The 57671-nt window shown below is 45.6% G+C and carries 53 protein-coding genes, 12 tRNA genes and 3 rRNA genes (1 of these 68 only partly in view); 62 read left to right on the top strand and 6 right to left on the bottom strand.

Translation table 11 applies throughout. The features are described from left to right. Nucleotides 1-12 precede the first annotated feature (12 nt). Nucleotides 13-480, top strand: a complete 468-nt coding sequence (locus ABFV83_RS19670) for a signal peptidase II (protein WP_349946304.1) — start codon at nt 13-15, stop codon at nt 478-480. Between the two features lie 160 nt (nt 481-640). Then, nucleotides 641-1891, top strand: a complete 1251-nt coding sequence (locus ABFV83_RS19675) for a hemolysin family protein (RefSeq protein ID WP_349946305.1) — start codon at nt 641-643, stop codon at nt 1889-1891. Nucleotides 1892-2009: 118 nt separating this feature from the next. Here ABFV83_RS19675 and ABFV83_RS19680 read toward each other — a convergent pair whose 3' ends face one another. Next, nucleotides 2010-2369, bottom strand: a complete 360-nt coding sequence (locus tag ABFV83_RS19680; RefSeq protein ID WP_054738442.1) for a TIGR04086 family membrane protein — start codon at nt 2367-2369, stop codon at nt 2010-2012. A 229-nt stretch (nt 2370-2598) separates the two neighbouring features. On the opposite strand from ABFV83_RS19680, the gene scfA reads away from it, so the two are divergent. The 4 genes from scfA (at nt 2599) to yajC (ending at nt 5847) form a co-directional block, all read left to right on the top strand. Next, nucleotides 2599-2745 (top strand): six-cysteine ranthipeptide SCIFF, encoded by a 147-nt coding sequence (gene scfA / locus ABFV83_RS19685; RefSeq protein ID WP_002601553.1) that lies wholly within the window; start codon nt 2599-2601, stop codon nt 2743-2745. A gap of 134 nt (nt 2746-2879) precedes the next feature. Further along, the gene (gene scfB, locus ABFV83_RS19690; protein ID WP_349946308.1) at nt 2880-4274 is read left to right on the top strand and encodes a thioether cross-link-forming SCIFF peptide maturase; all 1395 of its coding nucleotides are present in this window, start codon (nt 2880-2882) and stop codon (nt 4272-4274) included. A gap of 88 nt (nt 4275-4362) precedes the next feature. Further along, nucleotides 4363-5502 carry a tRNA guanosine(34) transglycosylase Tgt gene (tgt, locus tag ABFV83_RS19695; RefSeq protein WP_349946310.1) on the top strand — a complete coding sequence of 380 codons (1140 nt, stop codon included), beginning with the start codon at nt 4363-4365 and terminating at the stop codon, nt 5500-5502. Between the two features lie 72 nt (nt 5503-5574). Next, complete coding sequence (gene yajC, locus ABFV83_RS19700) at nt 5575-5847, top strand: preprotein translocase subunit YajC (RefSeq protein ID WP_349948955.1); 273 nt, start codon at nt 5575-5577, stop codon at nt 5845-5847. 146 nt (nt 5848-5993) lie between these two features. Here yajC and ABFV83_RS19705 read toward each other — a convergent pair whose 3' ends face one another. Beyond that, nucleotides 5994-6725, bottom strand: coding sequence for a 3-oxoacyl-ACP reductase FabG (locus tag ABFV83_RS19705; protein ID WP_054738443.1), 732 nt, complete (start codon nt 6723-6725; stop codon nt 5994-5996). 199 nt (nt 6726-6924) lie between these two features. Here ABFV83_RS19705 and trxB point away from each other — a divergent pair, with 199 nt between their 5' ends. Further along, nucleotides 6925-7842 carry a thioredoxin-disulfide reductase gene (trxB, locus tag ABFV83_RS19710; protein WP_349946312.1) on the top strand — a complete coding sequence of 306 codons (918 nt, stop codon included), beginning with the start codon at nt 6925-6927 and terminating at the stop codon, nt 7840-7842. Between the two features lie 144 nt (nt 7843-7986). On the opposite strand, the gene ABFV83_RS19715 is transcribed toward trxB, so the two are convergent. After that, on the bottom strand, nt 7987-8709 hold the full coding sequence (locus ABFV83_RS19715; RefSeq protein ID WP_349946314.1) for a GntR family transcriptional regulator: 723 nt from the start codon (nt 8707-8709) through the stop codon (nt 7987-7989). Nucleotides 8710-9011: 302 nt separating this feature from the next. Here ABFV83_RS19715 and ABFV83_RS19720 point away from each other — a divergent pair, with 302 nt between their 5' ends. The 6 genes from ABFV83_RS19720 to ABFV83_RS19745 all read left to right on the top strand — a co-directional run bounded on the left by ABFV83_RS19720 (nt 9012) and on the right by ABFV83_RS19745 (nt 13335). Continuing rightward, nucleotides 9012-9434, top strand: coding sequence for a hypothetical protein (locus ABFV83_RS19720; RefSeq protein ID WP_349946316.1), 423 nt, complete (start codon nt 9012-9014; stop codon nt 9432-9434). Next, nucleotides 9431-9895, top strand: a complete 465-nt coding sequence (locus ABFV83_RS19725; RefSeq protein ID WP_349946317.1) for a PTS sugar transporter subunit IIB — start codon at nt 9431-9433, stop codon at nt 9893-9895. The genes ABFV83_RS19720 and ABFV83_RS19725 overlap by 4 nt, the downstream gene beginning before the upstream one ends. 34 nt (nt 9896-9929) lie before the next feature. After that, entirely contained in the window at nt 9930-10727 is a 798-nt protein-coding gene (locus ABFV83_RS19730; RefSeq protein WP_349946319.1) for a PTS sugar transporter subunit IIC, read from the top strand. A gap of 12 nt (nt 10728-10739) precedes the next feature. Then, nucleotides 10740-11582, top strand: coding sequence for a PTS system mannose/fructose/sorbose family transporter subunit IID (locus tag ABFV83_RS19735; RefSeq protein ID WP_349946320.1), 843 nt, complete (start codon nt 10740-10742; stop codon nt 11580-11582). Between the two features lie 70 nt (nt 11583-11652). Further along, on the top strand, nt 11653-12636 hold the full coding sequence (locus tag ABFV83_RS19740) for an SIS domain-containing protein (protein ID WP_349946322.1): 984 nt from the start codon (nt 11653-11655) through the stop codon (nt 12634-12636). 66 nt (nt 12637-12702) lie between these two features. Beyond that, nucleotides 12703-13335, top strand: a complete 633-nt coding sequence (locus tag ABFV83_RS19745; protein ID WP_349946323.1) for an HAD family phosphatase — start codon at nt 12703-12705, stop codon at nt 13333-13335. Between the two features lie 124 nt (nt 13336-13459). Here the strand turns inward: ABFV83_RS19745 and raiA are convergent, their stop codons facing one another. Then, nucleotides 13460-13987: a ribosome-associated translation inhibitor RaiA gene (gene raiA, locus ABFV83_RS19750; protein WP_349946325.1), complete on the bottom strand. Its 528-nt coding sequence runs from the start codon at nt 13985-13987 to the stop codon at nt 13460-13462. Between the two features lie 615 nt (nt 13988-14602). On the opposite strand from raiA, the gene secA reads away from it, so the two are divergent. The 6 genes from secA to ABFV83_RS19780 all read left to right on the top strand — a co-directional run bounded on the left by secA (nt 14603) and on the right by ABFV83_RS19780 (nt 21850). After that, complete coding sequence (gene secA / locus ABFV83_RS19755; RefSeq protein ID WP_349946327.1) at nt 14603-17173, top strand: preprotein translocase subunit SecA; 2571 nt, start codon at nt 14603-14605, stop codon at nt 17171-17173. 92 nt (nt 17174-17265) lie between these two features. Continuing rightward, nucleotides 17266-18400 (top strand): peptide chain release factor 2 gene (gene prfB, locus ABFV83_RS19760; protein ID WP_349946329.1). Its coding sequence is split into 2 segments (ribosomal slippage): nt 17266-17340 and nt 17342-18400, totalling 1134 coding nucleotides; the frame shifts between segments, so codons are not numbered across the junction. A gap of 140 nt (nt 18401-18540) precedes the next feature. After that, nucleotides 18541-18984 carry an ACT domain-containing protein gene (locus ABFV83_RS19765; protein ID WP_312447239.1) on the top strand — a complete coding sequence of 148 codons (444 nt, stop codon included), beginning with the start codon at nt 18541-18543 and terminating at the stop codon, nt 18982-18984. Nucleotides 18985-18990: 6 nt separating this feature from the next. Further along, nucleotides 18991-20214: a homoserine dehydrogenase gene (locus ABFV83_RS19770; RefSeq protein WP_349946331.1), complete on the top strand. Its 1224-nt coding sequence runs from the start codon at nt 18991-18993 to the stop codon at nt 20212-20214. Between the two features lie 65 nt (nt 20215-20279). Next, nucleotides 20280-21488: an aspartate kinase gene (locus ABFV83_RS19775; RefSeq protein WP_349946333.1), complete on the top strand. Its 1209-nt coding sequence runs from the start codon at nt 20280-20282 to the stop codon at nt 21486-21488. A 14-nt stretch (nt 21489-21502) separates the two neighbouring features. Further along, nucleotides 21503-21850, top strand: coding sequence for a DUF2752 domain-containing protein (locus ABFV83_RS19780; RefSeq protein ID WP_349946335.1), 348 nt, complete (start codon nt 21503-21505; stop codon nt 21848-21850). Between the two features lie 3 nt (nt 21851-21853). Here ABFV83_RS19780 and ABFV83_RS19785 read toward each other — a convergent pair whose 3' ends face one another. After that, nucleotides 21854-22249 (bottom strand): sodium:solute symporter, encoded by a 396-nt coding sequence (locus ABFV83_RS19785; RefSeq protein WP_349946337.1) that lies wholly within the window; start codon nt 22247-22249, stop codon nt 21854-21856. Between the two features lie 254 nt (nt 22250-22503). Here ABFV83_RS19785 and ABFV83_RS19790 point away from each other — a divergent pair, with 254 nt between their 5' ends. The 9 genes from ABFV83_RS19790 (at nt 22504) to ispD (ending at nt 30064) form a co-directional block, all read left to right on the top strand. Next, on the top strand, nt 22504-24645 hold the full coding sequence (locus tag ABFV83_RS19790; protein WP_349946339.1) for a Tex family protein: 2142 nt from the start codon (nt 22504-22506) through the stop codon (nt 24643-24645). 85 nt (nt 24646-24730) lie between these two features. Beyond that, nucleotides 24731-25237: a YcxB family protein gene (locus tag ABFV83_RS19795; protein WP_349946341.1), complete on the top strand. Its 507-nt coding sequence runs from the start codon at nt 24731-24733 to the stop codon at nt 25235-25237. Nucleotides 25238-25240: 3 nt separating this feature from the next. Next, entirely contained in the window at nt 25241-25666 is a 426-nt protein-coding gene (gene tsaE / locus ABFV83_RS19800) for a tRNA (adenosine(37)-N6)-threonylcarbamoyltransferase complex ATPase subunit type 1 TsaE (RefSeq protein ID WP_349946343.1), read from the top strand. Next, nucleotides 25667-26380: a tRNA (adenosine(37)-N6)-threonylcarbamoyltransferase complex dimerization subunit type 1 TsaB gene (gene tsaB / locus ABFV83_RS19805; RefSeq protein WP_349946345.1), complete on the top strand. Its 714-nt coding sequence runs from the start codon at nt 25667-25669 to the stop codon at nt 26378-26380. Then, the gene (rimI, locus tag ABFV83_RS19810) at nt 26370-26804 is read left to right on the top strand and encodes a ribosomal protein S18-alanine N-acetyltransferase (protein ID WP_349946347.1); all 435 of its coding nucleotides are present in this window, start codon (nt 26370-26372) and stop codon (nt 26802-26804) included. The genes tsaB and rimI overlap by 11 nt, the downstream gene beginning before the upstream one ends. A 246-nt stretch (nt 26805-27050) precedes the next feature. Next, nucleotides 27051-27293, top strand: a complete 243-nt coding sequence (locus tag ABFV83_RS19815) for a hypothetical protein (protein WP_349946349.1) — start codon at nt 27051-27053, stop codon at nt 27291-27293. 87 nt (nt 27294-27380) lie between these two features. Then, nucleotides 27381-28292: a ribonuclease Z gene (locus tag ABFV83_RS19820; RefSeq protein ID WP_349946351.1), complete on the top strand. Its 912-nt coding sequence runs from the start codon at nt 27381-27383 to the stop codon at nt 28290-28292. 10 nt (nt 28293-28302) lie between these two features. After that, nucleotides 28303-29340, top strand: coding sequence for a tRNA (adenosine(37)-N6)-threonylcarbamoyltransferase complex transferase subunit TsaD (tsaD, locus tag ABFV83_RS19825; RefSeq protein ID WP_349946353.1), 1038 nt, complete (start codon nt 28303-28305; stop codon nt 29338-29340). 7 nt (nt 29341-29347) lie between these two features. After that, entirely contained in the window at nt 29348-30064 is a 717-nt protein-coding gene (gene ispD, locus ABFV83_RS19830; protein ID WP_349946354.1) for a 2-C-methyl-D-erythritol 4-phosphate cytidylyltransferase, read from the top strand. A gap of 28 nt (nt 30065-30092) precedes the next feature. On the opposite strand, the gene ABFV83_RS19835 is transcribed toward ispD, so the two are convergent. Next, entirely contained in the window at nt 30093-30419 is a 327-nt protein-coding gene (locus ABFV83_RS19835; protein WP_349946355.1) for a helix-turn-helix transcriptional regulator, read from the bottom strand. 122 nt (nt 30420-30541) lie between these two features. Here ABFV83_RS19835 and ABFV83_RS19840 point away from each other — a divergent pair, with 122 nt between their 5' ends. The 34 genes from ABFV83_RS19840 to ABFV83_RS20005 form a co-directional block, all read left to right on the top strand. After that, nucleotides 30542-30688: a hypothetical protein gene (locus ABFV83_RS19840; protein ID WP_349946357.1), complete on the top strand. Its 147-nt coding sequence runs from the start codon at nt 30542-30544 to the stop codon at nt 30686-30688. Continuing rightward, nucleotides 30678-30944 carry a hypothetical protein gene (locus tag ABFV83_RS19845; protein WP_349946359.1) on the top strand — a complete coding sequence of 89 codons (267 nt, stop codon included), beginning with the start codon at nt 30678-30680 and terminating at the stop codon, nt 30942-30944. Before ABFV83_RS19840 ends, ABFV83_RS19845 begins: the two co-directional genes overlap by 11 nt. Before the next feature lie 188 nt (nt 30945-31132). Then, a tRNA-Ser gene (locus ABFV83_RS19850) sits at nt 31133-31218 on the top strand. Nucleotides 31219-31263: 45 nt separating this feature from the next. Then, a tRNA-Ser gene (locus tag ABFV83_RS19855) sits at nt 31264-31352 on the top strand. Nucleotides 31353-31729: 377 nt separating this feature from the next. Then, a 16S ribosomal RNA gene (locus ABFV83_RS19860) occupies nt 31730-33261 on the top strand. A 97-nt stretch (nt 33262-33358) separates the two neighbouring features. Further along, nucleotides 33359-33476: ribosomal RNA gene (gene rrf, locus ABFV83_RS19865) — 5S ribosomal RNA — on the top strand. An 8-nt stretch (nt 33477-33484) separates the two neighbouring features. Then, nucleotides 33485-33557: transfer RNA gene (locus tag ABFV83_RS19870), tRNA-Ala, on the top strand. A gap of 375 nt (nt 33558-33932) precedes the next feature. Further along, nucleotides 33933-36825: ribosomal RNA gene (locus ABFV83_RS19875) — 23S ribosomal RNA — on the top strand. The 16S, 23S and 5S rRNA genes sit together here with 11 tRNA genes alongside, the layout of an rRNA operon. 78 nt (nt 36826-36903) lie before the next feature. Continuing rightward, nucleotides 36904-36976: transfer RNA gene (locus tag ABFV83_RS19880), tRNA-Asn, on the top strand. A gap of 47 nt (nt 36977-37023) precedes the next feature. Beyond that, nucleotides 37024-37095: transfer RNA gene (locus tag ABFV83_RS19885), tRNA-Glu, on the top strand. A 6-nt stretch (nt 37096-37101) separates the two neighbouring features. After that, nucleotides 37102-37174, top strand: a tRNA-Thr gene (locus ABFV83_RS19890). Between the two features lie 38 nt (nt 37175-37212). Further along, a tRNA-Ile gene (locus ABFV83_RS19895) sits at nt 37213-37286 on the top strand. Nucleotides 37287-37315: 29 nt separating this feature from the next. Next, nucleotides 37316-37389, top strand: a tRNA-Asp gene (locus ABFV83_RS19900). Between the two features lie 70 nt (nt 37390-37459). Further along, nucleotides 37460-37532, top strand: a tRNA-Val gene (locus tag ABFV83_RS19905). Nucleotides 37533-37648: 116 nt separating this feature from the next. Next, nucleotides 37649-37734: transfer RNA gene (locus ABFV83_RS19910), tRNA-Leu, on the top strand. A gap of 29 nt (nt 37735-37763) precedes the next feature. Continuing rightward, a tRNA-Arg gene (locus tag ABFV83_RS19915) sits at nt 37764-37837 on the top strand. A gap of 287 nt (nt 37838-38124) precedes the next feature. Continuing rightward, complete coding sequence (locus ABFV83_RS19920; RefSeq protein WP_349946361.1) at nt 38125-38838, top strand: hypothetical protein; 714 nt, start codon at nt 38125-38127, stop codon at nt 38836-38838. A gap of 273 nt (nt 38839-39111) precedes the next feature. Then, a complete protein-coding gene (locus ABFV83_RS19925; protein ID WP_349946362.1) occupies nt 39112-39978 on the top strand; it encodes a zinc ribbon domain-containing protein in 867 nt (288 codons plus the stop codon). Nucleotides 39979-40798: 820 nt separating this feature from the next. Further along, nucleotides 40799-41098: a hypothetical protein gene (locus tag ABFV83_RS19930; RefSeq protein WP_349946364.1), complete on the top strand. Its 300-nt coding sequence runs from the start codon at nt 40799-40801 to the stop codon at nt 41096-41098. A 76-nt stretch (nt 41099-41174) separates the two neighbouring features. Further along, entirely contained in the window at nt 41175-41855 is a 681-nt protein-coding gene (locus ABFV83_RS19935; protein ID WP_349946366.1) for a response regulator transcription factor, read from the top strand. Continuing rightward, nucleotides 41848-42996: a HAMP domain-containing sensor histidine kinase gene (locus ABFV83_RS19940; protein WP_349946368.1), complete on the top strand. Its 1149-nt coding sequence runs from the start codon at nt 41848-41850 to the stop codon at nt 42994-42996. The genes ABFV83_RS19935 and ABFV83_RS19940 overlap by 8 nt, the downstream gene beginning before the upstream one ends. A 109-nt stretch (nt 42997-43105) precedes the next feature. Next, nucleotides 43106-43179: transfer RNA gene (locus ABFV83_RS19945), tRNA-Arg, on the top strand. Nucleotides 43180-43424: 245 nt separating this feature from the next. Beyond that, nucleotides 43425-44204: a serine hydrolase gene (locus ABFV83_RS19950; protein WP_349946370.1), complete on the top strand. Its 780-nt coding sequence runs from the start codon at nt 43425-43427 to the stop codon at nt 44202-44204. Between the two features lie 18 nt (nt 44205-44222). Then, nucleotides 44223-45308 carry a dipeptide epimerase gene (locus tag ABFV83_RS19955; RefSeq protein WP_349946372.1) on the top strand — a complete coding sequence of 362 codons (1086 nt, stop codon included), beginning with the start codon at nt 44223-44225 and terminating at the stop codon, nt 45306-45308. A gap of 61 nt (nt 45309-45369) precedes the next feature. Next, complete coding sequence (locus ABFV83_RS19960) at nt 45370-47304, top strand: peptide ABC transporter substrate-binding protein (RefSeq protein WP_349946373.1); 1935 nt, start codon at nt 45370-45372, stop codon at nt 47302-47304. Between the two features lie 185 nt (nt 47305-47489). Beyond that, complete coding sequence (locus ABFV83_RS19965; RefSeq protein WP_349946375.1) at nt 47490-48431, top strand: ABC transporter permease; 942 nt, start codon at nt 47490-47492, stop codon at nt 48429-48431. Further along, entirely contained in the window at nt 48428-49414 is a 987-nt protein-coding gene (locus tag ABFV83_RS19970; RefSeq protein WP_349946377.1) for an ABC transporter permease, read from the top strand. The genes ABFV83_RS19965 and ABFV83_RS19970 overlap by 4 nt, the downstream gene beginning before the upstream one ends. 11 nt (nt 49415-49425) lie before the next feature. After that, a complete protein-coding gene (locus tag ABFV83_RS19975; protein WP_349946379.1) occupies nt 49426-50478 on the top strand; it encodes an ABC transporter ATP-binding protein in 1053 nt (350 codons plus the stop codon). Then, nucleotides 50478-51404: an ATP-binding cassette domain-containing protein gene (locus ABFV83_RS19980; protein WP_349946381.1), complete on the top strand. Its 927-nt coding sequence runs from the start codon at nt 50478-50480 to the stop codon at nt 51402-51404. The genes ABFV83_RS19975 and ABFV83_RS19980 overlap by 1 nt, the downstream gene beginning before the upstream one ends. Nucleotides 51405-51683: 279 nt before the next feature. After that, nucleotides 51684-52580: a C40 family peptidase gene (locus ABFV83_RS19985; RefSeq protein ID WP_349946383.1), complete on the top strand. Its 897-nt coding sequence runs from the start codon at nt 51684-51686 to the stop codon at nt 52578-52580. Between the two features lie 125 nt (nt 52581-52705). Then, nucleotides 52706-53551 carry a serine hydrolase gene (locus tag ABFV83_RS19990; protein ID WP_349948956.1) on the top strand — a complete coding sequence of 282 codons (846 nt, stop codon included), beginning with the start codon at nt 52706-52708 and terminating at the stop codon, nt 53549-53551. A gap of 133 nt (nt 53552-53684) precedes the next feature. After that, nucleotides 53685-54848 carry an ABC transporter substrate-binding protein gene (locus ABFV83_RS19995; RefSeq protein ID WP_349946385.1) on the top strand — a complete coding sequence of 388 codons (1164 nt, stop codon included), beginning with the start codon at nt 53685-53687 and terminating at the stop codon, nt 54846-54848. 134 nt (nt 54849-54982) lie between these two features. Continuing rightward, nucleotides 54983-56695 carry an iron ABC transporter permease gene (locus ABFV83_RS20000; RefSeq protein WP_349946387.1) on the top strand — a complete coding sequence of 571 codons (1713 nt, stop codon included), beginning with the start codon at nt 54983-54985 and terminating at the stop codon, nt 56693-56695. Nucleotides 56696-56717: 22 nt separating this feature from the next. Continuing rightward, nucleotides 56718-57671 carry the 5' portion of an ABC transporter ATP-binding protein gene (locus ABFV83_RS20005; protein ID WP_349946389.1) on the top strand. It continues 123 nt past the right edge of the window, so only the first 954 of its 1077 coding nucleotides appear in the window; the start codon lies at nt 56718-56720; the stop codon falls past the right edge of the window.

The following is a 57671-nucleotide window of genomic DNA, read 5'->3' on the forward strand; positions in this document are numbered from 1 at the left end:
GGAGCGTTGGTCATGGTATTTATTGGTATCATTGCATTGCTGGCTGCACTGGATCTTTTAATAAAAAGCGCCATTGAGGATCAGGAAGAAGCATGCTTTCCCAAGGAACTGGAGGGAAGCGGCGGAAAAATTATGCTGCATAAGAATCATAATGCCGGTTTTTCCTTCGGCTATTTTAAGGAACATCGGTCCATGGTGCAGATGGTTCCCCTGGCAGTTGCTTCCTTTATCGGAGGAATGTTAGCAGGCCTTCTTCAAAGAAAAGGGAACATTTTGGAGAAACTTGCCCTGTCCGTTGCCCTGGGAGGTGCGGTCAGCAATCTGTACGACAGGCTGGTCCGTCATTATGTAGTGGATTATTTCAGCATTCAGTATGGAAAGCTTAAAAAAGTAGTGTTCAATCTGGGTGACCTGTTCATTTTTCTGGGAGCCGGAATTGTACTTGTGGTGGAAATCATAAAGGCTTTTAAAGAACGGTAAGATGTAACACCCTGCAGGTATTCCTTTACACCCCATAAAAGGGGGTGGCACTGCCGGAAAGCTTGGCAGAAAATACGTAAAAAGCGGCTGTCTTCTTGACATGGCCGCTTTTCTATTGTAAAATCAATGATAAAATATTATAAAACAGGAGTTGATTTTTTTGGATTCGAGTGACTATATACAGTTGCTTATGTTATTTTTATTAGTTGGATTATCAGCATTCTTCTCATCGGCTGAGACTGCGCTTACTACGGTGAATAAAATCAGAGTACGGAATTTAGCGGAGGCAGGCAATAAGAACGCCATTACGCTAGCTAAGATTTTAGAGAATCAAGGTAAGATGCTCAGTGCGATTCTGGTCGGTAACAATGTGGTAAACTTAACTGCCTCGTCCATGTCCACCACACTGGTTATGAGCATTTGGGGCAATAAGGCCATAGGCATTGGAACCGGTATCCTTACGCTAGTCATTCTGGTATTCGGCGAGATATCCCCGAAAACCATTTCTACCTTGTATTCCGAAATAATATCTTTAAAATATGCAAAAGTGATCTATGCTTTTATGATTGTCATGACACCGGTCATTAACGTGATTCATATCCTTTCATCAGGTTTTTTGCGCTTTATCCATGTGAACCCTAACAGGAAGCAGGAGCCTATCACAGAGGATGAACTGCGTACCATTGTGGATGTGAGCCATGAGGAAGGCGTGATAGAATCAGAGGAGAGAAAGATCATTAATAACGTGTTTGATTTTGGTGATTCTGTGGCACGTGACATTATGATTCCCCGTATTGACATGACCCTGGTAGAGGTCAATGCTTCCTATGATGAGTTGATCGATATTTTCCGGCAGGAAATGTACACCAGGATTCCGGTATACGAGGAAACCAGTGACAATGTGATCGGAATCATCAATATGAAGGATCTGCTTCTCGTGGACAGAACAGATGATTTCAATATCAGGAATTTTTTAAGAGAGCCGCTCTATACATACGAGTATAAAAAAACTGCGGAACTTATGTTGGAGATGCGCCAGACCTGCAATAACGTTGTTATCGTTTTAGATGAATACGGAGCAACGGCAGGTATGATAACTCTGGAAGATTTACTGGAAGAAATCGTGGGTGAGATCCGGGATGAGTATGACGAGGATGAAGAAAATGAACTGGTTGAGGTGGAACCCTTTGAATATCTGGTAGAAGGCTCCATGAAGCTTGATGATTTAAATGACAGGCTGAACCTTGAACTGGAGTCTGAAGATTATGATTCCATCGGCGGTCTGATCATCGGACAGCTTGACAGGCTCCCGGAACAGGGGGAGGAGGTTGTCTGCGGCGAAATCCGCCTTGTTGTGGACGAGCTGGACAAAAACAGGATCGATAAGGTTCGGATGTATTTGCCTCACTAAGTGATTGGCTGGCCAGTGTTTTTGCGGGCATTTGCTGATTTGCCGGAGGACCGGAACAGAAGGGAGAGGGAAGCTGATTGCTTCTGCTCTCCCTCCTGCGTGTCCCGGGACCCTCCTGTCAGCTTAGCATTCCCCCCGCGGTTCCGCTGACTGCGCAGATGGCCATGGTGGTGAGGAGCTGGTTCATGGAGCCGTTTAAGCCTTTGTTTAATAAAAAGGATACGGCTAAGAGTACCAGGAAATATAGAAGTCCCAGCAAAAGGCCCCAGAAGAATCTTCGGTGCCGTATGCTCTTTCCCATTAAGACCCCGCCAAAGAGACAGGCGATGATATAAACCGCATTGACACCCAGGCGTATCTGTCCTTCCTTCAGCCGGAATCTATAAAGTGCTAAGGCCAGGACCACCAGCAGGATTCCGGTCAGTATGTAGGTGATAAGAAGGTTTCTTAGCGTGACCTGAAGCTTTGATTTTTCCATTTAACTACTCCTTATATCTTGTCTTCTGGTTCAGTATATTCTATGGGTAGGAAGGATATTCTTGGATGTCCTAATAATAAAATTGATACAGCCTGTTTTCTCTGGATATAGATAGATAGCCCGAAGAAGCCGGCAAATTCCCATGTTCCCTGGGGCAATTCATCTTGCACTCGCCTAAAACATGTGGTATAATCTCAAAGAATTAGGCAAATACAGGAGGTGTAAGTATATGAAACACGTGAAGACTTTAAATTCCAGTACATTAAAAGAGTCCATGAAAAAAGGCGGCTGCGGCGAATGCCAGACTTCCTGCCAGTCAGCATGCAAGACATCCTGTACAGTAGGAAACCAGAGCTGCGAGAACAGCAACCGTTAATAATTTTAAACTGTATAGAATAGCCATAAGGCAGATGAGCAGATGCCCCTACGGTCGTGATGACGGTAGGGGTTCATTCGCTTGTCTGCCAAAAACCAATAACAGGTTAATCTTTTCAATTAAGGAGAATACAAGTGATTCATCAATATATCAGCAATGGCTTCCATATTATTATGGATGTCAACAGCGGTTCTGTTCATTCTGTGGATCCGGTCATGTATGATGCCGTAGAGACCGCCGCAGGAATGGTTCCGGAGATGGAAGAGGGCCAGCCCCTTCCTAAAGAGGTTGGAGAAAAAGTGCGGACCAGCCTTTCTGAAACATACGGAGAGACAGAAGTAGAAGAGGTGCTGGAGGAGATTCAGTATCTGATCGATAAGGGAGAGCTTTTTACAAAGGATATGTATCACGATTATGTGATCGATTTTAAAAAGCGGCAGACAGTGGTAAAGGCTCTTTGCTTACATATTGCCCATGACTGCAACCTGGCCTGCAAGTATTGCTTTGCAGAAGAAGGGGAGTACCATGGCAGACGGGCTCTGATGTCCTTTGAAGTGGGGAAAAAGGCCCTGGACTTTCTCATTGCCAATTCCGGGAACCGAAGAAACTTAGAAGTGGACTTTTTTGGCGGAGAGCCGCTGATGAATTGGGACGTAGTAAAGCAGCTTGTTGAATACGGACGGAAAAAAGAGAAAGAATATAATAAGAACTTCCGTTTTACCATGACCACCAACGGTGTTCTGTTAAACGATGAGATCATGGAGTTCTGCAACCGGGAAATGAGCAATGTGGTCTTAAGCCTTGATGGCCGTAAAGAAGTCAATGACAATATGCGTCCCTTCCGCAACGGAAAAGGCAGCTACGAGCTGATCGTTCCCAAATTCCAGAAATTTGCCCGGCTTCGGGAAACCAAAGATTATTACATCAGAGGAACCTTTACCCGCCATAATATGGATTTTGCAAAGGATGTCCTGGAATTTGCGGATCTTGGCTTTACAAGTATGTCCATAGAGCCTGTGGTGGCACAGCCGGAAGAGGAGTATGCCATCAGAGAGGAAGACCTTCCCCAGATCTTAAAAGAGTATGATGATCTTGCTGTGGAATACATTAACAGGCAGAAGGAAGGAAAGGGATTCAATTTCTTCCACTTTAATATTGACTTAAACCAGGGCCCATGTGTGGCAAAGCGCCTGTCCGGCTGTGGTTCCGGAACCGAGTATCTGGCGGTGACTCCATGGGGAGATTTTTATCCGTGCCACCAGTTTGTGGGTGAGGAAAAATTCCTTCTTGGCAACGTGGATACAGGCGTAACAAATTCAGAGATCCGTGATGAGTTCAAGCTTTGCAATGTTTATGCAAAGGACAAGTGCCGGGACTGCTTTGCCAGGTTTTACTGCAGCGGAGGCTGTGCGGCTAACTCCCACAACTTCCACGGAAGTATCACGGATGCTTACGATATCGGCTGTGAAATGCAGAAGAAGCGGATCGAATGCGCCATCATGATCAAGGCGGCTTTGGCGGAAGAATGAGAATACAAAAGTAACTGATAATCGTTAATATCCTACGGATATTACCTTTGTACCCCAAAAGCGTGGGCAGGAAAAGGGAAAAAAACAGATGAATTATAAGATCATTGCAAAGGATGGACGCGCAAAGCGGGGCGAGGTAACCACTGTTCACGGCACCATCCAGACCCCGGTATTCATGAACGTGGGTACGGTAGGAGCCATTAAAGGGGCTGTTTCCACAGATGATCTCCGTGAGATCAGAACCCAGGTAGAACTGTCCAATACCTACCATCTTCATGTGCGTACCGGCGATAAATTAATCAAAGAGTTTGGCGGCCTTCACCGTTTTATGAACTGGGACCGTCCCATTCTTACGGATTCAGGCGGTTTTCAGGTATTTTCCCTGACCGGCTTAAGGAAAATAAAGGAGGAAGGCGTTTACTTCCAGTCCCATATAGACGGGCACAAGATTTTCATGGGTCCGGAAGAGAGCATGCAGATCCAGTCTAACCTGGCATCTACCATTGCCATGGCCTTTGACGAATGCCCGCCTCATCCGGCCACAAGGGAATATATGCAAAACAGCGTAGACCGTACCACCAGATGGCTGGAACGGTGCCGTACTGAAATGGCAAGGCTTAATACCCTGCCTGATACCTTAAACAGGGACCAGCTGTTATTCGGCATTAACCAGGGCGGAACCTTTGAAGATATCCGCATCGCCCATGCAAAAACCATATCCGCTATGGACTTGGACGGCTATGCCTTAGGCGGACTGGCTGTGGGAGAAAGCCATGAGGAGATGTACAGGATATTAGATGAGACGGTACCTTATCTGCCGGAGAATAAGCCAACCTATCTGATGGGAGTGGGAACTCCCGCCAATATTTTAGAGTCCGTAGACAGGGGCGTGGACTTTTTTGACTGCGTATATCCGTCAAGGAACGGCCGCCATGGTCATGTATATACCAATCATGGAAAAATGAATTTATTTAATGCCAAATATGAGCTGGACCACAGGCCCATTGAAGAGGGATGTGGGTGTCCGGCCTGCCGTTCCTACAGCAGGGCCTATATCAGGCACCTTTTAAAGGCAAAAGAAATGCTTGGCATGAGATTATGTGTATTGCATAATTTATATTTTTATAATACAATGATGGAAGAGATCCGCGATGCAATTGAGAACCACAGTTATGGGGAATACAAGGAGCAGAAGCTTGGCCGTATGATGGCAGGTCAGACCTCCTAAAATAGGGGACAAGCAGCAGGCGGATCGTTATATAAGGAGGAAATGGTTATGTTTTCAGCAACAGGCGGTACCATGGGCGTGGGCTTTTGGGTCATTTATATCGCGGTGATCTTTGGCTTCATGTATTTTATCGCAATCAGACCCCAGAAAAGGGAGAAAAAGAAACAGCAGGAGATGTTTGCAAACATTGCAATCGGAGACAGCGTTTTGACCTCCGGTGGTTTTTATGGTGTGATCATTGATATGACAGATGATACGGTTATTGTAGAGTTCGGCAACAATAAGAACTGCAGGATTCCTATGCAGAAGACTGCTATCGTTCAGGTAGAAAAAGCACAGGCTTAAGAAATCAGGGCACCCGGAAAGAGGTTTACTTTTTCCGGGTGCCTTTTTATAGGGAAAGTCCAGCGCTCCGGCGAGGGAGCCTGTTTTCCATGGCGTCAGTATACACCAGGGGTTTTCCAACATATGATTTAGTAAGGGGTATTAAATTAAAGCCAGCCTCCGTCAAGGCCGATGATCTGCCCGGTCAGATAGGAATTTTTATAGCCCAGGTGGTATACTAAATCAGCTACCTCCTCTGCTTTTCCCAGCCGTCCGGCCGGAATCCCATCGATGAGAGCGATTAATTCATCCTCCTCCAGAAACTGGTTCATTTCCGTATCAATGGCGCCGCAGGCAACGGCGTTGACCTGGATATTGCTTGGAGCCAGTTCCTTGGCAAGAGCCTTTGTAAAAGCGTTGATACCGCCTTTTGTAGCGGAATAAGCGACTTCGCAGGAGGCACCTGATATTCCCCATACAGAAGAGATGTTAATGATCTTTCCTTGCTTTTTTTCTACCATTCCGGGAATGGCCAGCTTGCAGCAGTTGAATACTGACGTTAAGTTGGTGCGGATAATCCGGTCCCAGGCATCCGTGCTCATATCCTGCAACAGGCCGATGTAGGAGATGCCGGCGTTATTAACCAGGACATCCAGTGTACCAAACTGCTTGCGCACCTGTTCAAAGAGCGCCTGGCACTGGTTCATGTCCCCCATGTCCCCCATGCAGGAAAGACAAGATACCTGATATGCTTCCAGCTCCTTTTTTACTTGTACAAGTCGGTCCTCACTGTGAAGGCAGTTGATGACCACGTTGTATCCTTTTTTAGCAAATTTAACGGCAACAGCTTTTCCGATTCCCCGGGAAGCTCCCGTTATAAGTACTGTTTTTCTAGGCATAACATCACTCCTTCTGTCGATTTATGATATCTTTATTCTATCAAATCGTCAGGAATAATGCAACGTGGTCGGATAAAGGACTATTTGCATTTTTGGTGATTTTGTTACAGACCAGGCATTGCATACTTAAGGGCTGGTGAGATATAATGAAGATAGAAAACTTAATATCAGATAGAATAGAGAAAGCAGGTAGATAAATATGAATGAGATTTATGATGTAGTGATCATCGGCTCCGGGCCCGCGGGGCTTTCGGCTGCGGTTTATGGTAAAAGGGCTGAATTTAAGATGGTAGTGATTGAAAAAGAGGTGGCAAGCGGCGGGCAGGTCCTTAATACTTATGAAGTGGATAATTACCCGGGGCTGCCTGGAATTAACGGCTATGATCTTGGAATGAAGTTCCGGGAGCATGCAGAGAAGCTGGGAGCAGAGTTTTCCACAGACGAGGTCCTTCGGATCGAAGCGTCTGACGGAGAATTTACCGTAGTAGGAGAAGAGAGGGCCTACGCAACAAAATCGGTCATCATCGCTACCGGAGCCCAGCACCGGAAGCTGAGCGTAATCGGTGAAGAGGAGCTTACGGGCATGGGAGTTTCCTACTGCGCTACCTGTGACGGTGCATTTTTCCGCAATAAGGTGGCGGCAGTGGTGGGCGGCGGCGACGTTGCCATTGAAGATGCCATTTTCCTGGCCAGAATGTGTAAAAAGGTATACTTAATTCATAGGAGAAATAAGCTGAGAGGGGCAAAGACTTTGCAGACCCAGCTGTTTAACCAGAAAAATGTGGAGATCATCTGGGATACCGTGGTAGAGGAGATCGAAGGCGGAGACCAGGTGGAATCCCTGACCATAAAGAACGCCAAGACCGAGGAATCGAAAAAGCTTGCGGTAGACGGAGTGTTCATAGCGGTAGGAATCAACCCGCAAAGCGAAGCGTTTAACAACTTAGTGGAGATGGATCATGGCTATATAAAGGCCGGTGAGGACTGTGAAACCAATATTCCCGGAATCTTTGCAGCCGGCGATGTGCGCACCAAGCAGCTTCGCCAGGTTTCCACAGCTGTTTCTGACGGTGCAAATGCCATTACCAGCGTAGAGCGGTATCTGACACGAATCTAAGCATTAGAAAAAGCAGCCAGGACAATTGTCCTGGCTGTTCAGACTGCTCTGAAAAACTAAAACTAAAAAAACATATGCTAAAAAGGCCCATGTAAAAGTGGGCTTTTCTTTTACGTAGTTTTTTAGATACAGTTACTAGAGATATTATAACTCAAACATATATCTGCTGCCCACATAATATTGGCGACCTATACAGAGGGGGATGCCGTCCTGGTCGATGAAATAGCAGTTCATGTGCAAAAGCGGTTCGCCAACGGGTATGCCCAACTTCTGTGCCTGATCTGAGGAAGCGCGAGCAATCTCCAGACTGCGACGGGAAGTATCATGAATGGCTTTTTTGCCGACACGCTCGATGGTTTCAAACATGGAGCAGTCATTTAAATTTTCATCCATTAATGCCCTGTATTTCTGATATGGGAGAAAAAGATTTTCAAGAAAAATGGGAAGTCCATCTGCGGTCCGCACTCTCTCGATATAGAGCAGCAGTTCATCAGATCCAAATCCAAAGAAATCCTTATCGTCCTTTCGAACGGGTACAATCTGCCGGCTGATGAGTTTTGCACCGGCCTGCATACCATAGTTTTGACATGTTTTTGTGAAGCTTTCCAGGCGGTTTCCTTCAGCAATCTTGCGGTGGATGCGCGGTGCACTTACAAAGGTTCCCCGTCCCTGACGTTTTATCAGGTATCCTTCACTGCACAGTTCCTCTATTGCACGCCTTATGGTGATACGGCTGACGGAATATTCTGCGCTTAGCTCTGGTTCGGATGGAATCTGTTCTTTTACTTTATACTTTCCCTGTTCAATGGTGGCCTTGATATCTTCTTTAATCTGCTGATATAGCGGGGCTACATTTCCTTCATTCATAAAAATTCTCCTTATCATCTATAATCATCATAACGTCTTATGATAATTAATCCCACTATACATTTTTTTAAAAAAACTGTCAAGATATTTGAAGAGAAATGTTCTTATAAAAGGTTTTTGATGGTTATGCATAAAATATAAGGCTTATTTAAAATAAAAGCTACAAAGTTATATTTTTTATACAATAAAACTTGACAGTTGATGGGATTGGTTGTAAAATTACATAACAACACAGACGTCTATGATGTCTGAAACGATATAACTTTAATGTTGGGGTTTAAATTTATGAAAGGAGAATGCAAATGAACAGAATAATTCTTGCTTCTCACGCCGGAATGTCTGCGGGAATCAAGGATACCCTTCAAATGGTACTGGGAGAACTGCCCAACCTCTATGTGGTTGCCACAACAAGGGACGAATCAGAGACTATCGTGACGGTCACGCGTCGGTTGCTGGAGAAGTTCGAACCGGGAGATCAGGTGGTGATTCTGACAGATATACTTGGCGGAAGTGTGAATAATGACATGATGACGTTACTCACGGATTATTCCGATATCCGGATTATCTGCGGAATGAACCTTAGTTTGGTGCTTAGTCTGGCTATGCATACAGAACCGTGGACCGGGGGAATTTTAAGAGATGCGATTCATCAGGCAAAGGAACAGATTATTGACTGCACAGAAATGATAAAGGGTGCAGCAGCAGAAAATGGGGGAGATTTATGATTAAATTAGTAAGATTGGATTACAGGTTACTTCACGGACAAGTGGTGTTTGCATGGACTGGCTATGTGGGTGCACAGCGTATTATCATTGTAGATGATGAGGCAGCTTCCGATGAGCTTAAGAAGACAGCTCTTTCTCTCAGCAAGCCAGTGGGGGTAAGGCTGAATATCTTCAGCCTGGAGACAACCCTGGCCAAGATGCCGAAGGTCGAAACATTAAATGAGAACATTATGATGATTTTTGGAAACACAAAAACTCTGCGGGCTTTCTGCGAGGCTTATCCGAAAATTAAGGAAATCAACTATGGTGCACAGGCAAACAGAGAGGGAACTAAACAGTATGCCAGTTCCATTTTCCTGACAGAGAGTGAAGTGGAAGATACCCATTGTCTTTTTAATATGGGCATCAAGCTGAATGTACAGCAGACGCCGAGTCACAAATCAGAAACTTTGGCTCTGTAGATTCTGAAACAATAAATATAGGAGGAGTCATACTATGTTAGGTATTTCTATCATTCTGGGATTGATTGGGGTGATGTGCATTCTGGATTCCAGAATTCTTGGGCGTTTGAATCTGGAGCGTCCACTGATCACCTGTACTCTTGTGGGTCTGGTTCTAGGCGATCTGCCTACCGGACTTGCGGTAGGAGCATCATTAGAACTTATAAGTCTTGGTATTGTAAATATTGGTGCAGCAGCTCCGCCAGATATGAACATGGCAGCAATTATCACCTGTGCATTTGCCATTTTGACAGATGCCACCATGGAGACAGCTCTGGCTCTTGCGGTTCCAATCGCAGTGCTTGGACAAGTGCTTGGCGTTCTTATCAGAACGCTTCTGGCAAATCTGACCCATGTTGCAGACAGAGCCATTGTGCAGGGGAAATTTAAACAGGCTTACCGGATGCATATTGTGTGGGGCACTCTGTGTTATTCCTTGATGTATTTTATTCCAATCTTTCTGGCAGTATATGCAGGTACAAATATGGTACAGTACATTGTCAGCGTCATTCCGGCCTGGTTTACGGATGGTCTGAATCTGGGAAGTAAATTACTTACAGCCTATGGTATTGCACTTTTAATGTCTTCCATGATGAACAGGGAGCTTACGGTTTATTTTGTACTGGGATTCTTTATGGTTGGCTACTTGGGACTGAATATTACGGCAATTGCTATCTTTGCAGTGATTATTGCAATTATTCTTAATGGTCTGAAATTTCGCGGTACAGTCTCAGCGGCTTCTGCTTCTGGCAGAACCCTGGACGATTCAGATCCGTTAGAAGACGATTTATAAGGAGGAAAATATATGAGTAATACAAAGACAGAGCCAGGCAAGCGGTCTGATTTCAGAAAATATCTTCAGTTTTTCTGGAGATCATGGGCGATTCAGGCATCCTGGAACTATGAACGCCAGATGAATATGGGGTTCTTGTATGGGATTGCGCCGACCTTAGATGAGTTGTATCCTGATGAGAATGACCCGGTTCAGAAAGCTCATAAGCAGGAAGCATACAAGCGGCATATGGCTTTTTACAACTGCACCCCCCAGACTAGTGCATTTACACTTGGACTGGCGGCTTCCATGGAGGAGCAGTATGCAGCGGACAGAGAGGAGTTTAACCCGGACACAATCAATGCAGTGAAGACTTCTCTGATGGGACCATTATCTGGTGTGGGCGATTCGTTCTTTCAGGGTACGGTTCGTGTTATCGCATTTGGACTTGGTATCTCTCTGGCACAGCAGGGGAGTATTTTAGGACCGGTCCTGGCCATTGTGCTCTCCTTTATTCCAGCATGGTTGGTAACCTGGTTCGCCGGTAAGCTCGGCTATACCATGGGAAGCAAATATCTGACAAAATTGCAGGGCGGCGGTCTGATGGATCAGCTGATGTTTGTTTGTGGAGTCGTGGGGCTGATGGTAGTTGGAGCGATGGTAGCAAGTATGGTTGGCATTACAACTCCAGTCGCATTTGCAAGCACAGGATTAGTATTGCAGGATGTGGTTGACAGTATTCTGCCACAAACACTCAACCTTCTGGTCACATTGGCCATGTTTACCCTGATTCGTAAGAAGATACCGACTGGCGCATTGCTTATAGTCTGCATTGTGGGCGGTATTGTGATCAATGCACTGGGGATTCTGGCGTAATCAATTATTAAATGTGTGTTTTGTTATTTAAAACGATATAAAAAGATGAATGAAAGAGGAGAATTTTATTATGTACAATATCAATTTGAACCAGGTGAAAGAAATTGTATCTACCATTGTTGCGGATCATACCATTGAAAACGTAGCATTTGTAGGCTGTGGTGCTTCCAAAAGTGAGCTTTATCCGGCAAAATATTTTCTGTCCAATGCCAGTAAGAAGCTTCGCGTGTCCCACTTCACTGCCAATGAATTTAACTATGACACTCCGGACTGGCTAGGGGATACCACGGTAGTAATCTCTGCTTCTTTGGGGGGAAGTACTCCAGAGACTGTAGAGGCAAATTCAGTGGCTAAGGCGGCTGGTGCAACCGTGATTAGTGTGACCCATGCATCTGGTTCTGCACTGACAAAAGATGCGGACTACAGTATTATCCATGGATTTGAGGCAAATTATGCAGCGAAATTGGAGAAAATGGGCTATGTGATGGCTCTCGCCCTGGAAATCCTGCAACAGACAGACGGATATGACAAATATGATAAGATGATTGATGGGTTCGGCAAGATTTTTGAACTGGCCGAGAAAAGCGCCCAGTCCGCAAAGAAAGCCGCAAAACAGTTCGCAGAGGAATATAAGGATGCACCTGTTGTATATGTAATGTCCAGCGGCGGAAGTACAGAGGTTGCTTATTCCACCTCTATTTGCCTGATGATGGAGATGCAGTGGATCAATTCCGGCAGTTTCAATTCCGGTGAGTTTTTCCATGGGCCATTCGAAATTGTTGATAAGAATGTTCCATTTATCCTGCTGATGAATGACGGCAAGACTCGTAACATTGACGCACGGGCTTTGACCTTCTTACAGCGTTTCAATGCATTGACAACAGTGGTTGATGCCAAGGATTATGGACTGTCTTCTATAATCAGCAGTGATGTTGCCACTTATTTCAACCCACTTTTACATACTGCAGTGTTTCGCGTGTATGCGGAAGAACTGTCCAGCATCCGCCAGCATCCGCTGTCAAAACGCCGTTATATGTGGAAGCTGGAGTATTAAGATAAGACAAGTGTGCAGGGGAGAGTGGTTCAGCTATCACAGATAAAGAGATGGAGATAAATAGATATGGTTAAAGGAATTGTATTTGATATGGATGGAGTCCTGGCTGATACAGAACATTTCTATCAAAAACGTCGTGAAGCATTTCTGATGGAAAAGCAGTTTCGCTTTGAAGCAGGTCTGAATTTTATCGGTTCCAATGATGAAGCCATCTGGGAAGCCCTTGTTCCGGATAATCCGATCCTGCGTCAAGATATGCTGATGGAGTATCGCGAATACCGGGCGCATTATCCGGTACGTTACAAAGAGTTGGTGAATCCGCAGGTTATGCCCCTGTTCACCATTCTGAAAAAACAGGGTTTGAAAATTGGCATTGCCTCCTCATCGGATTTGGGGTCCATTGATGCCATGATTGATGCAGCTGGAATCAATGGTCTTGTGGATTACCGTATTAGCGGAATGGAATGCAGCGCCCACAAGCCGGATCCCGAGATTTATAGAAAGGCGTTGCATGCGTTGGGGCTGGCTCCAGATCAGGCATTTGCGGTAGAAGATTCTCCATCTGGTATTGCAGCAGCATTAAATGCAGGATTGAAGGTATACGCCTTAAAGCCGCAGCATGGGGAGCTTATAGATCAGAGTGCGGCTACGGCTGTGATCGGGCAGTTGAAAGAGGTGCTTACACTGCTGTTGAAATAAAATAATTATTGGGAGTAGTGGAATAGAATATGAGAAAAACAGCCGTAGCTTATTGCTCCGGCTGTTTTTTGCAGGTTGGCAGGCGGAAATTCGCAATCCACCTCGCAGCATGTTCTTGATTCGGCTAAAATTCCGGTTCAATCAGGCCGTAGGAGCCGCCTTTTCTTTTGTAAACCACATTGACTTCATCTGTATCCGCATTTAAGAATACATAGAAGCTGTGACCAAGAAGTTCCATCTGAACACAGGCTTCTTCCGGATCCATGGGCTTTATGGCAAATTTCTTTGTCTTAACGATCTCCACATAATCGTCTGCCTGGGTTTCATCTTCCAGAAAAGCTTTGGAAAAGGAGGGGACGTTCAGTTTTTTATCGATTAATTTGTTCTTATATTTTTTCAACTGGCGTTCCAGGATCTCTTCTACAAGATCAATGGAAACGTACATGTCTGTACTGGATTCTTCCGCTCTGATTATATGTCCTTTCACTGGAATAGTCACTTCAATTTTTTGTATTTCTTTCTGCACGCTGAGTCTTACTGTTGCTTCTGTGGCAGGAGCGAAGAAACGGTCCAACTTTCCAAGCTTGTCCTCGATTGCCTCGCGTAATCCTGGTGTTACCTCAATATTTCTCCCTGTAATTGTAAAACGCATAAGTCATCAGCTCCTTTTTCTTGAGATGGTTATAGTATAGCATATTTTTGAGAACAATTCAATTACATTGTAAAATTATAAGATAATTATTGGTAATTTTTTGTAAAATGTCTCTACTTATTATTTTGTCTGTTTATTGAAAAACTATAGATGGGTATAAAAAAAAGTCAAGGGAAAAAGGGTATTTTCCGTCGAAAAAGGAAATTTTATGACATATATACAAAAATATCCCAGGTTGATAGCGGGATGGGAAATATGGGAATCTGTGGAGAAAAAATGTGGATAATGTGGATAACTCGGTGCATAACTGTTTTTTCCACTAATTATGGGATTTCATCGTGGGGATAAAAGTGGGGGAAAAATACACAATGGGATGTGGATAATGTGGAAAAGCGGAGAATCGAACAAGTTTTTTGTGCAATGTGTCAGATTGACCATAAATTTTTCCAGATTTGCCGTTGATTGCTGTGGAAAAAGGAAGGACCTGGTAATAACAGGCCCTGTTTATTACCAGAATGTTAATTTTTTATGAATTCGTTGAATTAAGAAGGAGTTAGTGCTACAATATACGAGATTGTATCGTGTATATCGTTAAGAAGAGTAGGAGAATGAAATATGAACTTCGTTCAAAAAATATTTGGAACTCATAGTGAAAGAGAATTGAAATTAATAGAACCTATTGTGGATAAGATAGAAGCTCTGCGTCCGACCATGGTTGCACTTACGGATGAGGAGCTGCGGAATAACACAAGGCTCTTTAAGGAAAGGCTTTCATCAGGCGAGACTCTTGATGATATTTTACCGGAAGCTTATGCAACGGTGAGAGAGGCAGCACGAAGAGTTCTTAATATGGAACATTTCCGTGTACAGCTCATTGGCGGAATCGTTCTTCATCAGGGACGTATTTCCGAAATGAAGACAGGTGAAGGTAAGACCCTGGTATCTACCTGCCCAGCTTATTTAAATGCTTTGGCAGGCAATGGAGTCCAGATCGTAACGGTCAATGATTACCTGGCAAAACGAGATGCTGAGTGGATGGGAAGAGTTCATGAGTTCCTGGGACTGACTGTCGGGGTTGTGCTTAACTCCATGAATTCTGACGAAAGACGTGCCGCATACAACTGCGACATTACCTATGTAACCAACAACGAGCTTGGTTTTGATTATCTGAGAGATAACATGGCCATCTATAAGGAACAGATGGTTTTAAGAAATTTAGACTTTTGTATCATTGATGAGGTTGACTCCGTATTAATTGATGAGGCAAGAACGCCTCTTATTATTTCCGGACAGAGCGGCAAGTCCACAAAGCTCTATGAGGTTTGTGATATTCTGGCCCACCAGTTGGAAAGGGGCGAGACTTCCGGGGAATTTTCCAAGATGGCAGCCATTATGGGAGAAGAGATTACGGAAACCGGCGACTTTGTCGTGGATGAAAAGGACAAGGTTGTCAACTTGACCGAACAGGGTGTGGATAAGGTAGAGCAGTTCTTCCACATCGAGAACTTATCTGATCCCCAGAACTTAGAGATTCAGCATAACATCATTCTGGCCCTCCGTGCCAATTACCTCATGTTCCGGGATAAGGATTATGTTGTAAAGGATGACGAGGTACTGATCGTTGATGAGTTTACCGGACGTATCATGCCCGGCAGACGTTATTCCGACGGACTCCATCAGGCGATTGAAGCCAAGGAGCACGTAAATGTGCGCAGGGAGAGCAAGACTCTTGCCACCATCACCTTCCAGAACTTCTTTAATAAGTATAATAAAAAAGCAGGGATGACTGGTACTGCCCTTACAGAAGAAAAGGAATTCCGTAATACCTACGGCATGGATGCCATTTCCATCCCGACCAACCGTTCCATTGCCCGTATTGATCAGGAGGATGCCGTTTATAAAACAAAGAAAGAGAAATTTGAGGCGGTATGCAATGAGGTGGAGATCGCTTACGAGAAGGGACAGCCTGTCCTGGTAGGTACCATTACCATTGAAACCTCTGAAATGTTAAGCAATATGTTGCGGCGCCGGGGCATTCCCCACAAGGTGCTCAATGCAAAATATCATGAGCTGGAAGCTGAGATCGTAGCGGATGCAGGTGTGCATAAGGCTGTTACCATTGCAACCAACATGGCAGGCCGTGGTACGGATATCAAGCTTGACGATGAATCAAAGGCAGCAGGCGGCTTAAAGATCATTGGTACAGAACGTCATGAATCCCGCCGTATTGATAACCAGCTGCGCGGCCGTTCCGGACGTCAGGGTGATCCGGGAGAATCCAGATTTTACATCTCCCTTGAAGATGACTTAATGCGTCTGTTTGGTTCCGAACGTCTGGTAGGCATGTTCAATACCCTTGGCGTGCCGGAAGGAGAGCAGATCGAACACAAGATGCTCTCAAACGCCATTGAAAAGGCTCAGATGAAGATTGAGACAAACAACTACGGCATCCGTGAGAACCTTTTGAAATACGATGAGGTCATGAACGAACAGCGTGAAGTGATCTATGAGGAGAGAAGAAAGGTTCTGGATGGAGACAATATGCGTGATTTCATCTTAAAGATGGTGACGGATATTGTGGAAAATGCGGTAGATCTTTCCGTCAGCGACGACCAGGCGCCGGAGGAATGGGATTTGGGCGAGCTTAACAACCTTCTTCTCCCCATCATTCCGCTGCAGCCCGTCACTCTTCCGGAGGATAAGAAGATCAGGAAGAATGAACTGAAGCATATGCTGAAGGAAGAAGCAATTAAGCTGTATGAATCCAAGGAAGCAGAATTCCCTGATGGAGAACAGATCCGTGAAATCGAGCGGGTAATTCTCTTAAAGGTAATTGATAATAAATGGATGTCCCATATTGACGACATGGATCAGCTGCGTCAGGGCATCGGCCTGCAGGCTTACGGACAGAGAGATCCGCTGGTGGAATATAAGATGAGCGGATATCAGATGTTTGATGAGATGGCTGCGGCCATTCGGGAGGATACCGTAAGAATCTTATTCCACATCCGCGTGGAGCAGAAGGTGGAGAGAGAACCGGCTGCCAAGGTGACTGGAACCAATAAGGATGAAAGCTCTCCCAAGGCACCGGTAAAGAAAGTGGAAGCCAAGGTATATCCCAATGATCCGTGTCCATGCGGTTCCGGTAAGAAATACAAGCAGTGCTGCGGACGTAAATTAGTATAGTATTTTTATAAAATTGGAGTTCGCACCCTTTTTAAGGACCGGACTCCAATTTTGTATAGATAAATAATTAAATTCAGAAAGTGGGTGACACAGTGGTAGAGTTAGATCAGTACAAATACGAATTATCAACATTTGAAAAACCATTAGTGGAAGTGAGGGATTCACTTTGACTTAGATAATAAGTTAAAGAGAATCGATGAGCTGGACAAGTCCATGGAAGAACCGGGCTTTTGGGAGGATCCTGAAAAGTCAACAAAGATTGTACAGCTTGCAAAGAATTTAAAAGATACGGTTCAGACCTATAAGGACTTAGAGCAGCAGTATGAAGACATTGGCGTGATGATCGAGATGGGAAATGAGGAAAATGACCCATCCCTGGTTCCGGAAGTTGAAGAGATGTTAAATCAGTTCAAGGAAAAGCTGGAAGACATGCGCATCAACACCCTGCTGTCCGGAGAGTATGATGGTCACAATGCCATCTTAAAGCTTAACGCAGGTGCGGGAGGAACCGAATCCTGTGACTGGTGCGGCATGCTGTACCGTATGTTCTGCCGTTGGGCGGAGAAAAAGGGCTTTTCTTTGGAAGTCCTTGATTACCTTGACGGGGATGAAGCGGGCATTAAATCCGTTACGGTACAGATCAACGGGCCCAATGCCTATGGGTATTTAAAGTCGGAAAAGGGAGTTCACCGTCTGGTGCGCATCTCACCGTTTAATGCCGCGGGCAAACGTCAGACCTCCTTTGTATCCTGTGATGTTATGCCGGATATTGAAGAGGACTTAGATGTGGAGATCAATGAAGAGGACCTTCGCATTGATACCTACCGGTCTAGCGGTGCAGGCGGACAGCATATCAACAAAACCTCCTCGGCCATCCGCATTACCCACCTTCCTACCGGAATTGTAGTCCAGTGCCAGAATGAGCGCTCCCAGTTCCAGAACAAGGACAAGGCCATGCAGATGTTAAAGGCAAAGCTTTATATGGTGAAGCAGCAGGAAAATGCGGAGAAATTGTCCGGCATCCGTGGTGATGTGACAGAGATCGGCTGGGGTAACCAGATACGTTCCTATGTCCTTCAGCCTTATACCATGGTCAAGGATCACAGGACCAATGCGGAAACAGGCAATGTAGGAAGCGTTCTGGATGGTGCTTTGGATCTGTTCATGTACGCCTATTTACGCTGGCTTAGCACCGGGGCAAAATCCGGAGAGAGCAGCGCAGAATAGAGGATTTCCCCTGTATTTTTTTAAAAACCAAAGAAAATAAATAGAAAAATAGTTGCATACCCAGACTAAATATGATAATATCTTCCCTATGAGCACAGATGTATTTCCGATGCGGACACAGAAGGGAAGATATTTTTATTATGGAAGAAAAAAGTAAATATTTTGTGGTAAAGCAAAAGGCTGTACCTGAAGTATTGCTGAAAGTAGTTGAGGCAAAAAAACTGTTGGAGTCGGAGCGCGTCATCACCGTTCAGGAGGCGACTGACCGGGTCGGTATCAGCCGCAGCTCTTTTTATAAGTATAAGGATGATATCTTTCCTTTTTATGATAATACGAAGGGAAAAACCATTACACTTGTGATGCAGATGGATGATGAACCAGGCTTACTGTCCGACCTGCTTCATGTGGTAGCTGTGTACCGCGCCAATATCCTTACCATACACCAGAGCATTCCGGTCAACGGGGTGGCCACCTTGACATTAAGCGTGGAAGTCCTTGAGACTACCGGTAATGTTTCTAAAATGGTAGAGGATATAGAAGAAAAAGATGGGGTCCACTACGTTAAAATTTTAGCCAGGGAGTAGATAGATATGAAGAATATTGCAGTTATGGGCTATGGTACCATTGGATCAGGTGTGGTAGAGGTTTTGGAAAGAAACAGGGAGATCATTGCCAAAAGAGTGGGCGATGAGGTCAATGTGAAGTATGTTCTGGATTTAAGAGAATTTCCAGGAGATCCTGCAGAAAATAAGATCGTTCATGATTTTTCCGTCATTGAGAAGGATTCTGAAGTGTCCATGGTGATTGAGACCATGGGAGGATTAAATCCCGCTTATTTTTTTGTGAAGGCAAGCCTGATGGCAGGCAAGCATGTGGCTACTTCCAATAAGGCACTGGTGGCGGCACACGGCACCGAGCTTTTAGAGATTGCCAGAGAGCAGAATGTGAATTTCTTTTTTGAGGCAAGTGTAGGCGGAGGGATACCCGTTATACGTCCTCTTTATACTTCTCTTGCAGGCGAGGAGATTGAAGAGGTCACCGGAATTTTAAATGGAACCACCAACTACATATTGACAAAAATGGACAAAGCAGGAGAGACCTTTGAAGCGGCCTTAAGAGAGGCTCAGGAGCTTGGTTACGCAGAGCGGAACCCGGAAGCCGATGTGGAGGGACATGATACCTGCCGAAAGATTGCCATTCTGACGGCCATGGCAACGGGACACGAGGTCAATTATGAGCATATTTATACAGAAGGGATTACAAAAATAACGGATGTGGATTTCCGTTATGCTGATGCAATGGGAACCTCTGTAAAACTGTTTGGCTCAAGCCGGATTCAGGACGGAACGGTCCATGCATTTGTAGCCCCGGTCATGATCGGAAAGGATCACCCGTTATATTCCGTAAATGATGTTTATAACGGCATTCTGGTAAAAGGAAACATGTTAGGCACCTCCATGTTTTATGGAAGCGGTGCCGGAAAGCTTCCGACAGCCAGTGCTGTGGTGGCGGATATTATGGAAGCCCTTAAAAATCAAGGCCGCCATGTGGAAATGGGCTGGGATAGAGAATGTCTTACCATTTCAGCTATGAACAGCTTTTCTTTCCGTTACTTTGTAAGGCTTAAAGGAATTGCTGAAAAGCGTTTGAAAGAAGTAGAGGCGGTATTTGGAAAGGTGGAAGTGGTGGAACTGGACCACATGGACGAATTTGCAGTTCTTACGGAAACCATGACCGAAGAAGAATACGAAGTAAAAGCGAAAAAGCTGCCGGGAATCAGACAGCGCATCCGCGCAGAAATCGTAACGGTGTAACAGGTTTATGAGCATACAGCAAAGCGGATCAGAATATCCGCTTGACTTTTCGCCAGGAGGCATCAATGTTAGTAGTGAAAAAATTTGGCGGTAGCTCCGTCGCAGATAAGGAAAGAATTTTTAATGTGGCAAAGCGCTGCATTGAGGAATATGAAAAAGGCAATCAGGTGGTAGTGGTCCTGTCCGCTATGGGAAAGACAACGGATGGTCTCATTGCAAAAGCACGTGAGATTAATCCCAATCCTCCTAAGAGAGAGATGGATATGCTGTTAGCTACCGGGGAACAGATCAGTGTTGCCCTCATGGCTATGGCAATGAATTCTTTGGGAGTTCCGGCCGTTTCTTTAAATGCGGCCCAGGTGGCCATGCACACCACCTCTGCCTACGGAATGGCCAAATTAAAGCGGATCGACACAGAACGGATACGGCATGAACTGGAGGCCAGGAAAATCGTGATCGTCACAGGTTTTCAGGGGGTTAATAAGTACGATGACTTAACGACCCTTGGCCGGGGAGGCTCCGATACAACGGCCGTGGCCCTTGCAGCAGCCCTTCATGCGGATGCATGTGAGATCTATACGGATGTGGATGGTGTATACACAGCAGACCCTCACATTGTTCCAAATGCCAGAAAGCTCCCTGAGGTTTCTTATGATGAAATGCTGGAATTCGCTTCCCTTGGAGCAAAAGTGCTCCATAACCGGTCTGTGGAGATGGCAAAGCGTTATGGAGTTCAGTTGGTTGTTCTGTCAAGTCTGACCAGGGCAGAAGGTACAGTTGTCAAGGAGGAAACAAAATTGGAAAGAATGCTGGTTAGCGGTGTGGCCGCGGATAAGAATGTAGCCCGTATTTCAGTGATCGGGGTTAGGAATACGCCTGGAATTGCTTTTAAAATCTTTAATCTCCTGGCAAAACACAATATTAATGTGGATATCATCATTCAGTCCATTGGACGGGAAGAGAGAAAGGACATCTCCTTTACGGTGGCAAAGACTGATTTAAAGGATACCATGGATCTGTTAAAGGAAAATATGAAATCCATCACAGCCCAGGATATAACATGCGAGGAAGGTGTGGCCAAGGTTTCCATTATCGGCGCAGGGATGACAGGCAATCCCGGAGTAGCGGCAAAGATGTTTGAGGCCCTTTCAAACGCTAATGTGAATATCAAGATGATCGCCACCTCTGAGATCCGGATAACGGTTCTCATCGATGAAGCAGATGTAAACCGTGCCATGAGAACGGTCCATGATGCTTTTGATCTGGCGGATTAAACAAAGGTGAAAAAATGAACTGGTTAAAAAAAATATTTGGCTTTGGGCTTCCCTGTCTGTTCCATTCCCTAACCGGGCTTTATTGCCCTGGCTGCGGGGGAACCCGGGCCGTCCGGTCATTGCTGCGGGGGGACCTGCGGATGAGTTTTCAGTATCATCCGCTGGTCCTTTATGCTGTCTTTGCGCTGCTTTTGGAATTGCTTTTTTGGGCTTTTGCCAAAGGGCGGAGAGATTCCGTGAAGTATAGAAAAAGAGCCAGGATACTCATCCTGGCAGGAGTCGCTATTACTGCGGTTAATTGGATTTTTAAAAATTATATGCTGGTCTTTCAGAGCGTGGATCTGCTGCCTCCATTTAAGTAGACCTTATTCTCCGGAAGGAGAGGTGGCTGAAAGGGCCTGAGCGGCAGTCTCAAAAACCTGTCTGAAATAATGGCCCAAAGGCGTATTGGTATCCATGGTGTCATATACAAAAATAATAAACAATGCAATCATAAGGCCGCAGACCGCGGAAATAACAGACAGGATCAGTCCAAGCTGAGCCTGCTGGGTAAAGGGTTTTCCCTGTCTGGAAAGCACGGCACATGCGATACCGATCAGGCCGAGAAACAGGCCGGCCGGCAGACTCCAGATGCTGAACACGGGAAGGCAGTCACTGGCAAGTCCAAAGCCGCCAAGAAGAACGGACCAGAAGGCTAGAAAAGAGCCGGTTGGGCGGATCTGGGGCAGCATCCCGTTATTGGTGTTATGGTTTTCTTCCATTCGTATTTACCTCGTTTATATATTAGGAAAACAAAAGATGTCTTCAAAATCGGATGGATAGTGCTGAAAACTGCACCTTTTATGAGAAGTTCAAAGGATATTTCCCATAAACCATACTTATTGTATGATTGTAGCACGAAAAGGCCGGTATGTCCAGACGGGTATTGCATAAGACAGGCTGATGAATTATAATAGTAAATTGAATAAAGCTTGATTCATCAGGAGACAAATTATGAAAAAATAAGGGGATCACCATGGATATAATTAAGGCATTACAAGAAGAACTTTCCATTGCCCGCGGACAGGTGGAGGCAGCAGTTAAGCTCATTGACGAAGGAAACACCATTCCGTTTATTGCAAGATACCGGAAAGAGGTTACCGGTTCCTTAAACGATGAGGTCCTGCGAAACCTGGATGAAAGGCTCCGCTATCTGCGGAATTTAGAGGAACGGAAGGAACAGGTCCTTTCCTCCATCAGGGAGCAGGAGAAGCTGACCCCGGAGCTGGAAAAAAAGATTTTAGAAGCTCAGACTCTGGTAGCTGTGGAGGATCTATACCGTCCCTATAAGCCAAAGAGAAGGACAAGAGCCACCATTGCAAAGGAAAAGGGACTGGAACCTCTTGCGGACCTGATCATGCTTCAGATGATAAAGACTCCCTTAACAGAGGCAGCGGCAGAGTACGTTTCCGAAGAAAAGGGTGTTTCTTCCCCTGAGGAAGCCATAAACGGGGCAAAGGACATCCTGGCCGAGCGGATTTCCGATCATGCGGAATACCGTACCTATATAAGAAATGCCACCATGAACCAGGGAAGCCTTCAGGGAGCGGCAAAGGATGAAAAGGCAGAATCCGTATATGAAATGTATTACAATTATGAGGAAACTATTAAAAAATCCGCAGGCCACAGGATACTGGCTTTAAACCGGGGAGAAAAAGAAAAGATTCTTACGGTAAAAATACTTGCCCCTGCAGAGCAGATTTTACGGTTTCTGGAAAAGCAGGTGATTGTAAGGGACAACCCCTCCACCACGGCTGTCTTAAGAGAGGTGATCTCGGACAGCTATGACCGTCTCATAGCCCCTGCCATTGAGCGTGAGGTAAGAAGTACTTTGACAGAGCAGGCAGAGACTGGGGCAATCCGGGTGTTTGGAAAGAACCTGGAACAGCTTTTAATGCAGCCTCCCATTGCAGGACGGGTGGTCCTGGGCTGGGACCCGGCATTCAGGACAGGCTGCAAGCTGGCAGTTGTGGATGAGACAGGAAAAGTCCTTGATACCGTAGTCATTTATCCCACAGCACCCCAGAACAAGGTAGAGGAAGCAAAGACTGTTTTAAAGAAGCTGATCAAAAAATACCACGTTTCCCTGATTTCCGTTGGAAATGGAACTGCATCCAGGGAATCGGAAGCAGTGATCGTGGAATTGTTAAAAGAAATACCTGAGCAGGTACAGTATATTATTGTAAATGAGGCAGGTGCCTCAGTTTATTCCGCCAGCAAGCTTGCCACGGAAGAATTTCCTGAATTTGACGTGGGCCAGAGAAGTGCTGCTTCTATTGCAAGAAGGCTGCAGGATCCTCTGGCCGAGCTGGTAAAGATCGACCCCAAATCCATTGGAGTAGGCCAGTACCAGCATGATATGAACCAGAAGCATTTAAGCGAGGCCCTTCAGGGCGTTGTAGAGGACTGTGTGAATAAGGTGGGAGTGGATTTAAATACAGCGTCTGCCTCCCTGCTGGAATATATTTCCGGCATATCAAAGCCCATTGCAAAGAATATCGTAATTTACCGCGAGGAAAACGGGGCATTTACCAGCCGGAGCCAGCTTTTAAAGGTTCCAAAGCTTGGGCCAAAGGCATACGAACAGTGTGCAGGCTTTATGAGGATCCAGGGAGGGAAGAACCCCTTAGACGGAACCAGCGTTCATCCTGAAACCTACGAGGCGGCTAAAAAGCTTTTGAAAAAGCTTGGCTATGAGCTGACAGAACTGGCTCATGGCGGCTTAAGCGGAATCGGTAAAAAGATCCTGGATTATAAAGAACTGGCAGCCCAGTTGGAAATTGGCGAGATCACCTTGCGGGATATTGTAAAAGAACTGGAAAAACCGGCAAGGGATCCAAGAGACCAGATGCCTGCCCCCATTCTCCGTACCGATGTAATGGAGATGAAGGATTTGCAGCCGGGCATGGTATTAAAGGGAACCGTGAGAAATGTCATTGATTTCGGCGCTTTTGTAGATATCGGCGTCCACCAGGATGGCCTTGTCCATATTTCCCAGATGTCGGATAAATTCATCAAGCATCCCTTAGAAGCGGTCAGCGTTGGGGATATTGTTGAAGTCAAGGTCATAAGCGTGGAGGTCCAGAAGAAGAGAATCGCTCTGACCATGAAATTATAAAAGGAAGTTTCATTTGCCTGGCGGCTTTTCAAAAAGAAGAAAGCTATGCCAGACGCTGTGCCAAGCGCATAGAAAGGAGGAAAACGTGGAAGAGAAAGACCCGATTGAAATAGAAGTAAAATTGACGGCAAAGGATTTATGGAAGTTTTCCATGTACCATTCCTATCAGGGGCTGCAGGGGCTTTTTAATATTATTTTCAGCGCTGCTGCTGTTTTTCTCCTGATTACCACATGGAGTTCCAATTCCACCCCTTACCGGGTGCTGCTGATCGTTTGTGCCCTGATGTTTACGGTCTGGCAGCCGGGCATTCTTTATTTAAAGGCTCTTAAGCAGGCAAAGACTCCTGGGATCCAGAACCCCATGACCCTTACCTTTGGTGAGAATGGAATTCTGGTTACCCAGGGAGAGGAAACCATGGAAATTGCCTGGGAAAACATGGTCAAGGTGGACCGCGTAAGGGATATGATGATCCTGTATATGGACCGGGTTCACGCCTATCTGCTGCCTGATTCTGTTACGGGAGAAAAAAAGGCGGCTATCCGCGGGCTTATCAAAGAAAAACTGCCTCCTGAAAGGCGAAAGAGGATATAAATTATGGTAATAGAAAGCTGGAAGCCAGAAGAAACCTATGAATTTGGGAAAAAACTGGGAGAGGAAGCGAAACCTTCTTCTGTATATTGCTTAAACGGGGATCTGGGAGTAGGAAAGACCGTATTTACCCAGGGGTTTGCATCGGGCCTTGGAATCAGGGAGCCGGTGAACAGCCCTACCTTTACCATTGTCAACCAGTATGAGGATGGGCGCCTGCCTTTCTACCATTTCGATGTGTACCGGATCGGCGATATCAGCGAGATGGATGAGATCGGTTATGAAGACTGCTTTTACGGGAAGGGAGTAAGCCTTATTGAATGGTCTAATTTGATCAAAGAGCTTCTTCCTGACCATGTAATAACCATAACCATTGAAAAGGATTTGGAAAAAGGGTTTGATTACAGGAAAATAACCGTGGAGGGAATGTAAATGAGGATACTTGGAATCGAAAGCTCGTCTTTGGTAGCTTCCGTTGCTGTGGTGGAGGACGAGGTACTGACTGCGGAATATACGGTGAATTTTAAGAGGACCCATTCCCAGACCCTTCTTCCTATGCTGGATGAAATAGTAAAAATGGTAGAGCTGGATTTAGAGACCATTGATGCCATTGCAGTCTCCGGAGGCCCCGGTTCCTTTACCGGGCTTCGGATCGGCTCTGCTACAGGTAAGGGCCTTGGCCTGGCTTTAAAGAAACCTCTGGTTTCCGTGCCCACCGTGGATGCCATGGCTTATAACTTATACGGAAGCGCCTATCGGGTCTGCCCTATCATGGATGCCAGAAGGAACCAGGTATATACCGGCATCTATGACAACAGAGACGGATTCTCCGTGATCAAGGAACAATGTCCCATGGACATTGAAGAATTGGTGGAAGAATTAAATGCGGCGGGACAAAAGGTGATTTTTTTGGGAGACGGGGTCCCTGTATATAAAAAACAGATACAAGAAAAGATAACGGTTCCCTTCCTGTTTGCACCGGCTCATTTGAACCGGCAGCGGGCGGCAGCAGTTGCGGCTTTAGGCAGCCGGTATTATGAAGAGGGAAAGACTCTTACGGCAGCGGAGCATGCCCCTGATTATTTGAGAAAGCCCCAGGCGGAGCGGGAACGGGAGGAAAAGGGGGAAGAATCCCATGGTTCATGAAATGAGACCGGAGGATGTATTTGGAGTCGCTGAAATAGAACGGCTCTGTTTTTCAGATCCATGGCCTTTGGAATCTGTCAAAAAGGGCCTGGAAAGCAGCCTTGATACCTGGCTGGTACTGGAAGAAGATGGGGCCGCTTTAGGGTACTGCGTCTTCCGGGTCATTGCCGGGGAAGGAGAGCTGCTTCGGATCGCCGTTCTGCCTGCTTACAGGGGGAGGGGCCTTTCGAAGAAACTTATGGACCGGCTGGTGGAATATTCCAGAAAAAACCGGGTAACATCCATGTCTTTAGAGGTCCGGGAAAGTAATAAAAAGGCCAGAAACCTTTATAGATCCTATGGTTTTGAAGAGGAGACGATCCGGAAAAATTATTACCTTAATCCCTGCGAAAATGCTATTATCATGTGGAACCGCCGGATATGAAACATTTACCACTAAAAATAAGGGGAAACACCGTTTATAATGTAGGGGTATCCAGTATGGATGCCCTTTTTCCTGTTTTCGTATGACGCAAAACGGAAACAGGGCCTGACTGGTAAGTGCGAAAAAGGAAATACCCTGCGGGTATCCCTTTAGGCCCAACAGCATGGGCAATAAAGTGGAAACACCCTACGGGTATACCTCTATGCCAAAAAAGCATGAGCAGAAAAATGGAAAGGTGAGAGGAAGATGAGAAAGTACAAAAACGGTGGTCAGCTTGAAACAGTTGTGTGCAACTGCTGTGGCAAAAAAATTATCGTGTCAGAAGGTGTTGCCAGGGAGGGAGTAATAAGCGTCAATCATACCTGGGACTTTTTTTCCGAGAAGGATGGGGAGATCCATCATTTTGATCTGTGCGAGGAATGTTACGATGCCATGATTCAGGAATTCAAGATTCCTGTGGAAGTGGAAGAACAGCTGGAATATTTATAGTTGCTAATTGCCTCTGCTTTGTGATATGATTTTATGAGGCGGTTTTTTTCCGCCGTTTATTGATAGAAACCAAAGCGAGGAAATTTTATGTTGGATATATGTTTGCTGGGAACCGGAGGAATGATGCCTCTGCCATACCGGTGGCTGACAGCCATGATGGCCAGATGCGGGGGCAGCGATCTTCTCATTGACTGCGGAGAAGGAACCCAGATTGCGTTAAAGGAAAAGGGCTGGAGCCCGAAACCCATTGACATCATTTGTTTTACCCATTATCACGCCGACCATATCAGCGGTCTTCCGGGACTTCTCCTGACCATGGGCAATGCGGAAAGGACAGAACCCCTGACTCTTATTGGGCCAAAGGGCCTGGAGCGTGTGGTGAGTGCTCTGCGGGTCATTGCGCCGGAACTGCCCTTTGAACTGAAATTCATTGAGCTTGACCAGGTTCGGGAACAGGTAAAGATCGGGCCTTACGTGATCGATGCTTACCGGGTGAACCACAATGTTGTTTGTTATGGTTATTCCATTTCCATTCCAAGGACAGGCCGGTTTGATGTAGACCGGGCCAATGCCGCCGGAATACCCCAGAAATTCTGGAGCCGTCTGCAAAAAGGCGAAACCATTGAAGAGGCAGGAAGAACCCTGACTCCTGAAATGGTCTTAGGCCCGGCAAGACGAGGGCTTAAGGTCACCTATTGTACGGATACAAGGCCGGTTCCTGTAATTGCGGAATATGCAAGGGAGGCGGATCTTTTTATCTGCGAAGGCATGTACGGTGAGGAAGGAAAGGAAGCAAAAGCCAGAGAATATAAGCATATGACTTTTTATGAGGCAGCCAGGCTGGCAAAGGAAGCCCAGCCTAAGCAGATGTGGCTGACCCATTACAGCCCCTCCCTTACCAGGCCAGAGGAATTTATGGAGAAGGTCCGGGAAATCTTCCCCCGCGCCAAAGCGGCAAAGGATGCCTGGACACTGGAGCTGGAATTTGATGAGGAGTGAGGGAGCGGCAATGAAAAAGAATCATACAGAGGAAGATGTCTATATACTGGCGATTGAAAGTTCCTGTGATGAGACGGCGGCTGCCGTAGTAAAGAACGGAAGAGAGATCCTTTCCAATGTGATCTCCTCCCAAATCGCCCTGCATACCCTATATGGGGGCGTTGTACCGGAAATCGCATCCAGAAAGCATATTGAAAAAATAAATCAGGTCATAGAAGCAGCCCTTCTGGAGGCAGGGCTGTGCCTGGAGGATATGGACGCAATAGGTGTTACTTATGGCCCGGGCCTTGTGGGAGCGCTCCTTGTAGGCGTTGCTGAGGCAAAGGCCATTGCCTATGCTGCAGGCAAGCCGTTAGTGGGGGTCCATCATATTGAAGGACATGTATCGGCCAACTTCATTGAGCATCCGGATCTGGAGCCTCCGTTTTTATGCCTGATCGTATCCGGCGGCCACACCCATCTTGTCATTGTAAAGGATTACGGTGAATTTGAAATCCTGGGCCGTACCAGGGATGATGCGGCAGGAGAAGCATTTGACAAGGTGGCAAGAGCAGTAGGCCTTGGATATCCGGGAGGTCCAAAGATTGACCGGGCGGCCAGGGAAGGAAATCCCCATGCCATCAAATTCCCACGGGCAAAGGTGGAAGGGAACATTTACGATTTTAGCTTTAGCGGACTAAAGTCTGCGGTATTAAACCACATCAACCATGCGGGCATGATGGGAGAGGAAATCAATGTTCCTGATCTGGCGGCCTCTTTCCAGAATGCGGTGGTGGATGTGCTGGTAAGCCATACTGTGGATGCGGCAAAGGAATATGGATTTAAAAAGGTTGCCATAGCCGGCGGTGTGGCTTCCAATTCTGCCCTGAGGCAAGGGATGAGCCTTGCCTGTGAAAAAGCCGGTATTGCCTTTTACTATCCTTCACCCATTTACTGCACTGATAACGCAGCCATGATCGGCACAGCGGCTTATTATGAGTACATTAATGGGTCAAGGGCTGGTTGGGATTTAAATGCAGTGCCCAATTTAAAGCTGGGTGAGAGGTGATGGACGGATGGAACGAAAGGGTAGAACGGCTGCGGTCATATTAGCAGCAGGAAAAGGGACACGTATGGGGACCCAGGTCCATAAGCAGTATCTGGAGCTTTTTGGGAAACCTCTGCTGTATTATGCACTTCGTGCCTTTGAGAACAGTTCGGTAGATGAGATCATCCTGGTAACCGGTCCGGAAGAGTCCGGGTATTGCCAGGAGGAGATCATAGAGAAATACGGTTTTAAAAAGGTGACTGCGGTGACTGAAGGTGGAAAGGAACGGTATCATTCCGTATATGAAGGACTTAAGGCAGTGAATAACTGTGAATATGTTCTGATCCATGACGGGGCCAGGCCCTGTGTGACGGTCGAGATCATAGAGGCAGCTTCCGATGCAGCCAGAATGTACAGGGCATGTGCGGTTGGGATGCCTGTAAAGGATACTATTAAAATTTCCGATCATGATGAATTTGCCGCCGTGACACCGGACAGGAACAGTCTATGGCTGATTCAGACTCCTCAGGCATTTGAATATGAGCTGGCGCTTCGTGCTTATGAAAAGCTTATGTCATCGGAGCAGTATCAGGGGGGAGTAACGGATGATGCCATGGTGGTAGAAACCATGACTCAGGAAAAGGTGAAATTAATTCGGGGCGATTATGCTAACATTAAGATTACAACACCGGAGGACATGGAAATTGCCGAAGTGCTGATAAAAAGAAAACAACGGGAAAAATAAAAGGAATGCTGTAAGTGCAGCTTCCTTTTTATTTTTTCCCTCCTGATTTTAAAAGATCCTTTACAATCAGATGAAGGTGGTCAAGCTGCTCCCGGTTTAAATGCTGCGCATCCTCTATTAGTTCTTTTAATTTTGAGGGGCTGCTGATGCTGTGAGAGAAAAATTCGGCTGGTTCGATGTCCAGATACTCGCATATATAGAAAAAACCCATCATGGACGGAAGAGCCAGTCCATTTTCTATTTTATGGATATATGTGGGATTCTGCCCAAGAGACAGACTCATATCACGTGCAGACACGCCCTTTTGAGCTCTGAGCTCTGAAAGACGTTTGGAAAAATTGAAATCTATATACATAGGTAGCTCCTCCTGATTCCATAGTATTGCATTGTATGAAATATATGTAGTAAATAATGCAATCCATCACTTGACATGTTGCATTCATTACAATATTATTAGTTATATAAAGTATTTAATGTATGATTATACAGAAAAGTCCGCCATGCGGGTGGGCGGCTTCCGATGGCACCGGCTGCTGCATGAGAAGCAACACCCTGCGGGTATACCTTTATGCCCAGAACGCATGGGCAGGAAAGATGAAAGAAGGTACGGTAGATGAAAACTGAAGATAACAGGATAGAGAAGGACAAAAACGCCAGGCTTGGGCTTTTGGACCGGATAGCGGCGAATTCCGGCTGCATGTACCTGTCAGATTTAAGAAACTGTATTTCTATAAGGTGCTGTCGTTTTGTTGTTGCCGAAATACCGGCAGAAGATTATCCAGTAAAAGTATGGGAAGATGCACTCAGTTATATGACCGGCACAGTAGAAGATTTTAAGACAGCTGAAGAAGCAAAACAACGGCTTTTGGAGTATTTTTAAGACTTAAAGATATAATTTGAAAAAAATGTAAAAATGTGTTGACAGAACAAACAAACAATGATAAACTATCCAAGTTGCAGCTGATAAGTACAGCGAACAAGCAGCATTGGTCTCCAAGAGATTTGGAAAAAGTAGAAAAAAGTGCTTGACAAAAGCATGGACTTCTATTAAAATATAAAAGCGCATTTGGAGAGGTATCGAAGTGGTCATAACGAGGCGGTCTTGAAAACCGTTTGTCCGCAAGGGCGCGTGGGTTCGAATCCCACCCTCTCCGTTGGCAGGTTTTTAGCCGCTAATAACATAGAAGAATCAGCTAACTGCAGAAGTACCCAAGTGGCTGAAGGGGCTCCCCTGGAAAGGGAGTAGGCCGTTAGTAGCGGCGCGAGGGTTCAAATCCCTCCTTCTGCGTCAGCATCAAGGAAGCGAAAGCTTCTTACAGATGCACAGCACTTTGAAAACAGAAGATTGAACAGTATGTAAAACCCTGAAAATTCTAATAAAACAAGTCATGTTTGATGACTTTGAATGAGAAAATTCAGAACGAATACAAGCAATTGTATACGAACCAAACAACAAGTAAAACGGGAAATAAATTAGCTAGTTAGTTGATTTTGACCCCGGATTGAACCGAATGGCAAGTCCAAGCGGTACGCTCATGAAGCTTTGCTTCATTCGCTACCATTTGCTTCGCAAATGTTCGGAGATTCGCAAAAAAGTCCTTATGAAAGCGAGCTTTCAACAGACTTTTCTACAAATCACCGACCGCTTTCAAAGACTATCTGCTTAAATTTGAGAGTTCGATCCTGGCTCAGGATGAACGCTGGCGGCGTGCTTAACACATGCAAGTCGAGCGAAGCAATTTTAAGGAAGTTTTCGGACGGAATTAAAATTGACTGAGCGGCGGACGGGTGAGTAACGCGTGGGTAACCTGCCTCATACAGGGGGATAACAGTTGGAAACGGCTGCTAATACCGCATAAGCACACAGTGCCGCATGGTACGGTGTGAAAAACTCCGGTGGTATGAGATGGACCCGCGTCTGATTAGGTAGTTGGTGAGGTAACGGCCCACCAAGCCGACGATCAGTAGCCGACCTGAGAGGGTGACCGGCCACATTGGGACTGAGACACGGCCCAAACTCCTACGGGAGGCAGCAGTGGGGAATATTGGACAATGGGGGAAACCCTGATCCAGCGACGCCGCGTGAGTGAAGAAGTATTTCGGTATGTAAAGCTCTATCAGCAGGGAAGAAAATGACGGTACCTGACTAAGAAGCCCCGGCTAACTACGTGCCAGCAGCCGCGGTAATACGTAGGGGGCAAGCGTTATCCGGATTTACTGGGTGTAAAGGGAGCGTAGACGGCAATGCAAGTCTGGAGTGAAAGCCCGGGGCTCAACCCCGGGACTGCTTTGGAAACTGTGTTGCTAGAGTGCAGGAGAGGTAAGTGGAATTCCTAGTGTAGCGGTGAAATGCGTAGATATTAGGAGGAACACCAGTGGCGAAGGCGGCTTACTGGACTGTAACTGACGTTGAGGCTCGAAAGCGTGGGGAGCAAACAGGATTAGATACCCTGGTAGTCCACGCCGTAAACGATGAATACTAGGTGTTGGGGAGCAAAGCTCTTCGGTGCCGCCGCTAACGCAATAAGTATTCCACCTGGGGAGTACGTTCGCAAGAATGAAACTCAAAGGAATTGACGGGGACCCGCACAAGCGGTGGAGCATGTGGTTTAATTCGAAGCAACGCGAAGAACCTTACCAAGTCTTGACATCGGAATGACCGGTCCGTAACGGGGCCTTCCCTACGGGGCATTCCAGACAGGTGGTGCATGGTTGTCGTCAGCTCGTGTCGTGAGATGTTGGGTTAAGTCCCGCAACGAGCGCAACCCTTATCCTTAGTAGCCAGCAGGTAGAGCTGGGCACTCTGGGGAGACTGCCAGGGATAACCTGGAGGAAGGTGGGGATGACGTCAAATCATCATGCCCCTTATGATTTGGGCTACACACGTGCTACAATGGCGTAAACAAAGGGAAGCAAAGGAGCGATCTTAAGCAAACCCCAAAAATAACGTCTCAGTTCGGATTGTAGTCTGCAACTCGACTACATGAAGCTGGAATCGCTAGTAATCGCGGATCAGAATGCCGCGGTGAATACGTTCCCGGGTCTTGTACACACCGCCCGTCACACCATGGGAGTTGGTAACGCCCGAAGTCAGTGACCCAACCGTAAGGAGGGAGCTGCCGAAGGCGGGACTGATAACTGGGGTGAAGTCGTAACAAGGTAGCCGTATCGGAAGGTGCGGCTGGATCACCTCCTTTCTAAGGAAGAAGAAGTAAGGGTTTTATATACTGTTGAGTCTTTGGTTTTCAAAGAAATAAAAAAGAATAATAGAAACACCAAGAAAGACAAAAGATTTCTGGTGCCGATGCGCTTAGGGGAGACACCCGTTCCCATCCCGAACACGATGGTTAAGACTTAAGCGGCCGATGGTACTATGCTGGAGACGGCATGGGAGAGCAGGTGGGTGCCAGATTACTTTATGGGGGTGTAGCTCAGTTGGGAGAGCACCTGCCTTGCAAGCAGGGGGTCAAGAGTTCGAATCTCTCCATCTCCATTTGGTGTAATTACGAAGGTGTACTTCGAAAAGCTGACGCTTTTCTCAGTCGCGGCGTTCCACGCCTATACAATGAAATACAAAACTGCTTATGAAAGCAAGCTTTCAACACGGTTTTTCATTCCATTGTGCACGCTTCTGATTGCATCACGCATGTACCTTGAAAACCACATATTGAAATATATCTAGATAAAGTTTTTATATGTCAAAGTATAAAGACAATATCAAGACATCCGAGGTGTTACATCGCAAGATGTAACCAAACAAAACTCGTTAAAGTAACCGTAACGTACGGTGAAATAACAACCTAAGACCAGAGATACAACGCTATGTATCTTAGATTAGTAGCCCGCACCCGCAGGTGAACATCGAATTGGTTAAGCTATAAAGAGCACAGGGTGGATGCCTTGGCACTAAGAGCCGATGAAAGACGTGATAAGCTGCGAAAAGCTTCGGGGAGGAGCAAATATCCTTTGATCCGGAGATATCTGAATGGGGAAACCCAGCTGAGCAAACCTCAGTTGTCGTATGGTGAATAAATAGCCATACGTCGGGAACCCGGGGAACTGAAACATCTAAGTACCCGGAGGAAAAGAAAGAAAACTCGATTTCCAAAGTAGCGGCGAGCGAAATGGAAGGAGCCTAAACCAGTATGCGTGCATACTGGGGTTATGGACTGCAATAAGTGAGACGATTTGTTACCAGAACGGTCCTGGAAAGACCGGCCATAGAAAGTGAAAGCCTTGTATGGGAAAGCAATAGTCAGCGAGCAGGATCCAAAGTACCACGAGACACGAGAAACCTTGTGGGAATTCGGGGGGACCACCCCCCAAGGCTAAATACTACTTAGTGACCGATAGCGCATAGTACTGTGAAGGAAAGGTGAAAAGGACCCCGGGAGGGGAGTGAAAGAGAACCTGAAACCCTGTGTTTACAAGCTGTGGAACCACGTTAAAGGTGGAACCGCGTACTTTTTGTAGAACGGTCCGGCGAGTTACCGTTACTGGCAAGGTTAAGCACTTAAGGTGTGGAGCCGAAGGGAAACCAAGTCTTAATAGGGCGAATGAGTCAGTAAAGGTAGACCCGAAACCGGGTGATCTACCCATGTCCAGGTTGAAGTTTCCGTAAAAGGAAATGGAGGACCGAACGCACATCCGTTGAAAAGGGTGGCGATGAGGTGTGGGTAGGGGAGAAATTCCAATCGAACCCGGAGATAGCTGGTTCTCCTCGAAATAGCTTTAGGGCTAGCCTCGTATTAGTCTGCCGGAGGTAGAGCACTGAATTTCCTAGGGGGCGTCAAAGCTTACCAAAGAATATCAAACTCCGAATGCCGGCCAGATGATGTACGGGAGTCAGACTGCACGAGATAAGTTGGGTAGTCAAAAGGGAAAGAGCCCAGACCACCAGCTAAGGTCCCAAAGTGCGTGTTAAGTGGAAAAGGATGTGGGATTTCACAGACAACTAGGATGTTGGCTTAGAAGCAGCCACACATTCAAAGAGTGCGTAATAGCTCACTAGTCGAGAGGTCCTGCGCCGAAAATGTCCGGGGCTGAAACACGACACCGAAGCTGTGGAATGTGTATTTATACACATTGGTAGAGGAGCATTCTTAACGCACAGAAGCATTACCGTAAGGAGATGTGGAGTGTTAAGAAGAGAGAATGCCGGAATGAGTAGCGAGATGGAGGTGAGAATCCTCCAGGCCGAATATCTAAGGTTTCCAGAGTAAAGCTGATCTGCTCTGGGTAAGTCGGGGCCTAAGGCGAGGTCGAAAGACGTAGTCGATGGACAACAGGTTGAAATTCCTGTACCGCATATCATCAGAACTGTGGGGACACAGAACCGAAGAAGAACCCGGGAATGAAAAGACCGGGGCAAGCACTAGACTGGCTGGGAAGGCAAATCCGCCCAGCAACAGGAAGGTGTGACGCGTACCGAACATAAGTAGGGAAGTCTTTGTAGGGGCTGTCAAGAAAAGCCGCTATTGTGTGATATGTGCCCGTACCGTAAACCGACACAGGTGGATGAGGAGAGAATCCTAAGGCCGGCGGGAGAAGCATTGTTAAGGAACTCGGCAAAATGACCCCGTAACTTCGGGATAAGGGGTGCCTGGGAAACCAGGCCGCAGAGAATAGGCTCAAGCAACTGTTTAGCAAAAACACAGGTCTATGCAAAACCGAAAGGTGAGGTATATGGGCTGACGCCTGCCCGGTGCTGGAAGGTTACGAGGAGGGGTTAGCGGCAACGCGAAGCTCTGAATTTAAGCCCCAGTAAACGGCGGCCGTAACTATAACGGTCCTAAGGTAGCGAAATTCCTTGTCGGGTAAGTTCCGACCCGCACGAAAGGCGTAATGATTTGAGCGCTGTCTCAACAATGCACCCGGTGAAATTGAAATACCAGTGAAGATGCTGGTTACCTGCGCCAGGACGGAAAGACCCCATGGAGCTTTACTCCAGCTTGATACTGGGATTCGGTACTGCATGTACAGGATAGGTGGGAGGCTATGAAGCAGGGACGCCAGTCTCTGTGGAGCCGATGTTGGGATACCACCCTTGCGGTATTGGATTTCTAACCTGCAGCCATGACCTGGCTGGGGGACAATGTCAGGCGGGGAGTTTGACTGGGGCGGTCGCCTCCGAAAGGGTATCGGAGGCGCTCAAAGGTTCCCTCAGAATGGACGGAAACCATTCGAAGAGTGCAAAGGCATAAGGGAGCTTGACTGCGACACCGACGGGTGGAGCAGGTAGGAAACTAGGACTTAGTGATCCGGTGGTATAAAGTGGGATTGCCATCGCTCAACGGATAAAAGCTACCCTGGGGATAACAGGCTTATCACTCCCAAGAGTTCACATCGACGGAGTGGTTTGGCACCTCGATGTCGGCTCATCGCATCCTGGGGCTGTAGTAGGTCCCAAGGGTTGGGCTGTTCGCCCATTAAAGCGGTACGCGAGCTGGGTTCAGAACGTCGTGAGACAGTTCGGTCCCTATCCGGCGTGGGCGTAGGATATTTGAGAGGAGCTGTCCTTAGTACGAGAGGACCGGGATGGACTGACCTCTGGTGTATCTGTTGGCTATCAAAGCCATGGCAGAGTAGCCAAGTCGGGAAGGGATAAACGCTGAAGGCATCTAAGCGTGAAGCCCCCCTCAAGATGAGATATCCCATCGCAAGAGTAAGACCCCTTGAAGACGACGAGGTAGATAGGGCAGAGGTGGAAGCATGGCAACATGTGGAGCTGACTGTCACTAATAGGTCGAGGGCTTAACCAGGTTGGTTTAGGTAAGAGGAAGAACGGATGAAGATAGATATGTAACAATGTGTGGTTTTGAGGGTATATGCCTCAATAATCCTCGATAGCTCAGTCGGTAGAGCAAACGGCTGTTAACCGTTGGGTCGTAGGTTCAAGTCCTACTCGGGGAGTTCGTGATACTCAAGCGAAGACTATGAGGAGAACGAAATGCAAGTCCGGCCCCATGGTCAAGCGGTTAAGACATCGCCCTTTCACGGCGGTAACACGAGTTCGAATCTCGTTGGGGTCATTTAATGCCGATGTGGCTCAATTGGCAGAGCAGCTGATTTGTAATCAGCAGGTTATCGGTTCGAGTCCGATCATCGGCTTTTAGAAAACTTAATATATCCGCAGATTATAATGTTTAGGACCTTTAGCTCAGTTGGTTAGAGCAACCGGCTCATAACCGGTCGGTCCTGGGTTCGAGTCCCCGAAGGTCCACTGACACTGAACTAAATATTTGATAATCTGGCCCGGTGGCTCAGCTGGTTAGAGCGCCGCCCTGTCACGGCGGAGGTCGTGGGTTCGAATCCCATCCGGGTCGTTCTGTACAAAAAAAGTACAGGCTTTACAAACCAGCAAGTAAGTTGTATAATATTTACTGCATCGTATATGGGATCTTAGCTCAGCTGGGAGAGCATCTGCCTTACAAGCAGAGGGTCATAGGTTCGAGCCCTATAGGTCCCATTTCCATGAGAACGACACGAAATACGCTTTGCGAATTTCGCTAGTTGTCGCAGCAGTCACCAACTGAACATGCAAGCATGTTCGCTTGGCTCGTTGCTTGCACAAATCATGAGAATGCCGGCGTGGCGGAACAGGCAGACGCACAGGACTTAAAATCCTGCGGGACTTACCTCCCGTACCGGTTCGATTCCGGTCGCCGGCATTTGCCTGACAAGGCAAAAAAGTGAATATGTGTGTGTAGCTCAGCTGGATAGAGCACTTGGCTACGGACCAAGGTGTCGGGAGTTCGAATCTTCTCACGCACGTACAGAAAACCCTTATTTTATAAGGGTTTTCATAATTTAAGGCATCCTGTAAAGGGTGCCTTTTTTGCGCTTGAATAACGTTTATATTTTATCTTGGAATTAAAAAGGGTGAGCAATGTTGCTGAAGTATGCCTTTATCTGTGCAGAGGTATTTCGGGAAATTTATCTTCTTCCTTTGTGATTGTTTTATTATGCCAGCGTATAATTTACAAGAATTGCTCCTTATCGCAATTGAGAATTTTGTTAACTAGTGATATAATTTAAAAAAGATAACTAGGGGGAAAAAGATGAAAAAGTTTATAATTTTACTATCGCTTATGTTTTGCTTGACAAGTTCTATCGTAAGTTATGCAGGCGGGTGGACCCAAGATTCCAAAGGATGGAAGTATATAGAAGATAATGGTGCTATGTTAGCAGATACTTGGTTTAAGGATCCATCAAATAATTGTTATTATCATTTTGATTCAAATGGATATATGAGTACTGGAATTGTAAACATTGAAGGAAGAACATTTTGTTTTACCAAAGATGGTGCGCTGCAACTTAATGGAAAAACTAGTGATGGACATTTTGTAGATGGAACAGGACAGGTTATTGATGATGTAAATGATGGCTATACATTCATATTGTCATCAATGACAGAGAATAAAGTTGGATATAATAGACTTATTGTAATGTCAATAAAAAATGAATGCAATAAACCATTTACAATTAGACCAACGTGTGGAATTCTTAGAGAGGGACAGAAAAAAACATTATATTTATATGATACTGAGACACGTACCTTTTGTAATGAAAGGATCATCAGGCCAGATGAAACATTAACTATATGTTTTGTTGCTGATTCAGATATTTCAGAATTTTATGTAGATGAAAGCAGTCGCCTGCAAATGTATTTTGTATTTAATAATGAAGACTTTTCTTGTTCTGGAAAATTGGGAATAGCAAACAGAGGTCATTTTTCTGAGGAATTTTTAAAAAATAATAAAATCATAGAATAAAATCTATTGGCGGGCTACGGTACAATCGAGCCCGTCATTTTAATAACTTAGCTGATATAGCAGTTAATAATATCACGACTTTAAAATTAATAACGTGTTCAGATGGATATAACGAATTGAGACTAATAAACTCATTCCCTTATTATTAAAAATTTGCTATTAATTAACTAAAACTTTCATATTTAGAGATTGTGTTTTATAATAATAAAAGAGGAATAAGAGTAAAGTAATTCAAAAGATTAAAATTATTATAATGATTGAGAGGGAAAAGACATGTTTTGTATGAAATGTGGCACACAATTACCAGATGAGTCAAAATACTGTATGAAATGTGGTGCTTTTTTAGGAAAAGATAATGTTGAAGATACAGATAAAAAGGAGTCTTTTTCAAGGACTAAATTAATTCCTGCAAAATGTACCAGTTGCGGTGCTACCCTTGAAGTTGATGCCAGCCAGCATACCGCAATATGCCCATATTGCAATTCTTCTTACATAGTGGAGCAAGCTATTAATAACTATAATATAAATGTAAATGGTAATCTGAATGTAGAAAATGCTACGATTAATGTAAATGGAATAGATATTGATAATTTACTCCTGCGCGCTAGAGATTTTGAACTCGATGGAGAATATGAAAAAGCTCTTGATTATTATAATCAGGTGTTGGACGCTGATATTGGTAAACAGGAAGCGCGTGATGGAATTGACAGAGTAAAAAATGCCATAAATGAATATGTATATTTTGAAACACCTGCTAATAGATCATTCACAGCTGGAAAATTGCAATTAAAAAAAGAAAGATTATTTTTTATAGACAGAAAAGGAAAAGAAACTGTTTATGAATTAAGATGGTTAAAGAAACTTCAAATATTGTCAAGTGGTTTTGCATTTTCTTATGGGGAAATTCCATCTAAAATTAACTTTATTTGTAAAGGAAAAGGTTCTGAATGGGTTGAAAATATTAACAATGCTATGAATGGAGTATACCCAGCAATGCATAAACCTCAGTTCAATGGAATTGATAATTATATTATAAATAATTTCAATTCAAGAACAAAAGTATTAGCAATAAAATATTATAGAGAGATGACAGGGGTCAGTATTTCGGAAGCTAAAAATAAGGTAGATAAACTTTTATAAATCTAAAAAGTCAATAATTAAGGGTAGTCGTTAATAAACGATTACTCTTTTTTATGTTTGACAGCTATGGGCGGGCTCTAAAGAATGCAATTTGCTGACATCAATTACTTTAAAAGAAAATAAATTCCGTTTAATAAGTAAAAAGGAAGGAGTTTTAAATAAATATCGAAAAATCTAATTGCGACTATTTGGTATTTGATCTGGTTGCTGCCGGTGTTAATCTTAGGATTCGCAGATCGGATTATCCGGGGAGGCATTCTGTAAAGGGTGCCTTTTTCGTGCTTGCTAACATGTATATCAATAATCAGAATAAAATTAATAAAGCAGCTTACACACACTGGTGGAGCGCATTGGTATGAGTATAGAGCCTAACAGCAGACGCCAATTTAACAGTAGTTCTTAATTCGTTAATTAGCAATTTAAATGGATTAACAAATGACTTTGCGCTTTTATCAACAGTAGAAAAAGTGGAATTTGGATATGATAGCACTACATATACAAAAAGGCGGGGTATGTAAATGATCAATTTAGACGGGCTTTGCCGATAAGGCGGCCGGCTGCGTCCTGTATAGCGTTGCCACGTCATAACAATAATAAGACAATAATCCCTTAGGCTCAATTGTAAGCATTTTGTATTTTCCATCGTCAAAGGTTTTTGCCGTGTTTTTTTTGAAATCATTAGAGAAAGCAAAGATATTTATGAAGAGTATTAGCGTTAAAGAAAAAAGTATTTTTAAACCTAACTTTCATCTAACCTTCATCCATGTATACTCAAGATGTAGCCGGGAAACAAAATAAAAAATTAATGGAGGTTTTAAAAATGAAATTAAAGAGAACAATGATTCCAGCTTTTGCAATGGCTTTAGTCGCAACCACAGGGGTAAGCGCATACGCAGCCAGTCACGAATTTAAGGGAACAGTAGACAGTATTATTGCTGATATCCAAACCTATGACAAAGGTGAAATGCCGGATATTCCTGCAGATGCTGTCATGATGAACAAAGAATTTGTAGATGTAACCGGATCTGCTGACGCAAATCTGAAAGTTTATGATGAGGATGAGATGCCATCGATACCAGACGGTGCTGAACTTATGCAAAAAGTGGTTGTTGAAGAATAACCGGACAAATGGTAAAATTATCTCAAAGCCGCACAGATATTGTGCGGTTTTGAGGCATTAAAGAAGGTGAGAAGTTATGAAAATACTGTTGGCAGAAGATGAAAAATTATTGTCCTCAGCAATTGCCAAAGGACTTAAAAAAGTGGGCTACGCGGTAGACCAAACCTATGATGGGGAGGAAGCGTTGGAATATCTTGAGATAAATAAATATGACCTTCTTATACTCGACCTTAATATGCCAAAGGTGGACGGCATTACAGTCTTGAAGACGCTTCGCGGAACAGATACTGAGTTGAAGGTATTGATTTTATCCGCGAGAAGCGAGATTGAGGACAAGGTACGGGGGCTGGACTGCGGTGCAAATGATTATTTAGCAAAGCCTTTTGATTTTGAAGAACTTACTGCCAGAATACGGAATCTTTTGCGCTGGTCTTTTACTTATAAGGAAAGTTTCTTAATTTGCGGCGGTCTTGAACTGGATATGCTTGGCAAGGCTGTTTCCGTAGACAGTTTACCCATAAACCTTACCAATAAAGAGTATTCCATTTTGGAGTACCTGATGTTCCATATAGGAAAGGTTATCAGTGCCGAAGAAATCATTGAGCATGTATGGGACAGCGAGGTTGATTTGTTTTCCAACTCCTTTAAATATCACATGCACTCGCTGAAAAAGAAGCTGTCAGCTGGCGGGGGAGACTGCATAAAAAATATCCGGGGGCAGGGTTATGTCATAAGAGAGGGGAACCAGGATGCATAAAATTTCTCTCAGGCTTAGAATTACTCTCTTGGTAGGACTTCTTCTTGTACTGCTTACTACGGTACTGACAATAGTTTCAATTCTGAGCGCAAACTATTACTTTGTCGCCCCGCAATTAGAGGAAGGTTCTTATGAGAAGATGAACAAAGTAATTCTGGATAACGCCCCAATAGACAGTAACCATGATGTGAATGTGAATACTTTGAATAACCTCTCGGCTCAAATAGAAGTCACGGCCGCACAAAAAGGATTTTCCCTTCAAAGCGTCACAGTGTTAATTGCAATTATTACTTTTGGTCTGAGCGTTACCTATTGGATCATGGGACGGGCGTTGAGGCCTCTTACGGTACTAAGTGAAACCATACACGATATCAACGAGCATAATTTAAGCAAGTCCATTGAAGAAACTACTGCTAAAGATGAGGTGGGCAGCATCACTGCTTCATTTAACGGTATGCTTGACAGGCTTAAGAACTCTTTTGAGCAACAAAAACGCTTTTCCGCCAGCGCAGCCCATGAGTTAAAAACGCCGCTTGCAACAATGAAGACTACTTTACAGGTGTTACAGCTGGACGATTTACCAAGCGCTGACGACTATAAGGATACCATTCTGGTTATGGAGCAAAATGTCGACGGGATGATTTGTATTGTCAGTGATTTGCTTTTATTATCCTCTCAGGAAAAAACGGAATTGGATGACGAAATTTCTCTCCGTACTTTGTTTTGCGAGATAGCTGAAGAACTCAAGGAGGCTATTCAGAGTAAAAATCTCTGTTGTATCCTTCCCCAAAATGACTGTTTGATTACAGGCAACCGTATGCTGCTGAGATCCGCTTTTTACAACCTTTTCGAAAATGCTGTCAAGTATAACAAGGACGGCGGCACGGTGGAGGCGAAACTTCAAAATACTCCTGACGGAAAAATCTCTGTATTAATATGTGATACAGGCATTGGAATGACAGAAGAAGATGCGGCACGGGCATTCGAGCCGTTCTTTCGAGCGGATCGTTCCCGCTTACAACAGATTCCCGGCAACGGCCTGGGGATGTCCATCATACAGGCGATTATAGAACGGCACGGCGGAGAGATTCTTTTAGAAAGCAAAATCAACATTGGAACAAAAGTTACCGTAGTTCTGTAATTGTAAAATGGATAGTCTTTTAAAAAAAATCGGAGACAAATAGCTGTACAATTAATTCATCACTTTACAAAATCAGCAAATGGGTGTATATTAACCATGTATCATAAACGCGCCGGTAGCTCAGCTGGATAGAGCGTCTGGCTACGGACCAGAAGGCCGCGAGTTCGAATCTTGTCCGGCGCATGAGAAGAACAGTTTTATTTAATTATGAAACTGTTCTTTTTTCATATCTGCTTCGGTGGATTTCACCGGAAGTCCGTATTTATACAAATAATAGCTTGATTTTTTTTCAGAATTTATTATACTAAGCTTAGGGCTTTGGGGGAGATAAAATCAGGTGCGATGAGGTAGCTGTAGACAATAGGTGCAGTGCCTCTTTTTTTATATCAGACCGTTAAATTTGACTGGCAGGGAGTTTATTTACAGGTATGAAGGACGAAATAATAGAGAAGCTGGAACAGCTTCCTGGAAAAATCAGTTTTTTATATGAAGATTTGAAGACAGGGGACGGATTTGCTTATGGCGAACAGGAACCCATGATGGCGGCAAGCGTCATCAAGCTGTTTGTCATGACGGCTGCATTTGAGAAGAGAAAAAAAGGAACCTTCCAGATGGATGAGCTGTTTGCAGTGAAAAGAGAGGACTGCGTTCCTTCCTGTGGTGCTCTTACTTATCTTCACGACGGGATTCTGGTAACAGGTATGGATCTGGTCACCTTAATGATCATTTTCAGCGATAATACGGCAACCAATGTTTTGATTGATATTCTTGGAATGGAGGAGATCAACGAAACGGTCCGGGGGCTTGGGTTCCGGCAGACCCTTCTCCAGAGAAAAATGTATGATATGGAAAAGTCAGCTCAGGGAATCCAGAACTACATAACTGCTTATGAAACAGGCAGACTTCTAAAAATGATTTATGAAGGAACTCTTATAGATAAGCAGTCCAGTGAAACAATGATTTCAATTCTAAAAAATCAGCAGCTATGCAGTAAGATCCCATTTTATCTGCAAGCTCTTCCGGATAGTCCCGAAATTGCCCACAAGACCGGGGAAGATACGGGGATCACTCATGATGTGGGGATTGTCTATGGAAAGGAGCCGTTTTTGGTCTGCTTTTGTGGAAATGAGACGGATACTCCTGCTTTTGAAAGGGCCATGGCTGAGATTTCCCTGGACTTATTTAAACAGGTCAATAAGGAGATATAAGAAATTGAGGGAAAGTCAATGAAAATTGTAAAGATAGAAACAGCAAAGGTCAATATTCCTCTTGTAACACCATTTAAAACGGCTTTAAGGACGGTTGACAGTGTAAACGATATCGTGGTTAGGATCACAACGGATGACGGTCAGACTGGGTTTGGTGAGGCGCCTCCTACTGCGGTGATCACAGGGGATACTCATGGCTCCATCCTTTCCGCCATTGAGGAATTCATTGCTCCGGCAATTATTGGCATGGAGATTGAAAATCTGGATGGGATCATGAAAAAGCTTCATGGCTGCATACGGAAGAACAGTTCTGCTAAGGCAGCGGTGGACATGGCTGTTTATGACCTTTTTGCAAAGTCCTGTGGGAAACCTTTATATAAGATACTGGGGGGCGGACGCGGGGAGATCGAAACGGATCTGACCATCAGCGTCAATGGTGTTGAAGAGATGGTTTCTGACAGCTTAAAGGCGGTTTCACAGGGTTTTCGTATCCTGAAAATCAAAGTGGGAAAAGAAAGCGGGAAAGATGTGGAGCGGATTCAGGCCATTCGTCAGGCAGTGGGGCCGGATATCAGACTGCGCATTGATGCAAATCAGGGTTGGTCTGCCAAGGAAGCAGTCAGGATCATAAGGACGCTGGAAGATATGGGAATTGGCATGGATCTGGTGGAGCAGCCGGTAAATGCCCATGACTTTGAGGGGATGAAGCTTGTGACCAGCCAGGTTTATACGCCTATTCTGGCGGACGAGAGCGTTTTTTCTCCGGAGGATGCCATAAGGATCATCAGGGAACGGGCGGCGGATCTCATTAATATTAAGCTTATGAAGACCGGGGGTATCCATGAGGCTTTAAAGATCTGCGCCATTGCGGAAAGCTTTGGAATGGAGTGCATGATCGGATGTATGCTGGAGAGCAAGGTCGCGGTGAGCGCGGCAGCTCATCTGGCAGCCGGAAAGGGGATCATTACCCGGGCGGATCTGGATGGACCGTCTCTTTGCAGGGAAGATCCGTACATAGGTGGACCGGTTTTTGACGGACCCAGGATTGTTATGAATGAGGACCCTGGAATGGGAATCAGCAAGGTGGCGGCATTCTGTGACTGATGTCATGAAAAGGTACTAATCCCGTTTGGGTTAGAAATATTAGGAAAATGGAGGAGAATTTATGAAAAAAAGAAGACTGATGGCTGCGGTGCTATGCGCAGTTCTGGCTGCTTCTGCGGCATTAAGCGGCTGTGGCGGGAATAAGACCACAGGAGATGGTTCCAAAGCCCCAGGAAATGAAAACGGAACAGCGGAGAGCGGGACCCCTGCTGTCTATACCAAGCTGTATGGTTCTGAGGCGACGACCCTTAATTATCTTACTTCCTCAGCGGAAGTTGATCACAAAATAGGGGCCAACTGTGTGGACACCCTGATTGAATATGATAACAAGGGACAGATTAAGCCGGGGCTTGCAACAGAATGGAACTATGACGAGACCACGCTGACATGGACCTTTAAGCTGCGGGAGGCAAAATGGGTGGATCACACCGGCGCTGAAGTCGCGGATGTGACTGCCCAGGATTTTGTTGATGCCATGAAATATGAGCTGACTCCTGAATATGAAAGTGCAAACGTACAGAACCTTTTTGGTATCATAGCCAATGCGGAGAACTATTATAATGGACTGGCCTATAACGGCGGAGCAGATAAGGACGGAGAGGTCTGGGGACCAATTGATTTTTCAGAGGTAGGTGTAAAGGCGGTTGATGAACATACTCTTACTTACACCTTAGAGAAAGAGGTTCCGTATTTTCTTTCTTCCCTGGTCTACGTAGTATATATGCCGGCTTATGGCCCGCAGCTTGAGGAACTGGGAAAGGATTTTGGTACGGGCGTGGATAAAATGTACTATAATGGTGCGTTTTATCTGGAGGAATTTTCTCCCCAGGAGAAGCATGTATTCAAAAAGAATGCCGCAAATTATGATGCGGATATGATTTACATAAATGAGATCCAGGAGATCTATAATGCGGAATACAATACCATTGGACCCGAAATGATAAAGCGCGGGGAAATTGATTATGCAGAGATTTCCTCTGACATCCTGGATAACTTGATGAGCAGCGAGGATACCAAGAACCTGGTCAGCCGTGAAAGGCCGAAAACCAGCTATTCCTATTTCTACAGCTTTAACTTTAATCCTCAGTTTGATGCCCAGTATGAGCCGGATAACTGGAGGAAAGCGGTGAATAATGAAAACTTCCGCAAGGCATTGTTTGCAGGCTTAAATAAGACAAAGGAAGTGGCGGTTCTGGAGCCGGCTGCTCCTGATGATTTTGTGATCAATTCCATTACGCCGGCCAACTTTACATTCAATGCAGATGGAGTGGATTACACCACAGTGGGCGATATGGCATCCCTTGGGCAGACCTATAATGAGACAAAGGCAAAGGAATACCGTGACCTGGCAAAGACGGAGCTTACGGCTGAGGGTGTTACCTTCCCGGTAAAGGTTCTGATGCCCTATAACCCTTCCGAAGTCAACTGGGATAAGGAATGCCAGGTGGTGGAACAGCAGATGGAAAGCCTGCTTGGCACGGACTTTATTGATATCATTGTGGAGGCCGGTCCTGCGGATGGATTCTTAACGGAAGTGCGCCGAAACGGCAAGTTTGCATTGATGAAATGTAACTGGGGAGCTGATTATGCAGATCCGGAAACCTGGACCGATCCATTCTACCAGGCAAAGGGCGAGGATGGATACGACCCTGGATATAAGTATGGAAATATTGCAAAGGCCATTGAGGAGGGGACCCCTTCCGCCGATGCGGCGGTGGAGTACTTTACTCTGGTAGAGGCAGCAAAGGATATCAAGGTGGATATCAACGCCCGCTATGAGGCATTTGCCAAGGCGGAAGCGAGTCTGGTAAACCATGCATTTGTACTGCCTTTCAGCATTTCAGTCAGCAAATATGTAGCCAGCAAGCTGGATGTATTTGAAGGCCAGTATGCACCTTTTGGCGTATCAAACTTAAGGTATAAAGGCCAGCATCTTCTGGACAATTACGTTTCCATGGATGAGTTTAAGGCTAACAGGGAAGCAAACGGGAAGTAATTCCTTGCAGCAGGCGAAGGAGCATGACTCATTGCCTGAAGAAATAAACGGCAGGTATATACGCCGGACCATTGGCTCAGAAGCTTATGGTCCGGCGGAAAAATACCGTCTGAAAAGGATGTGCCGGAGTTACGTCTTCTTCCGAGGGTATTTTTAAAAGAAAACACAAAGGAGCCGAGAAACAGATGTTAAAGTATTTAGGTAAACGAATCGCACGTTCATTTCTTACGCTGATCATCATCCTGACAGTGGTGTTCTGTCTGCTTCGTCTGATGCCTATTGAGGGATATTTCCAGAATTTTGATAAGATGACTCCTCAGCAGATCCAGGTGGGATTAAAGGAGATGGGTCTTACGGATCCTCTGCCGGTTCAGGTGATCCGCTTCTTTAAAGACCTTCTTCACGGGAATCTGGGCGTGTCCAGGATTTACCGATCCAATGTTCCTGTGTCAGATATTTTAAAGGATAAGCTCCCTGTTTCTGTTAAACTGGGGATCTGGTCCATGGCGATCTCTCTTCTTGTAGGGCTTCCCATGGGTGCCCTGATGGCCAGGTATAAATACAGGTGGTTCGATAAGATCGGAACTTTGTTTATTGTATGCATTCAGGCAGTTCCGGCTGCTGTTTATTTTCTGTATATCCAGCTTTACGGCACCAGGCTGTTGGGGGTGGGATTGTTATTCCAGATCAATGATCCGAAATACTGGGTTCTTCCGGTTCTATCCATGTCCCTTGGAAACATCGCCTTTTACGGCATGTGGCTGAGACGGTATATGGTGGATGAAAGCAATAAGGATTATGTGAAATTAGCGAAGGCAAAGGGGATGTCAGAGGGCGGAGTCATGTTTAAGCATATTTTCCGCAATGCCTTCGTTCCTTTGGCCCAGTATATTCCCACCGCATTTTTAAATACTGTGATCGGATCCATTTACATTGAATCCCTGTACAGCATACCGGGAATGGGAGGACTTCTTGTTACGGTGATTAAAAAGCACGATAATACCATGGTGCAGGGCATTGTCCTGCTCTATGCCTGCGTAGGCGTTATGGGGCTTTTACTGGGTGACCTTCTCATGGTATTATTGGATCCCAGGATCAGTCTGGGAAAGAAAGAAGGTGACAGATGATGAAGCAGTTCTCTTACCGTCATACAAAGGAAGCGGAATTCATGGAAACCATGGAGGAAGGAGCGTTGTTTTCTTTTGCAGGCTTTAACGAAAGGGAGGCGGAGAAAACAGGATACAGCAATTATTCCTACTGGTACAGCACCTTCCGCGCCTTTTTAAAGAACAGGGGAGCCTTTGTTCTTCTGGTGCTTTTGATTCTTCTCCTGGCATTTACATTTGCCCAGCCCTATCTGCCGGGACAGTATGATCCCAATATGATCATCAATGATGCAAAGGGGATGCAGTATCGCAATGTTCCTCCGGGAAAAGATTTTATTCTGGGAACCAATTCCATTGGACAGGATCTCTGGGCAAGGATCTGGGCGGGAACCAGGACCTCCTTGATCATCGGCCTGTCCGTGGCTTTAGCGGAGGCGGTCATCGGCATAACCGTGGGCGTGATCTGGGGATATGTGAGAAAGGCGGATTTCATTCTCACGGAAATTTATAATATCATTGACAACATTCCAAATACCATTGTTCTGATTTTGATCTCTTATATTTTAAAGCCCAGTGTGAAGACTCTGGTGTTTGCCATGTGCCTGACCGGCTGGATTCAGATGGCCAGGTTCATCAGGAATCAGATCCTTATTATCCGGGACAGGGATTATAATGTTGCCAGCCGGTGTCTTGGGACTCCTGTCAGCCGGATTATTTTAAAAAACCTGCTTCCTTATCTGGTGTCGGTGATCATGCTGCGCATGGCATTGACCATTCCGGCTGCCATTGGAAATGAAGTATTTATTACATACATTGGTTTGGGACTTCCGGTAAATATTCCCAGTCTCGGCAATCTGATCAACGAGGGACGGGCTTTGATCACCACCCCTGCTTTGCGTTACCAGCTGGTTTACCCAACTATTATTCTATCCTTTGTCACCATATCGTTTTATATCATCGGCAATGCCTTTTCGGATGCCGCTGATCCCAAGAATCACATGTAAGGAGGGACAGCATGAATCAGGAGAAGATTTTAGAGGTAAACGATCTGGACATTAAATTTGAATTAAGAGGAAAAACCCTCCATGCCATACGGGGGATTTCCCTGGATTTATATAAGGGAGAGATTCTGGCTATTGTAGGAGAATCGGGAAGCGGAAAGTCTGTTTTCACCAAATCTTTTATGGGACTTTTGGAGAGAAATGGATATGTGGATGGCGGAAAGGCTGTTTATTACGGGGCTGAGGACAGTGGGGAAATTGAATTAACAGCCGTAAAGAGGGAGAAGGACTGGTTAAAGATACGGGGGCGTGAGATTGCAATGATCATGCAGGATCCCATGACCAGCTTAAATCCCTTAAAAACCATTGGGGTTCAGATCATGGAAGCGGTGCTGCTTCACCAGAAGGTGGGGCGTTTGGAAGCGAAGAAACGGACCCTTAAATATTTAACTGATGTGGGAATTCAGGACCCGGAACAAAGATTTAGCCAGTATCCTCACGAATTTTCCGGTGGGATGCGCCAGCGGGTAGTGATCGCCATTGCCATTGCATGCAATCCCCAGATCCTTATTTGTGATGAACCGACTACGGCTCTTGACGTGACCATACAGGCCCAGATCCTGGACCTGCTTAAGGAACTGCGGCACAAATACAGGCTTTCGGTAATTTTAATCACCCATGACCTGGGGGTGGTGGCCAACATCGCAGACAGGGTGGCTGTCATGTACGCCGGGGATATTGTGGAGATCGGGACCTGTGAAGATATTTTTTATGATGCAAGGCATCCTTATACCTGGGCTTTGCTTTCCTCTCTGCCTCAGGTAGGGGTAAAGGGAACGGATCTTTTTTCCATTCCCGGAACGCCTCCCAATCTTTATGCAGAGATAAAGGGAGATGCTTTTGCGCCCCGCAATCCTCAGGCTCTTAAAATCGATTTTGTAAAAAGCCCCCCTTATTTTCAAGTATCGCCCACCCATAAGGCGAAGACCTGGCTGTTGGATCCCAGGGCACCTAAGGCAGACCCGCCGCCTGTCATCAGAAAAATCAGGAACGGAGGGCTGTTTTGATGGAACGTGAAGTACTGCTTGATGTAAGGAACTTGGATGTGACCTTTGGAGAGCGCAGAAAGAAATATGAAGCGGTAAAAAAGGTGAATTTTAAAATATACAAAGGCGAAACCTTTGGGCTGGTAGGGGAATCGGGGTCAGGGAAAACAACCATTGGCCGTGCGATCATGAGGATCGTTCCAAGCTGCGGAGGAGATATTCTTTACAAAGGGGAAAAGATCAATGGAAAGATCCCGGCGGAGCTGGACCGGAAGGTCATTAAAGAAATACAGATGATCTTTCAGGATCCCCAGGCTTCCTTAAATGAAAGGGCAAAGGTGGATTATATCATCAGCGAAGGCCTGATGAACATGGAAAAAGGATTAGGGGATAGGGAACGGAAAAAACGGGTGGACCAGGCCCTTCTTGATGTTGGGCTTCTTCCGGAATTTGCAAGCCGTTTCCCCCATGAGTTTTCCGGAGGGCAGAGGCAGAGAATCGGAATTGCCAGATCCCTTATCATGAACCCGGATTTTATCATTGCTGACGAGCCGATTTCTGCCCTGGATGTATCCGTCCGGGCCCAGGTTTTAAACCTTCTTGGAGATATGAAGAAAAAACGGCAGATCACCTATCTTTTTATTGCTCACGACTTATCTGTCATGAGGTTTATCACGGACCGGATCGCAGTGATCCGCAAAGGTGAGATCGTGGAAATGGCGGAAACGGAGGAGCTGATCACCCATGCCCTCCATCCTTATACCAGGGCCCTGCTTTCCGCAATCCCCATGCCTGATCCGAAGCATGAGAAGGAAAAAAAGCTTCTGGTCTACGATCCTTCTATTCACGATTACTCATGGGAAAAGTCATTCTGGAGGGAAATAAGGCCGGATCATTTCGTGCTGGCAAACCGGAAGGAAGCGGAAGAATATAAAAAATTGTACTGAGATTGAATAAGGCGTTATCCGGGAGAAATGCTCATTTGGGGATTCTTCCGGATAATGCCTTATTTTTCAGTTTCATTGACATTCCATTTATCTGACCATATAATAATGAAAAATACGGTATTTACCAGTAAGCTTATAGGTGTGAATGGTTTCCGGAAAGCGTTTTATGTGTGAAGTCTGGTCTGTGATCAGAAGGTAAGCAAAAACTGTTTGGACTGCACTGCAAGGGTCCATGAAGTGCCGGAAGGAATATAACAGGAAGGACAGGAATAAATGGCCATGGAATCTTATGGAATTGTAAATATACCGGTTGCCGCCATTTGGGAAGGCAGGTCGGAGATAAAAGAGAACAGCTTAGGAGAAACGGTGTCAGCTATTTCAGATGAAGGGCTGTATGGAATGGGGCTTTTGATAACCGGGGCGGAGGAGCAGGGATTTTATCCGGTGCGGACTTTTTACGGCTATTCCGGTTTTATAAAGAAAGAGGATATGGAAATGGTGAGCCTTGAAGAACTGAAAAGCTGGGAAGATGGCGGGCTTATGGTTACGGATGGAGTCTACGTGGACATTGTTTCTCTTCCAATGGTTCAGGGGGTGCGCATTTTAAGCCTTTTCAGGGGCTCTCTTATAAAGGTGCTTTCCTTTGATTCGGATACCGAGGGCTGGGCCAAGGTGGAGCTTTTGGATGGACGGGTAGGCTATATGAGGAACCAGTTTTTAAGGCCAAAGGAATTTTCCCAGTCCGGACTGTGGACGGGGGAGCTTCCGCAAAAGAAGATTGTGGATGAGGCGTCATTCCGTAAGTCTGTAGTAGAGACGGCAAAGCAGTATTTAGGGACCCAGTACCGCTGGGGAGGAAGGTCCTCTGCTGGTATGGACTGTTCCGGGCTGACCTCGGAAAGCTATCTTTTAAACGGGATCCTTACCTTTCGGGATGCAAGAATAGAACCGGGATTTCCCGTACATGAGATTCCAAAGGATGAAATGCTTCCAGGGGACCTGATGTATTTTCCGGGTCATATTGCCATGTATATGGGAAATGGAGCATACATTCATTCCACGGGAAAAATCGGCAGCGGCGGTGTGGTGATCAACAGCTTAAATCCCCAGGCAGAGGACTACCGGGCGGATCTTGCGGAAAGCTGGTATGCGTCTGGGAGTATTTTTGTAAATTAGGAAATTTTTTGGATTTTGCTATAGGAGAGCCTGCTATGGAGATTCTATATTTAACTGGATCAAGCAAGCAGCGAAGCGGATTGGGAATATCCGCTTGATTAAATTAAGAGAAAGGGTTGGATAAAATGGATTCCAGACTTACGTTAGAGAAAAGAATTGAAGCGGAGATCATGAGTTATGATGGGAAAATGGGGATCTATCTGGATGATTTCCATGGAAATGTGATTGCCGTTCACGCAGATGAAGCATTTGAGACTGCAAGCACCATAAAGACCTACATACTGGCATGTCTGTTTGATGAGGTGGAAAAGGGAAATAAAAGCCTTGAGGACATCATTGAGTACCGGGAAGAACATGTGGTAGACGGAAGCGGTGTGCTTCCTGCCCTGGAGCCGGGAGCAATGCTCAGGGTAAAGGATGCGGCAGCCTTTATGATTATTGTAAGTGATAATATTGCAACCAATATGATCATAGACTATTTGGGACTGGATACTATCAACCGGTGTATCAAAGCTCTTGGCTGCAGGGATACGGTGCTTCACAATCCCCTTCACTTTGATCGGTATGACAGGCTTGGGACCAGCACGCCCAGAGATTATGCCGGCATTTTTACCCGGCTGGCAAAGGGGGAGCTTATCAGCCCAACGGCGGATGAAAAGATGCTGGAAATCTTTAAAAAGCAGCATTATAACAGCATGATCACTAAATATTTTCCTCCATTTTACATGGACAGTGATAATACGGATGATATCCTGATTTCCGTTGCCTCTAAAAGCGGAAGCATGGATGCCTGCAGAAATGACGGCGGTCTTGTGTTTACCCCTTATGGGTCATATGCCATCGTCATGTTCCACAAGGAATTTTCTGATGCAATGTATTATCCGGATAATCCGGCCACCGTGTTCGGGGCAAGGGTCAGCCGGATGATCCTGGATCAGTTTCTGGCATTGGAGGGAAGATTTTTAAAATAAAAACAGTATAGTTTTACTAAAAAAAGTTTGAATGGGTTCAAAAATCACGACATTATTACTGGTTTTTCGGTATTTGCTTTGGTATTTTTTTGTTATGATAAAATAACAGAAAAAGAACGGAGGGATATCTATTATGAAAAAAAGAACAGCATTTTTGCTGGCGCTTACGGCGGCTCTCAGCCTGACCGCATGCGGTTCCAAACAGGAGGCAGCAGCTACAAAGGCAGAGACCGCAGCGGAGACGACGGCTGACGGGACAACGGCTGCCGCTGGGGAAGATGGAGATTTATCTGAACTGATCAAGGCAGCCCAGGCAGAAGGGGAATTAACCGTGTATGGCTCCTGTGAAGAGGAGCATTTATCTGCGGTATGCCAGTATTTTGAAAAGAAATATGGCATTAAGACAAAGTTCCAGAGACTTTCCACCTCAGAGGTTTATACCAAGGTTTCTGAGGAGGGAGGAAAGCCTTCCGCAGATGTGTGGTTCGGCGGAACCACAGACCCCTATAATGAGGCGGTCGCAGCAGGGATTTTAATGCCTTATGAAGCAATGAATGCCAAGAATCTTATGGGAGACCAGTATAAGGATACTACAAACAGCTGGTATGGTATTTATAAGGGAATTCTGGGATTCATGGTGAATACGGAAGAATTAGAAAGGCTTGGACTGGAAGCTCCGAAAACCTGGGATGACCTGACAAAGGAAGAGTATAAGGAACTTATCATGCTGTCCAATCCCAATACGGCAGGCACGGCAAAGCTGGTGATCAATACCATGGTACAGATGAAGGGCCATGATGGGGCAATGGAATATTTTAAGAAGCTGGACAAGAACATTGCGCAGTATACAAAATCAGGTTCCGGCCCATCTAAGATGGTTGGACCTGGGGAATGCGTCATTGGAATCGGTTTCCTTCATGACGGGATTTACCAGATCCTTCAGGGCTATGATAACATTCAGCTGATTGTTCCTGAGGATGGAACCTCCTTTGAGGTAGGAGCAACTGCGATCTTTAACGGCGCTGCTCATCCCAATGCAGCAAAGCTGTGGATCGAATATGCCCTGTCACCGGAGTGCGTGGATCTTGCAAAGGAAAACGGCGCTTATCAGTTCCTGGTTTTAAAGAACGCCACACAGCCGGAAGAGGCTGTACGGTTTGGCCTGGATATGAACAATACCATTGATTACGATTTTGAGGATGCAAAGGAAAACAGTGCAAAATATGTGGAAGATTTCTTTGAAGCCCTGGGAAGCTCTGCTGAGAAGGCAGATGCCAACCGTTTCCTGACACAGTAGGAGATAAAAGGCAGGAAATAAACGTCCGGCTGTATGGAGAAACATGCTGCGTAATGCGTAAGAGGCCATTACGCAGCATTTTTACATCATGGGAGCCAGGATTTCTGCCTGGAATGACGAAAGGAGGTTTTTATATGGCCAGTTTGCAGAGTGCCCGGCTGGAACGGAAAAAGTTTTTTTCAGATCCGGTTTTGGTCAGCATGATCACAGTTCTGCTGATTTTTCTTGCACTGTTTATTCTTTATCCTCTGTTTATGCTGTTGATAGACAGCTTTTATGCAGAGGGGACTGTTACACTTGATGTGTTTAAAAGAGTTCTGAACCTGGAGCGGTTTCAGAATGCTTTTAAAAATACTCTTGTTCTTGGATTTATCACGGGAATCGCTTCCACGGCAATCGGACTGCTGTTTGCTTATGTCGAGGTGTATGTGAAGCTTAAAACCAGGGTTTTGGAAAAGCTTTTTGGGCTTGTTTCCATGCTTCCCGTGGTATCCCCGCCATTTGTTTTATCTCTGTCCATGATCATGCTTTTCGGAAGGAGCGGCCTGATCAGCAGGTCTCTGCTTCATATATATGATTCCAATGTCTATGGGCTTAAGGGAATTGCCATTGTCCAGACTCTGACATTTTTTCCCGTATGCTACTTAATGTTAAAGGGACTGTTAAAAAACATTGATCCTTCTCTTGAGGAAGCCACCAGGGATATGGGAGCTACCAGATGGAAGGTGTTTTCCAGTGTTACCTTTCCTCTTTTGCTTCCGGGTCTTGGCAATGCGTTCCTGGTGACCTTTATCGAGTCTGTGGCGGATTTTGCAAATCCCATGCTGATCGGCGGGTCCTATGATACCTTGGCTACCACCATTTACTTACAGGTGACGGGAGCTTATGACTCCACGGGCGCGGCGGCTATGTCGGTGGTCTTACTGTCCCTGACAGTGGTACTGTTCCTGATCCAGAAGTATTATCTGGAAAAGAAAACAGCAGCTACTTTAACGGGAAAGGCTTCCCGCATGAGAATGCTCATTGAGGATAAGAGTGTTACCGTTCCCCTGACTTGTTTTTGCGGTATGGTTGCGGCCTTTGTATTGCTGATGTACATCATGGTTCCGTTTGGCGCTATGTTTACTCTGTGGGGAAGGGACTACAGCTTAAGCCTTAAGTGGTTTCAATACATGTTTAAGACCAGCGGATTAAAGGCATTTAAGGACTCCTTTGTGCTGTCTTTGATTGCTGCGCCTCTCACCGCTTTTCTTTCCATGGTCATTTCTTATCTTGTGGTTAAGAAGAAGTTTAAGGCAAAGGGCTTTATTGAGTTTGTTTCCATGCTGGCTATGGCAGTTCCGGGAACGGTTCTTGGTATCGGATATATCCGGGGCTATGCAAACGGATTGTTCCGCTCCGGATTTATGAGCGGCCTTTACGGGACAGGACTTATCCTGATTATCGTATTTATCGTCCGGAGCCTTCCCACCGGCACCAGAAGCGGGATATCCGCCCTGCGCCAGATTGACAAGTCCATAGAGGAATCCGCTTATGACATGGGGGCAAACTCTGCCAAGGTGTTCATGTCCGTGACCCTTCCTCTTATCAAGGATTCCTTTTTCAGCGGTCTGGTAACTGCCTTTGTCCGCAGCATTACCGCCATTTCCGCCATCATTTTGCTGGTGACGCCAGATTTTCTGCTGATCACCTGCCAGATCAATGAGCAGGCGGAAAAGGGGAATTACGGTGTGGCCTGCGCTTATGCAACCATATTGATCCTCATTACCTATGGCGCGGTCCTCATTATGAATGCCATGATGAAATTCTTCGGCGTCAGCAGGGTAGTGAAGGAAGTCCAGGATTAAGAAGAAACAGGAGGAAGATAACATGGAAAAACAGAAAAAAGGTGTTCGGCTGGAACACATTTCAAAAATATACATTGATCCAAAGACAGGCAAGGAGTTCTATGCGGTAAAGGATACCACTCTGGATATTGAGCCGGGAACCTTTGTCACCCTTTTGGGGCCGTCAGGCTGCGGAAAGACGACCACCCTCCGCATGATCGCGGGCTTTGAAAGCCCTGATGAAGGGGAGATTTATCTGGGAGGAGAGGCGATCAACCATCTTACCCCCAATAAAAGGGATACCGCCATGGTGTTCCAGAGCTATGCCCTTCTGCCTCATTACAATGTGTTTGACAACGTGGCCTATGGACTTAAGATCCGGAAGGTTCCAAAGGAGGAGATCAGGGAACGGGTCATGAACATATTAAAGCTGGTGGAGATGGAGGGAATGGAAACCCGTATGACCAACCAGCTCTCCGGCGGGCAGCAGCAAAGGGTGGCATTAGCCAGAGCCCTGGTCATTGAGCCGGGAGTCCTGCTTTTTGATGAGCCTTTAAGCAACTTAGATGCCAAGCTGCGGGTGACCATGAGGACTGAGATCCGGAAGATCCAGCAGAAGATCGGGATCACGGCAATCTATGTGACCCACGATCAGTCTGAGGCCATGAGCATTTCCGATAAGATCATTATCATGAGCAAGGGTAAGGTAGAGCAGATCGGAAGCCCCAGGGAGATCTATTATCATCCTGCTTCCAGATTTGTGGCTGATTTTATCGGGGAAGCCAACTTCTTAAAGGCAAAAGTTTTGTCTGAAGAAGGGGAAAAGGCCATGATCTCGGTGGCAGGCAAGGAGTTCCAGGTAAATAATTTTGCTGGGGCCCGTTCCGGGGCTGAGGCAACCCTGGTAATCCGGCCGGAGGGAGCGATTCTGGCAGAGCAGGGCATTTTAGAGGGACTGGTCACCTTATCCACCTTTATGGGATCTTATCAGTACTAT

Origin of the sequence: Lacrimispora sp. BS-2 (assembly GCF_040207125.1) — a bacterium.
Taxonomy (GTDB): domain Bacteria; phylum Bacillota; class Clostridia; order Lachnospirales; family Lachnospiraceae; genus Lacrimispora.

Bases quoted from the DNA above. Each gene is read 5' to 3' on its own strand.
- ABFV83_RS19670 (WP_349946304.1), top strand. From the start codon at position 13: ATGGTATTTATTGGTATCATTGCATTGCTGGCTGCACTGGATCTTTTA.
- ABFV83_RS19680 (WP_054738442.1), bottom strand. From the start codon at position 2,369: ATGGAAAAATCAAAGCTTCAGGTCACGCTAAGAAACCTTCTTATCACC.
- scfA (WP_002601553.1), top strand. From the start codon at position 2,599: ATGAAACACGTGAAGACTTTAAATTCCAGTACATTAAAAGAGTCCATG.
- tgt (WP_349946310.1), top strand. From the start codon at position 4,363: ATGAATTATAAGATCATTGCAAAGGATGGACGCGCAAAGCGGGGCGAG.
- yajC (WP_349948955.1), top strand. From the start codon at position 5,575: ATGGGCGTGGGCTTTTGGGTCATTTATATCGCGGTGATCTTTGGCTTC.
- ABFV83_RS19705 (WP_054738443.1), bottom strand. From the start codon at position 6,725: ATGCCTAGAAAAACAGTACTTATAACGGGAGCTTCCCGGGGAATCGGA.
- trxB (WP_349946312.1), top strand. From the start codon at position 6,925: ATGAATGAGATTTATGATGTAGTGATCATCGGCTCCGGGCCCGCGGGG.
- ABFV83_RS19715 (WP_349946314.1), bottom strand. From the start codon at position 8,709: ATGAATGAAGGAAATGTAGCCCCGCTATATCAGCAGATTAAAGAAGAT.
- ABFV83_RS19720 (WP_349946316.1), top strand. From the start codon at position 9,012: ATGAACAGAATAATTCTTGCTTCTCACGCCGGAATGTCTGCGGGAATC.
- ABFV83_RS19725 (WP_349946317.1), top strand. From the start codon at position 9,431: ATGATTAAATTAGTAAGATTGGATTACAGGTTACTTCACGGACAAGTG.
- ABFV83_RS19730 (WP_349946319.1), top strand. From the start codon at position 9,930: ATGTTAGGTATTTCTATCATTCTGGGATTGATTGGGGTGATGTGCATT.
- ABFV83_RS19735 (WP_349946320.1), top strand. From the start codon at position 10,740: ATGAGTAATACAAAGACAGAGCCAGGCAAGCGGTCTGATTTCAGAAAA.
- ABFV83_RS19740 (WP_349946322.1), top strand. From the start codon at position 11,653: ATGTACAATATCAATTTGAACCAGGTGAAAGAAATTGTATCTACCATT.
- ABFV83_RS19745 (WP_349946323.1), top strand. From the start codon at position 12,703: ATGGTTAAAGGAATTGTATTTGATATGGATGGAGTCCTGGCTGATACA.
- raiA (WP_349946325.1), bottom strand. From the start codon at position 13,987: ATGCGTTTTACAATTACAGGGAGAAATATTGAGGTAACACCAGGATTA.
- secA (WP_349946327.1), top strand. From the start codon at position 14,603: ATGAACTTCGTTCAAAAAATATTTGGAACTCATAGTGAAAGAGAATTG.
- ABFV83_RS19765 (WP_312447239.1), top strand. From the start codon at position 18,541: ATGGAAGAAAAAAGTAAATATTTTGTGGTAAAGCAAAAGGCTGTACCT.
- ABFV83_RS19770 (WP_349946331.1), top strand. From the start codon at position 18,991: ATGAAGAATATTGCAGTTATGGGCTATGGTACCATTGGATCAGGTGTG.
- ABFV83_RS19775 (WP_349946333.1), top strand. From the start codon at position 20,280: ATGTTAGTAGTGAAAAAATTTGGCGGTAGCTCCGTCGCAGATAAGGAA.
- ABFV83_RS19780 (WP_349946335.1), top strand. From the start codon at position 21,503: ATGAACTGGTTAAAAAAAATATTTGGCTTTGGGCTTCCCTGTCTGTTC.
- ABFV83_RS19785 (WP_349946337.1), bottom strand. From the start codon at position 22,249: ATGGAAGAAAACCATAACACCAATAACGGGATGCTGCCCCAGATCCGC.
- ABFV83_RS19790 (WP_349946339.1), top strand. From the start codon at position 22,504: ATGGATATAATTAAGGCATTACAAGAAGAACTTTCCATTGCCCGCGGA.
- tsaE (WP_349946343.1), top strand. From the start codon at position 25,241: ATGGTAATAGAAAGCTGGAAGCCAGAAGAAACCTATGAATTTGGGAAA.
- tsaB (WP_349946345.1), top strand. From the start codon at position 25,667: ATGAGGATACTTGGAATCGAAAGCTCGTCTTTGGTAGCTTCCGTTGCT.
- rimI (WP_349946347.1), top strand. From the start codon at position 26,370: ATGGTTCATGAAATGAGACCGGAGGATGTATTTGGAGTCGCTGAAATA.
- ABFV83_RS19815 (WP_349946349.1), top strand. From the start codon at position 27,051: ATGAGAAAGTACAAAAACGGTGGTCAGCTTGAAACAGTTGTGTGCAAC.
- ABFV83_RS19820 (WP_349946351.1), top strand. From the start codon at position 27,381: ATGTTGGATATATGTTTGCTGGGAACCGGAGGAATGATGCCTCTGCCA.
- tsaD (WP_349946353.1), top strand. From the start codon at position 28,303: ATGAAAAAGAATCATACAGAGGAAGATGTCTATATACTGGCGATTGAA.
- ispD (WP_349946354.1), top strand. From the start codon at position 29,348: ATGGAACGAAAGGGTAGAACGGCTGCGGTCATATTAGCAGCAGGAAAA.
- ABFV83_RS19835 (WP_349946355.1), bottom strand. From the start codon at position 30,419: ATGTATATAGATTTCAATTTTTCCAAACGTCTTTCAGAGCTCAGAGCT.
- ABFV83_RS19840 (WP_349946357.1), top strand. From the start codon at position 30,542: ATGATTATACAGAAAAGTCCGCCATGCGGGTGGGCGGCTTCCGATGGC.
- ABFV83_RS19845 (WP_349946359.1), top strand. From the start codon at position 30,678: ATGAAAACTGAAGATAACAGGATAGAGAAGGACAAAAACGCCAGGCTT.
- ABFV83_RS19920 (WP_349946361.1), top strand. From the start codon at position 38,125: ATGAAAAAGTTTATAATTTTACTATCGCTTATGTTTTGCTTGACAAGT.
- ABFV83_RS19925 (WP_349946362.1), top strand. From the start codon at position 39,112: ATGTTTTGTATGAAATGTGGCACACAATTACCAGATGAGTCAAAATAC.
- ABFV83_RS19930 (WP_349946364.1), top strand. From the start codon at position 40,799: ATGAAATTAAAGAGAACAATGATTCCAGCTTTTGCAATGGCTTTAGTC.
- ABFV83_RS19935 (WP_349946366.1), top strand. From the start codon at position 41,175: ATGAAAATACTGTTGGCAGAAGATGAAAAATTATTGTCCTCAGCAATT.
- ABFV83_RS19940 (WP_349946368.1), top strand. From the start codon at position 41,848: ATGCATAAAATTTCTCTCAGGCTTAGAATTACTCTCTTGGTAGGACTT.
- ABFV83_RS19950 (WP_349946370.1), top strand. From the start codon at position 43,425: ATGAAGGACGAAATAATAGAGAAGCTGGAACAGCTTCCTGGAAAAATC.
- ABFV83_RS19955 (WP_349946372.1), top strand. From the start codon at position 44,223: ATGAAAATTGTAAAGATAGAAACAGCAAAGGTCAATATTCCTCTTGTA.
- ABFV83_RS19960 (WP_349946373.1), top strand. From the start codon at position 45,370: ATGAAAAAAAGAAGACTGATGGCTGCGGTGCTATGCGCAGTTCTGGCT.
- ABFV83_RS19965 (WP_349946375.1), top strand. From the start codon at position 47,490: ATGTTAAAGTATTTAGGTAAACGAATCGCACGTTCATTTCTTACGCTG.
- ABFV83_RS19970 (WP_349946377.1), top strand. From the start codon at position 48,428: ATGATGAAGCAGTTCTCTTACCGTCATACAAAGGAAGCGGAATTCATG.
- ABFV83_RS19975 (WP_349946379.1), top strand. From the start codon at position 49,426: ATGAATCAGGAGAAGATTTTAGAGGTAAACGATCTGGACATTAAATTT.
- ABFV83_RS19980 (WP_349946381.1), top strand. From the start codon at position 50,478: ATGGAACGTGAAGTACTGCTTGATGTAAGGAACTTGGATGTGACCTTT.
- ABFV83_RS19985 (WP_349946383.1), top strand. From the start codon at position 51,684: ATGGAATCTTATGGAATTGTAAATATACCGGTTGCCGCCATTTGGGAA.
- ABFV83_RS19990 (WP_349948956.1), top strand. From the start codon at position 52,706: ATGGATTCCAGACTTACGTTAGAGAAAAGAATTGAAGCGGAGATCATG.
- ABFV83_RS19995 (WP_349946385.1), top strand. From the start codon at position 53,685: ATGAAAAAAAGAACAGCATTTTTGCTGGCGCTTACGGCGGCTCTCAGC.
- ABFV83_RS20000 (WP_349946387.1), top strand. From the start codon at position 54,983: ATGGCCAGTTTGCAGAGTGCCCGGCTGGAACGGAAAAAGTTTTTTTCA.